The organism is Caldibacillus sp. 210928-DFI.2.18, from assembly GCF_020554505.1.
Classification (GTDB): Bacteria; Bacillota; Bacilli; order Bacillales; family Caldibacillaceae; genus Caldifermentibacillus; species Caldifermentibacillus hisashii.
Genome location: NZ_JAJCHL010000005.1, coordinates 1 through 57,671, shown reverse-complemented (window position 1 = coordinate 57,671; position 57,671 = coordinate 1). Strand labels below are relative to the sequence as shown.

Annotated in this window: 56 protein-coding genes, 3 tRNA genes, 1 other RNA gene and 1 pseudogene (1 of these 61 running past the window's edge); 4 read left to right on the top strand and 57 right to left on the bottom strand. The window is 37.2% G+C overall.

Translation table 11 applies throughout. From position 1 onward, the window contains the following. From folB to LIZ98_RS02460, 35 genes are all read right to left on the bottom strand, one after another. Positions 1-53, bottom strand: the 5' end (the start) of a protein-coding gene (gene folB / locus LIZ98_RS02630) for a dihydroneopterin aldolase (RefSeq protein ID WP_227138920.1). The gene continues 319 nt to the left of window position 1, outside the view; only the first 53 of its 372 coding nucleotides appear in the window; its start codon is at positions 51-53; its stop codon lies off the left edge, out of view. A 23-nt stretch (positions 54-76) separates the two neighbouring features. After that, on the bottom strand, positions 77-901 hold the full coding sequence (gene folP, locus LIZ98_RS02625) for a dihydropteroate synthase (protein ID WP_227138919.1): 825 nt from the start codon (positions 899-901) through the stop codon (positions 77-79). Positions 902-1,160: 259 nt separating this feature from the next. Continuing rightward, on the bottom strand, positions 1,161-2,084 hold the full coding sequence (cysK, locus tag LIZ98_RS02620) for a cysteine synthase A (protein ID WP_034766914.1): 924 nt from the start codon (positions 2,082-2,084) through the stop codon (positions 1,161-1,163). A 241-nt stretch (positions 2,085-2,325) separates the two neighbouring features. Beyond that, the gene (gene hslO / locus LIZ98_RS02615) at positions 2,326-3,219 is read right to left on the bottom strand and encodes an Hsp33 family molecular chaperone HslO (RefSeq protein ID WP_227138918.1); all 894 of its coding nucleotides are present in this window, start codon (positions 3,217-3,219) and stop codon (positions 2,326-2,328) included. A gap of 47 nt (positions 3,220-3,266) precedes the next feature. Then, entirely contained in the window at positions 3,267-4,031 is a 765-nt protein-coding gene (locus tag LIZ98_RS02610; RefSeq protein WP_034766910.1) for a type III pantothenate kinase, read from the bottom strand. Between the two features lie 254 nt (positions 4,032-4,285). Further along, positions 4,286-6,247 (bottom strand): ATP-dependent zinc metalloprotease FtsH, encoded by a 1,962-nt coding sequence (gene ftsH / locus LIZ98_RS02605; RefSeq protein WP_227138917.1) that lies wholly within the window; start codon positions 6,245-6,247, stop codon positions 4,286-4,288. A 167-nt stretch (positions 6,248-6,414) separates the two neighbouring features. Then, entirely contained in the window at positions 6,415-6,960 is a 546-nt protein-coding gene (gene hpt, locus LIZ98_RS02600; RefSeq protein ID WP_227138916.1) for a hypoxanthine phosphoribosyltransferase, read from the bottom strand. Then, positions 6,960-8,378 carry a tRNA lysidine(34) synthetase TilS gene (gene tilS / locus LIZ98_RS02595; protein WP_227138915.1) on the bottom strand — a complete coding sequence of 473 codons (1,419 nt, stop codon included), beginning with the start codon at positions 8,376-8,378 and terminating at the stop codon, positions 6,960-6,962. The genes hpt and tilS overlap by 1 nt, the downstream gene beginning before the upstream one ends. Before the next feature lie 90 nt (positions 8,379-8,468). Beyond that, positions 8,469-9,452, bottom strand: coding sequence for a serine/threonine protein kinase (locus tag LIZ98_RS02590; protein ID WP_041844679.1), 984 nt, complete (start codon positions 9,450-9,452; stop codon positions 8,469-8,471). Next, on the bottom strand, positions 9,421-10,158 hold the full coding sequence (locus LIZ98_RS02585) for a VWA domain-containing protein (RefSeq protein WP_034766899.1): 738 nt from the start codon (positions 10,156-10,158) through the stop codon (positions 9,421-9,423). Before LIZ98_RS02585 ends, LIZ98_RS02590 begins: the two co-directional genes overlap by 32 nt. 256 nt (positions 10,159-10,414) lie before the next feature. Continuing rightward, complete coding sequence (gene spoIIE / locus LIZ98_RS02580; protein ID WP_041844680.1) at positions 10,415-12,886, bottom strand: stage II sporulation protein E; 2,472 nt, start codon at positions 12,884-12,886, stop codon at positions 10,415-10,417. 429 nt (positions 12,887-13,315) lie between these two features. After that, positions 13,316-13,723 (bottom strand): S1 domain-containing RNA-binding protein, encoded by a 408-nt coding sequence (locus tag LIZ98_RS02575; protein ID WP_108897194.1) that lies wholly within the window; start codon positions 13,721-13,723, stop codon positions 13,316-13,318. Positions 13,724-13,796: 73 nt separating this feature from the next. Then, a complete protein-coding gene (locus tag LIZ98_RS02570; RefSeq protein WP_227138914.1) occupies positions 13,797-14,186 on the bottom strand; it encodes an FtsB family cell division protein in 390 nt (129 codons plus the stop codon). 18 nt (positions 14,187-14,204) lie between these two features. Then, positions 14,205-14,819 carry a spore cortex biosynthesis protein YabQ gene (gene yabQ, locus LIZ98_RS02565; RefSeq protein WP_227092026.1) on the bottom strand — a complete coding sequence of 205 codons (615 nt, stop codon included), beginning with the start codon at positions 14,817-14,819 and terminating at the stop codon, positions 14,205-14,207. Then, on the bottom strand, positions 14,816-15,121 hold the full coding sequence (yabP, locus tag LIZ98_RS02560) for a sporulation protein YabP (protein WP_034766886.1): 306 nt from the start codon (positions 15,119-15,121) through the stop codon (positions 14,816-14,818). Before yabP ends, yabQ begins: the two co-directional genes overlap by 4 nt. Before the next feature lie 136 nt (positions 15,122-15,257). Beyond that, the gene (locus LIZ98_RS02555; protein WP_034766884.1) at positions 15,258-15,524 is read right to left on the bottom strand and encodes an RNA-binding S4 domain-containing protein; all 267 of its coding nucleotides are present in this window, start codon (positions 15,522-15,524) and stop codon (positions 15,258-15,260) included. A 30-nt stretch (positions 15,525-15,554) separates the two neighbouring features. Next, positions 15,555-17,012 (bottom strand): bifunctional methyltransferase/pyrophosphohydrolase YabN, encoded by a 1,458-nt coding sequence (gene yabN / locus LIZ98_RS02550; protein ID WP_227138913.1) that lies wholly within the window; start codon positions 17,010-17,012, stop codon positions 15,555-15,557. Next, a complete protein-coding gene (locus tag LIZ98_RS02545) occupies positions 17,005-18,618 on the bottom strand; it encodes a putative polysaccharide biosynthesis protein (protein WP_227138912.1) in 1,614 nt (537 codons plus the stop codon). The genes yabN and LIZ98_RS02545 overlap by 8 nt, the downstream gene beginning before the upstream one ends. A gap of 312 nt (positions 18,619-18,930) precedes the next feature. After that, positions 18,931-19,467, bottom strand: a complete 537-nt coding sequence (spoVT, locus tag LIZ98_RS02540; RefSeq protein WP_095142280.1) for a stage V sporulation protein T — start codon at positions 19,465-19,467, stop codon at positions 18,931-18,933. Positions 19,468-19,891: 424 nt separating this feature from the next. After that, the gene (mfd, locus tag LIZ98_RS02535) at positions 19,892-23,428 is read right to left on the bottom strand and encodes a transcription-repair coupling factor (RefSeq protein WP_227138911.1); all 3,537 of its coding nucleotides are present in this window, start codon (positions 23,426-23,428) and stop codon (positions 19,892-19,894) included. Positions 23,429-23,872: 444 nt separating this feature from the next. Then, positions 23,873-24,103, bottom strand: a complete 231-nt coding sequence (fin, locus tag LIZ98_RS02530; protein WP_108897189.1) for an anti-sigma-F factor Fin — start codon at positions 24,101-24,103, stop codon at positions 23,873-23,875. Between the two features lie 121 nt (positions 24,104-24,224). After that, positions 24,225-24,785, bottom strand: coding sequence for an aminoacyl-tRNA hydrolase (pth, locus tag LIZ98_RS02525; protein ID WP_108897188.1), 561 nt, complete (start codon positions 24,783-24,785; stop codon positions 24,225-24,227). Positions 24,786-25,064: 279 nt separating this feature from the next. After that, positions 25,065-25,685 carry a 50S ribosomal protein L25/general stress protein Ctc gene (locus LIZ98_RS02520; RefSeq protein ID WP_108897187.1) on the bottom strand — a complete coding sequence of 207 codons (621 nt, stop codon included), beginning with the start codon at positions 25,683-25,685 and terminating at the stop codon, positions 25,065-25,067. Positions 25,686-25,797: 112 nt separating this feature from the next. Continuing rightward, positions 25,798-26,748, bottom strand: coding sequence for a ribose-phosphate diphosphokinase (locus tag LIZ98_RS02515; protein WP_034766865.1), 951 nt, complete (start codon positions 26,746-26,748; stop codon positions 25,798-25,800). Between the two features lie 14 nt (positions 26,749-26,762). Beyond that, entirely contained in the window at positions 26,763-28,136 is a 1,374-nt protein-coding gene (gene glmU / locus LIZ98_RS02510) for a bifunctional UDP-N-acetylglucosamine diphosphorylase/glucosamine-1-phosphate N-acetyltransferase GlmU (protein WP_034766862.1), read from the bottom strand. 381 nt (positions 28,137-28,517) lie between these two features. Continuing rightward, positions 28,518-28,808 (bottom strand): septation regulator SpoVG, encoded by a 291-nt coding sequence (spoVG, locus tag LIZ98_RS02505; protein WP_033826373.1) that lies wholly within the window; start codon positions 28,806-28,808, stop codon positions 28,518-28,520. A 244-nt stretch (positions 28,809-29,052) separates the two neighbouring features. Then, positions 29,053-29,871, bottom strand: a complete 819-nt coding sequence (purR, locus tag LIZ98_RS02500; protein ID WP_227138910.1) for a pur operon repressor — start codon at positions 29,869-29,871, stop codon at positions 29,053-29,055. 99 nt (positions 29,872-29,970) lie between these two features. Further along, positions 29,971-30,840: a 4-(cytidine 5'-diphospho)-2-C-methyl-D-erythritol kinase gene (ispE, locus tag LIZ98_RS02495; RefSeq protein ID WP_227138909.1), complete on the bottom strand. Its 870-nt coding sequence runs from the start codon at positions 30,838-30,840 to the stop codon at positions 29,971-29,973. A 233-nt stretch (positions 30,841-31,073) separates the two neighbouring features. After that, a complete protein-coding gene (locus LIZ98_RS02490) occupies positions 31,074-31,250 on the bottom strand; it encodes a small, acid-soluble spore protein, alpha/beta type (protein WP_034766855.1) in 177 nt (58 codons plus the stop codon). 260 nt (positions 31,251-31,510) lie between these two features. Beyond that, a complete protein-coding gene (gene veg, locus LIZ98_RS02485; protein ID WP_033826366.1) occupies positions 31,511-31,765 on the bottom strand; it encodes a biofilm formation stimulator Veg in 255 nt (84 codons plus the stop codon). A 410-nt stretch (positions 31,766-32,175) separates the two neighbouring features. Continuing rightward, the gene (gene yabG / locus LIZ98_RS02480) at positions 32,176-33,045 is read right to left on the bottom strand and encodes a sporulation peptidase YabG (protein WP_034766846.1); all 870 of its coding nucleotides are present in this window, start codon (positions 33,043-33,045) and stop codon (positions 32,176-32,178) included. A 238-nt stretch (positions 33,046-33,283) separates the two neighbouring features. Then, positions 33,284-34,162, bottom strand: a complete 879-nt coding sequence (gene rsmA / locus LIZ98_RS02475) for a 16S rRNA (adenine(1518)-N(6)/adenine(1519)-N(6))-dimethyltransferase RsmA (RefSeq protein WP_227138908.1) — start codon at positions 34,160-34,162, stop codon at positions 33,284-33,286. Continuing rightward, positions 34,155-34,715: a ribonuclease M5 gene (gene rnmV / locus LIZ98_RS02470; RefSeq protein ID WP_227092020.1), complete on the bottom strand. Its 561-nt coding sequence runs from the start codon at positions 34,713-34,715 to the stop codon at positions 34,155-34,157. Before rnmV ends, rsmA begins: the two co-directional genes overlap by 8 nt. A gap of 98 nt (positions 34,716-34,813) precedes the next feature. After that, positions 34,814-36,007 (bottom strand): resuscitation-promoting factor, encoded by a 1,194-nt coding sequence (locus LIZ98_RS02465; RefSeq protein ID WP_227138907.1) that lies wholly within the window; start codon positions 36,005-36,007, stop codon positions 34,814-34,816. A 200-nt stretch (positions 36,008-36,207) separates the two neighbouring features. Further along, positions 36,208-36,975: a TatD family hydrolase gene (locus LIZ98_RS02460; protein WP_227138906.1), complete on the bottom strand. Its 768-nt coding sequence runs from the start codon at positions 36,973-36,975 to the stop codon at positions 36,208-36,210. Between the two features lie 464 nt (positions 36,976-37,439). Between LIZ98_RS02460 and LIZ98_RS02455 the strand changes: the two genes are divergently transcribed. Continuing rightward, positions 37,440-37,670 carry a hypothetical protein gene (locus tag LIZ98_RS02455; RefSeq protein ID WP_034766836.1) on the top strand — a complete coding sequence of 77 codons (231 nt, stop codon included), beginning with the start codon at positions 37,440-37,442 and terminating at the stop codon, positions 37,668-37,670. A 31-nt stretch (positions 37,671-37,701) separates the two neighbouring features. On the opposite strand, the gene LIZ98_RS02450 is transcribed toward LIZ98_RS02455, so the two are convergent. Next, on the bottom strand, positions 37,702-38,289 hold the full coding sequence (locus tag LIZ98_RS02450; RefSeq protein WP_034766834.1) for a hypothetical protein: 588 nt from the start codon (positions 38,287-38,289) through the stop codon (positions 37,702-37,704). Positions 38,290-39,219: 930 nt separating this feature from the next. Continuing rightward, positions 39,220-41,196 (bottom strand): methionine--tRNA ligase, encoded by a 1,977-nt coding sequence (gene metG, locus LIZ98_RS02445; protein WP_227138905.1) that lies wholly within the window; start codon positions 41,194-41,196, stop codon positions 39,220-39,222. A 480-nt stretch (positions 41,197-41,676) separates the two neighbouring features. Here metG and LIZ98_RS02440 point away from each other — a divergent pair, with 480 nt between their 5' ends. Then, a complete protein-coding gene (locus LIZ98_RS02440; protein WP_108897181.1) occupies positions 41,677-41,961 on the top strand; it encodes an AbrB/MazE/SpoVT family DNA-binding domain-containing protein in 285 nt (94 codons plus the stop codon). Positions 41,962-42,311: 350 nt separating this feature from the next. Here LIZ98_RS02440 and rsmI read toward each other — a convergent pair whose 3' ends face one another. The 19 genes from rsmI to tadA all read right to left on the bottom strand — a co-directional run bounded on the left by rsmI (position 42,312) and on the right by tadA (position 54,984). Then, positions 42,312-43,217 (bottom strand): 16S rRNA (cytidine(1402)-2'-O)-methyltransferase, encoded by a 906-nt coding sequence (gene rsmI, locus LIZ98_RS02435; protein ID WP_051988935.1) that lies wholly within the window; start codon positions 43,215-43,217, stop codon positions 42,312-42,314. After that, entirely contained in the window at positions 43,192-43,476 is a 285-nt protein-coding gene (locus LIZ98_RS02430) for a GIY-YIG nuclease family protein (RefSeq protein WP_227138904.1), read from the bottom strand. Before LIZ98_RS02430 ends, rsmI begins: the two co-directional genes overlap by 26 nt. Beyond that, positions 43,463-44,206 carry a tRNA1(Val) (adenine(37)-N6)-methyltransferase gene (locus LIZ98_RS02425; RefSeq protein ID WP_034766809.1) on the bottom strand — a complete coding sequence of 248 codons (744 nt, stop codon included), beginning with the start codon at positions 44,204-44,206 and terminating at the stop codon, positions 43,463-43,465. Before LIZ98_RS02425 ends, LIZ98_RS02430 begins: the two co-directional genes overlap by 14 nt. Positions 44,207-44,405: 199 nt before the next feature. Then, positions 44,406-44,774 (bottom strand): DNA replication initiation control protein YabA, encoded by a 369-nt coding sequence (gene yabA / locus LIZ98_RS02420; RefSeq protein ID WP_034766807.1) that lies wholly within the window; start codon positions 44,772-44,774, stop codon positions 44,406-44,408. Between the two features lie 14 nt (positions 44,775-44,788). Continuing rightward, a complete protein-coding gene (locus LIZ98_RS02415) occupies positions 44,789-45,616 on the bottom strand; it encodes a PSP1 domain-containing protein (protein WP_034766805.1) in 828 nt (275 codons plus the stop codon). A gap of 13 nt (positions 45,617-45,629) precedes the next feature. Then, positions 45,630-46,631, bottom strand: coding sequence for a DNA polymerase III subunit delta' (gene holB / locus LIZ98_RS02410; RefSeq protein ID WP_227138903.1), 1,002 nt, complete (start codon positions 46,629-46,631; stop codon positions 45,630-45,632). 101 nt (positions 46,632-46,732) lie between these two features. After that, on the bottom strand, positions 46,733-47,173 hold the full coding sequence (locus tag LIZ98_RS02405; protein ID WP_227138902.1) for a YaaR family protein: 441 nt from the start codon (positions 47,171-47,173) through the stop codon (positions 46,733-46,735). A gap of 102 nt (positions 47,174-47,275) precedes the next feature. Continuing rightward, a complete protein-coding gene (locus LIZ98_RS02400; protein ID WP_034766826.1) occupies positions 47,276-47,605 on the bottom strand; it encodes a cyclic-di-AMP receptor in 330 nt (109 codons plus the stop codon). Positions 47,606-47,790: 185 nt separating this feature from the next. Further along, positions 47,791-48,426, bottom strand: a complete 636-nt coding sequence (gene tmk / locus LIZ98_RS02395; protein ID WP_227138901.1) for a dTMP kinase — start codon at positions 48,424-48,426, stop codon at positions 47,791-47,793. A gap of 210 nt (positions 48,427-48,636) precedes the next feature. Then, the gene (locus LIZ98_RS02390; RefSeq protein ID WP_034766798.1) at positions 48,637-48,828 is read right to left on the bottom strand and encodes a sigma factor G inhibitor Gin; all 192 of its coding nucleotides are present in this window, start codon (positions 48,826-48,828) and stop codon (positions 48,637-48,639) included. Between the two features lie 934 nt (positions 48,829-49,762). Next, positions 49,763-49,835, bottom strand: a tRNA-Ala gene (locus tag LIZ98_RS02385). A gap of 75 nt (positions 49,836-49,910) precedes the next feature. Continuing rightward, positions 49,911-49,984, bottom strand: a tRNA-Ile gene (locus tag LIZ98_RS02380). 363 nt (positions 49,985-50,347) lie between these two features. Next, positions 50,348-50,611, bottom strand: coding sequence for a pro-sigmaK processing inhibitor BofA family protein (locus LIZ98_RS02375; protein WP_216408821.1), 264 nt, complete (start codon positions 50,609-50,611; stop codon positions 50,348-50,350). Positions 50,612-50,729: 118 nt separating this feature from the next. Next, complete coding sequence (locus LIZ98_RS02370) at positions 50,730-50,957, bottom strand: YaaL family protein (RefSeq protein ID WP_227138900.1); 228 nt, start codon at positions 50,955-50,957, stop codon at positions 50,730-50,732. Positions 50,958-51,235: 278 nt separating this feature from the next. Next, on the bottom strand, positions 51,236-51,832 hold the full coding sequence (recR, locus tag LIZ98_RS02365) for a recombination mediator RecR (RefSeq protein WP_034766779.1): 597 nt from the start codon (positions 51,830-51,832) through the stop codon (positions 51,236-51,238). Positions 51,833-51,930: 98 nt separating this feature from the next. After that, the gene (locus LIZ98_RS02360; protein WP_034766777.1) at positions 51,931-52,251 is read right to left on the bottom strand and encodes a YbaB/EbfC family nucleoid-associated protein; all 321 of its coding nucleotides are present in this window, start codon (positions 52,249-52,251) and stop codon (positions 51,931-51,933) included. A 16-nt stretch (positions 52,252-52,267) separates the two neighbouring features. Further along, complete coding sequence (gene dnaX / locus LIZ98_RS02355; RefSeq protein WP_227138899.1) at positions 52,268-53,959, bottom strand: DNA polymerase III subunit gamma/tau; 1,692 nt, start codon at positions 53,957-53,959, stop codon at positions 52,268-52,270. Between the two features lie 181 nt (positions 53,960-54,140). After that, positions 54,141-54,405: signal recognition particle sRNA large type (ffs, locus tag LIZ98_RS02350), an RNA gene on the bottom strand. Between the two features lie 105 nt (positions 54,406-54,510). Beyond that, positions 54,511-54,984 (bottom strand): tRNA adenosine(34) deaminase TadA, encoded by a 474-nt coding sequence (tadA, locus tag LIZ98_RS02345; protein ID WP_041902213.1) that lies wholly within the window; start codon positions 54,982-54,984, stop codon positions 54,511-54,513. A gap of 119 nt (positions 54,985-55,103) precedes the next feature. On the opposite strand from tadA, the pseudogene LIZ98_RS02340 reads away from it, so the two are divergent. Then, positions 55,104-56,383: pseudogene (locus LIZ98_RS02340) on the top strand (LysM peptidoglycan-binding domain-containing protein). A 103-nt stretch (positions 56,384-56,486) separates the two neighbouring features. Next, positions 56,487-57,146 carry a deoxynucleoside kinase gene (locus LIZ98_RS02335; protein ID WP_034766768.1) on the top strand — a complete coding sequence of 220 codons (660 nt, stop codon included), beginning with the start codon at positions 56,487-56,489 and terminating at the stop codon, positions 57,144-57,146. A gap of 114 nt (positions 57,147-57,260) precedes the next feature. Here LIZ98_RS02335 and LIZ98_RS02330 read toward each other — a convergent pair. Further along, positions 57,261-57,353: transfer RNA gene (locus LIZ98_RS02330), tRNA-Ser, on the bottom strand. Positions 57,354-57,671 lie beyond the last annotated feature (318 nt).

The following is a 57,671-nucleotide window of genomic DNA, read 5'->3' as shown; positions in this document are numbered from 1 at the left end:
AATGCACCATGGTATCCATAAAACTCCATTTGATTTAAATAAATCTGATCCATCGATTTCCCCACATTTCTTGATTTTAATTGACAGATGACTTGACACCGTTAATTAAAATATCCATCATCTTTGCCATTCTTGCCATTTCTTTTACATCATGAACACGAATAATTTGACATCCTTTCATAATACCATAGCAGATCGTAGCTCCGGTGCCTTCCATCCTTTCAGAAACTGGCAGGTCAAGTGCATATCCAATCATTGACTTTCTTGATGTACCTAAAAGGACAGGATATCCTAGTCCAACTAATAAATCAAGGTTTTGCATCATTTCAACGTTTTGTTCATAAGTTTTTCCAAAGCCAATACCCGGATCAAGGATAATTTGATCATCCTGTACGCCCCGTTTTTTACAAATTGTAATGCTTTCATATAAATCAAATAAGCTGTCTCGTATAAATGACTCATAATCTATCTTTTCCCGATTATGAGTTAAAATAATGGGAACATGATGTTGAGCGGCCACATCGGCAATCTCCGGATCCTTTTTTGCCCCCCAAATGTCATTTATTATATGAGCACCGGCTTCAATCGCTGCGTTTGCGGTTTCTGCCTTATATGTATCAATAGATAAAGGAACATCAATTGTTGGAGCCAAATGTTGTATGATAGGAGTTACTCGATTTATTTCTTCCTTTGCCGAAACAGGTGCAAAGCCCGGCCTTGTTGACTCGCCGCCAATATCAATAATGTCTGCACCGTGAGCAACCATTTCTTTTGCGTGCTCAATGGCGGAAGTATTTTCGTAAAATTTCCCGCCATCAGAAAACGAATCCGGTGTTACATTTAAAATCCCCATTATATATGTTTTTTCTTTAAAATTCAGTTCATATTTCCCAGCTTGCATGATTGAGCCACCTTCCCCTTACAAAAACTATTACCATTTTATCAAATTATCAAGTTATGCCACAATATACAGAACGGTTAGCACAGAAAAAGCCCTTTATTTTCGGTAAAAATCGCCATACATTGCGATAAAAACAAAAAAAGTTGTCCGTACCCGGTAAAATGCAATATTCCTCAATCAAAAAAACGATTGTCATGAATACATTGCATTTACCGGCAGACAACAAACAACAAAGGATTTGAGAGATGTTAGTAGAAATTTATTCAAATTGATATAACGCCGTACTTAAGTAACGTTCACCGTTATCTGGCACAATCGCTAATACTTTTTTCCCTTTACCGAGCTTTTTCGCCACTTGAATAGCCGCAGCAATCGCAGCACCGGCAGAAATTCCGCCAAGAATCCCTTCATGACGGGCTACATTACGAGCTGCTTCAAAAGCTTCCTCCGTGGAAATTTGGATAACTTCATCATAGATTTGTGTATCCAATACTTCAGGAACAAAGTTAGCTCCGATTCCTTGAATTTTATGTGGCCCCGGTTTTCCCCCGGACAAGATTGGTGAGTCTTTTGGCTCTACAGCATAGATTTTTATACCCGGGTATTGTTCTTTTAAAACTTGACCGGCACCTGTAATGGTTCCGCCTGTTCCAATCCCGGCAATAAATGCGTCTAATTGATCACCCATTTGTTCAACAATTTCAGGACCGGTTGTTAATTTATGAACTTCCGGATTTGCTCCGTTTTCAAATTGTTGCGGCATAAAATATCCATTTTCTTTCGCTAATTCAGTTGCTTTGTTTACCGCGCCTTTCATGCCTTCAGGTCCCGGTGTAAGTACCAGCTCTGCACCATAGGCCCGCAGTAAGTTTCGCCGTTCAATACTCATTGTTTCAGGCATAACTAAAACAGCTTTATACCCTTTTGCAGCGGCCACCATTGCCAGCCCGATTCCGGTGTTTCCACTTGTCGGTTCAATAATCGTATCGCCTTCTTTAAGTAATCCTTTTTTCTCAGCATCTTCAATCATCGCTAAAGCAATCCGATCTTTCACACTGCTCCCCGGATTGAAGTATTCCAGTTTGACAAATACTTCACCTGAATTTTCATCACCAACATGATTTAATTTAACTATTGGCGTACGACCGATTAATTCCGTAATTGAATTAACATATTTTGACATGTTTACACCCCTAATTCCTAGTATATTAATTGGATTAATCTTATTTTAGCTCGAAACAAAGCCTCTTGTCAATTTATTCTTAATATTATTCCCACTTTTTTATACCAAGAGGCTTATCTCCCCTAAAAAATCACGCTCAAAATATCCGATATGGCTTATTTTACGAAAAATCCGCCGTAAACCCGGGAGTTAATCTTTATATCCTGTTAAAATCGGGTATAAAGGCCTGACTCATCATTTGTCACTTACTGGACTTTTCCTCTGTCCGCTGTTTTAATTTCTCTAATTCATTGCTTGTAAATAAATACTTTTCATTGCAAAAATGACATTGGACTTCTGCTTGCCCGTCTTCATCAATCATTTCTTGCAGTTCCTGTTTTCCCAGACTGATTAATGCATTCCCGAAACGTTCCTTTGAACAGGTACACTGAAATTTAACCGGTACTGTTTCCAGAATTTCGACATTCTCTTTTCCCAACAATTCAGCTAATATTTCCTCAGGGGTTAACCCTTCCTTAATTAATGTTGAAATTGGTTTGATCGTTTTTAAGTGATTTTCGATCTTTGAAATCGTTTGGTCCGTTGCTCCGGGCATCATCTGTAAAATAAATCCCCCGCTTGCCAATATGGAATGATCAGGATTTACCAGTACCCCTACGCCTACAGCTGAAGGTACTTGTTCAGATGTTGCAAAATAGTAAGTAAAATCTTCCCCTATTTCACCGGAAACGATCGGGACTTGCCCTGAAAATTTTTCCCGTAGTCCTAAATCTTTCACAACCGTTAACGTGCCGTTTGTACCGACGGCTCTTCTTACATCAAGTTTGCCTAGTTCATTTACTTCAAAATCAACATGGGGATTGGCAACATAGCCGCGGACATCTCCAACAGTATCTGCATCTACCAGTATTACGCCAAGCGGGCCATCTCCCTCTACTTTTACAGTAATACGACTGTCTCCCTTAAGCATCGACCCCATCATTGCAGCTGCTGTGATTGTTCGACCAAGTGCCGCAGAAGCTGTCGCCCATGTATCATGTCTTCTTTGTGCTTCACTTACTGTATTCGTTGATCGGATTGCGTATGCCCGCACTTCTCCGTTACAGCCAATTGCTTTTACTAAATAATCATCCATTGGTGTTCTCCTTCCATATTGTCATTCGGATGTGCAAAATAAACGGTTCACATATTTCGTTTATAGATCAAATGCAAGCCTTTTAAGGTTAGTAAAGGGTCAACGATATCAATAATTTTTGCTTCCTGTGCAATTAAATTGGCTAAACCGCCTGTGGCAATGACTTTCGGCTGCTTTTTCGCCTGCGCTTTCATACGCGAGACAATCCCCTCAACCTGTCCGACATAGCCGTAAATAATTCCGGACTGCATCGCTTCAATCGTATTTTTCCCAACAATATTACTTGGGGGGACAATTTCAATTCTTGGTAATTTTGCCGCCTTTGTATACAGTGCCTCTGTCGAAATGTTAATACCCGGAGCAATGGCACCACCCATATATCGTCCCTGTTCATCAATAAAACAATAGGTTGTTGCTGTACCGAAGTCGATAATAATTAACGGACTTCCGTATGCATGAATGGCTGCTACAGCATTAACAATCCGATCGGCCCCCACTTCTTTTGGGTTTTCGTATTTTATATTTAATCCGGTTTTGATTCCCGGTCCAACAATTAACGGCTCTATTCCAAAGTATTTTGTGCACATTCTTTCTAAAGCATTCATAATTGGCGGAACAACAGATGAAATAATAATCCCTTTAATATCTTGACAGGATGTACCTTCATGCTCAAATAATGATTTTATCAATAGACCATATTCATCCTCCGTACTATTCCTGTTCGTTGCAATTCGCCAATAATGTTTCAATTCATCTTTTTCATACACACCCAATACGATATTTGTATTCCCCACATCAAGAACTAAAATCATATTTTCACCAACTTTTTATGTATTAGAATGAGTTTGTATAAATCCCCGTAGAGAGGGGATAAACAATTCACGATAATCAAAGAAATATTACCATAAAATCTACTTAAAGAAAAACGTTTTAAAGTCTATTCCCGGTAAGAAAACTGCAAGGTCCCGGAACTAGGCAGCAAAACTTATCTAAGTTTTTGGCCAAAACATTTTCTCATTCTGTAAAAAAAATAAGCTGACGGCTAGGGCAGCTTATTTTTTCAATATTATTCTGGTTTTTGCTCTTCATCCGCTTGGATCGGACTTTCTTTTGGTGAAATATTAATTTTTACATCAGACTTTTCGTTGTTTTTTATTTCCCATGGCTTAACGACTTCTTCCGTTTTTCCTTCTTCTTCATCCGGAAGGCGACCATGGTCATATAAATGGCGAATTTGCTTGGCATCAAGTGTTTCAACTTTTAGGAGTGCTTGTGCAATAACTTCTAATTTATCTCTCTTTTCTGTTAAGATCTGTCTTGCCTTTTCATAACATTCTTTGATAATTCTTTGGATTTCTGTATCTATTTCATAAGCAATTTTATCAGAATAGTTTGGATCGTTATTAATATCTCTTCCTAAAAAGACTTGACCGTGCGTTTGACCGAATTGCAATGGTCCTAATTTTTCACTCATTCCAAATTCCGTTACCATTCGACGAGCAATCTCTGTGGCGCGTTGGAAGTCGTTGGAAGCACCTGTACTTACTTCACCAAATACAATTTCTTCTGCTACACGACCACCTAAAAGGCCGGTAATCTTATCTTTCAATTCCGGTGTTGTCATAAAATAGCGATCTTCTTTCGGTAGCATAACAGCATAACCACCTGCTTGCCCACGCGGAACAATCGTTACTTTATGAACCATGTCTGCTTCATCCAGAACAAGTCCGATAACGGTATGACCACTTTCATGGTATGCGACAATATTCCGTTCTTTTTCAGAGATGACACGAGATTTTTTCGCCGGACCTGCTATTACTCGGTCGGTTGCTTCATCGATATCATTCATATCAATTTTCTTTTTATTTGCTCTTGCAGCTACCAGAGCAGCTTCATTCAATAAGTTTTCCAAATCCGCTCCGGAAAAACCCGGTGTACGCATTGCGATTGTTTTTAAATCTACAGATGCATCAAGCGGTTTATTTCTGGCATGTACACGCAGTACTGCTTCACGCCCTTTTACATCCGGACGGTCAACGGTTATTTGTCTGTCAAATCGACCAGGACGCAATAATGCAGGGTCTAAAATATCCGGTCTATTCGTAGCAGCAATAATGATAATCCCTTCATTCGCACTGAATCCATCCATTTCTACCAGCAATTGGTTCAAGGTTTGTTCACGTTCATCGTGACCGCCGCCAAGTCCTGCGCCACGTTGTCGACCGACCGCATCAATTTCGTCGATAAAAATGATACATGGTGCATTTTTCTTCGCATTTTCAAATAAGTCACGCACACGGGAAGCACCGACCCCGACAAACATTTCAACAAAATCCGAACCACTGATTGAGAAGAACGGGACCCCGGCCTCTCCTGCAACAGCACGGGCTAAAAGTGTTTTACCTGTTCCCGGAGGACCAACGAGCAATACGCCTTTTGGAATTCTTGCACCTAGTTCTGAGAATTTCCGTGGATCTTTTAAGAATTCAACGACTTCAACCAGCTCTTGTTTTTCCTCATCAGCACCGGCTACATCTTTAAAACGGACTTTCTTCTTTTCATCATTATATAATTTCGCCTTGCTTTTCCCAAAGTTCATGACACGACCGCCGCCGCCTTGGGATTGATTTAACAAGAAGAAAATGAAGAAAATTAAAATAATGAACGGAATCATTGAGGTCAATAATTGAACCCATCCGCTCGTCTCTTTCGCCATTGCAAATTCAAAGTTAGTATTTGTTTGGTTTGCTGCACTTTCAATTCTTTCTAATGTTGTTGGACTGTTCCAAACATTTACAGTAAAGCCTTGATTATTTTCAGCGTTTTTCAATTTACCAGTAATCAAGTAAACCTGTCTTTCAGGTTGTGCAGTAAATTTCTCCACATCACCTTTTTCAAGATGTGTGATGAACTCATTATATGTCATTTTTTCATTTGTTTCTTGACCGCCTGTGAATATGCTAATTACTCCGATTAAAACTAACAATACAAGCAAGTAAAAAACAGTATTTCTAAATATCCGATTCATCCTTGACCTCCTCTCAAAGGGAAACAAACTTATTACATAGTATCATAGTAAATGAATGCATGACAAGGCATTCTGCTTTCTTTTTGGATCTTACTCTATATATTGTAAACCATACCATTTATTTTAAAAAAACTTTAATTAAATCACTCTTTTAAACGAAATCTCCTTTAATCCTCCTTACTATATACTTCTGGTTTTAATACTCCGATATACGGGAGATTTCTATACTTTTCTTCATAATCGAGTCCAAAGCCGACAACAAATTCATTTGGGATGATAAATCCGGATAAATCTGCCTTTAGATCAACTTTCCTTCCTTCTGGTTTATCAAGAAGCGTGACAATTTTAATAGAATTTGCCTTCCGATAATGAAATAGGTCAACTAAGTACTTTAAGGTTAACCCACTGTCAATGATATCTTCAACAATCAATATATCCCGACCTTCAACGGAAGTATCTAAATCCTTGAGAATCTTTACTTCTCCACTGGAAACCGTCCCCCCATGGTAGCTTGATACATCCATAAAATCAATTTCCAAGTATGTATCCATATTTTTGATTAAATCGGCCATAAACGGCAATGCACCCTTTAATACACCGACAACTAACGGGAAACGATCTTTATATTCTTCGGTAAGAATAGCTGCGATCTCACGGATCTTGGACTGAATCTCTGCTTCTCCAACTAACACTCTTTCAATATCTTGATTCATTAACCTTGCTCCTCCCAGAAGTCTGACTGTTTTATGTATTGTAATATCAATGTTTTCCCCTTAATCATTCGAGATGATTCGTACTTGGATTTTTTCAATAACGGTACCCACAATATTTCGCCTTGTCGATCAGTGACAATCGGCCATGTATCCCTGTCCGGAATCGGAATTTTATTATCGATAAATAGTGATTTGATTTTTTTTGATCCTTTCATTCCTTTGAGACGAATTCGATCACCGTTTCTCCTTGACCGTACATATAAAGGGAAAGTTGTGTTATCATCTAACATAAAATATTCATTTCCAACCCTTACTTCATCATCTGCAACAAACATTTTCAACTGAGATCCATTAGGTAAAGTGATTGTTTCACCTTCCTGCCAAGTATATATATATGGTTCAATTTTTTCTAAGGAAAACGTGAAAATACATTTTTCATAGGACCGATAAACTTTAAGTTTATCCGGCAGATGCAATTCACCGGATGGATTCGGACTTTTTATTAACTCGATTATGGCATCTATATGGTTAGCCGATAGGTTTTCAGGCAGACGATTTTGATAGAGATAGTTTAATATTAGATGAATACATCTCCTTTGTAAAGGCAAAGGACTTTCTAAAAAAACACCCAATTTTATTGATAATGTAAGTCCAACTTTTTCCTCAATAACAATTTTATTATATGTTTCCTTTGTTAGCTCCATTAAATATTTTTCATCTTCCATTAATTGTTCACTAAATCGTTGAAAATGAACATGAACATTAGGGTTTTCTTTTTTTAAAAATGGCAAAATATATTTTCGATAACGATTTCGTGTATAAATATCCGATTTGTTCGTCGGATCATAAACGGGTTGTAGTCGATAATGCTCCAGATATTTTTCTATTTCATTTTTTGTTACACATAGAAAAGGTCGAATGACTACTCCATCGGCAAAAGGACGTTTTACTTGTATACCTGCCGCCTTTGATGTAGTTCCTCTTGTTAACCGCATTAAGATGGTTTCAATTTGGTCATCACCATGATGGGCAAGTGCCAAAATCGGAATATGATATTTTTCCATTATTGATGCAAAATATGTATAACGCAGTTCTCTGGCGACCGCTTCTGAACTTGCAGACTTTCTTTTCTTAATTTCTTTTGGGACATTTATGCGCTCCCCATGAAACGGGATATTCCATTCGCGACAAATCTTTTCTACATACTTCATGTCTTCATAGGACTCTTCTCCCCGAAACATATGATCAACATGAGCAACAGTGAGTTTCAGCTGCATTTCCTCTTGAATCCTTTTCAGAAAATGCAAAAGAGCCAAGGAATCCGGTCCCCCCGAAACCCCAATTAATATATGGGATTCATCCGGAATTAATTGATGTTTTATGATAAATTTTTTTACTTTCGCATCAAAATCATTCATTTCCTTGACAATCCTCTTTCTGTGGCACGCTTATTTTATATTTTACCTTATTGAATTTATTTTTTAAAACATTTTTTCTTGGCAATATACTTACATGATTTGTTCAAAAATATAAAAGGCGTATATAATACATACAATTGACACAATTAGGATTGTTTCCAATATACCATGTTTATTCTTTTGTTTCTTACGTCTCGTTCTAGTATTATTGGTCTGCGCTCTTTGATTTTTGTTTGTTTGATACTTCGGTGTTGTCTGATGATGTGCAGATGGAAAATGAATTAATTTTAACAATTCTTTTTTCATCTCTGTGGCACTACTATATTTTCCGGCCAATGCTTTCAATAATATTGGACGATATTGTCTTAACTCTTTCACATCCTGAATGGCCTTTTTCAACTGTTCAATACCAACACCATGTTTTTGAAACCGTTTTGGATAAAACAGGTTGATGACAATCATGGCAACTGCAAAAAGATCATAAGAAGGTTCTGCACGCCGCGAGCCAAGTCCCCAATAGCCCCGGTCAAAAAACTCGGTAAACTCTTTAATTGCTCTCCCTTGCATCGTTGTTCCGCCAACATCAATACAACGAATTTTAACCGGTGATTTTGTAACAAGTAAATTTTCCGGTTTTAAATCTCCAAAAACCCAACCGTTTTTATGCAGGTAGTCAAGGTCGGTCAGTAGTTGCGATATTAAAACCGGCAACCACGTTGTACCATTTTGCTTAATGAATGTTAATAAATCTGTTCCGGCAATATACTCCATAACATAAAAGGATATTTGCGAGCCATTATGAATCCAATCATCCACATCGAATAAAGAAGGCCCGAGGGAAACCCCCTGGGCCTTGGTAAAAGATTTCAGAACATTGACTTCAGAAGTAATGGTCACATGGTTATCACTGACTTTTATGGCCACTTTTTTTCCGTTCCAATCAGCTAAATATACAATTCCGTTTGCGCCTCGACCCAGCTCCCTAATAATTGTATAGCGATTGTGATGCCATTTCCCTTGAATAATCGTTCCGGATGCAAAATTAAATGGACTCTTCATAGAATTCATCATCATGACGTGACAGGTATCCCCTTACCGAATGTTTTTCCTTAAAATATGTGATCGCTTCTTTTAATGCCGGCCCGGTTGGTGTCATGCCACTCGGATTTAACTTTGCGAAAACAGTCGTTAAAGATTCTAATTTCGGTGTCCAGTCCAGTAGTTTTTCCACTTCATTTCCTTTCCCGGGAAATATAAAGAGTGAAAATTGGTTATTTCCCATTCGAGCATTTAAACTTAAAGATAAATCGAGCAATGCTTCTTTTACAGTCGGTAATTTATGTTTCATGCTGGCACTTGTATCAACAAGAATGAGTACTTCCAAATCAACTGTTTCGTTTAGTTCATCTACTACTTCAAGAACTTCTCCGCGTTTTTCCGGCGGCAGATTTTCTAAGCTGGCTTGATTTCCTAAAATTTGTCTTAATTCTTGATTGACAACTCCTTGTAATGTTTGGGTCATCGCTTTCCTAGTAACCATTTGAACGGTTTGTGATAGTACTTGAGAATAAACAATTTGGCTGACCCCGCCACCTTGCCGGGCAATCCCTTCAATTTCACGAACCCCTTGTTCATCTATAATATCATTTTCCATGACACCAATGACGTTAACAGTAATTCCGAACTCTCTTGCCAGGGCAGCCATTGCCACCGGATCTTCACCATGATTTGAACAACCGTCAGTGATTAACAAAATTTGTTTAATTGTCCCCGTTTTCATTCAAATCCCCTCCAAATTACTTTTTACCATCTTTGCCTGATTGGAGAGGATATATACATTGTCTATATAAAAATATCATTTAATGAAAACCGTAGATAACAGGTTTAGCCTCGTACAATCTGAGTCCGATCAGTCGAAAACAGATTGGCTTGCTTAAATGGCTATCTTAAAAAGTATATATGAAAAGGGACGGCCCCGGATAGCCCTTCCTTGAATTTTTCCCTCCTTTCCGACCTCATACGTATAGACACTATTTTTATGCTCCTTTCCTTAATGAAATGGCAGGTATAGGCTTCCATTTCGGATTGTTATGCTTTATTTTTGCAACCAAAACAGTCATATCATCATCTATATACCCATCACTGGAGCGAATTACTTCTTCCATTATAATGTCAGCTACCGCTTGCGGATCATCTGTTTGTAATTCTAGTATTTTTCGTTTTAACCATAGATCGATATTTTCGATATGCCTTGGCCCCTCAAAAATCCCGTCGCTCATCATAATCAGCAAATCGCCTGCTTTTAATTGTTCGCTAACAACGTCGACTTCAAATTCTTGAATGATTCCTATCGGTAAGTTGCTTGCTTGAACTTTTATGACCTGATCACCCCGCTTAATAAAACTCGGGGTCGAACCAACTTTAATGAATTTAGACTTGGCATCCTGCAAATCTACTATCGCTAAATCCAGTGTTGCATAAACCTCATCAGTTGTGCGTAAAGAAAGAATGGAATTGATTGATTTAATGGCCACCTCCTCATCAATACCTGACTGAAGAATTTTTTTCAATAAATTTAAAGTTTCCTTACTTTCTAAATAAGCACGTTCCCCGTTGCCCATGCCATCACTAATGGCTAATGCGTATTTCCCTGCACCAATTTCAATCATAGTATAACTGTCACCGGAAACGAAACCGCCGTTTTTCGCGGCAAAAGCCACGCCCGTATCAACCACAAAACGCTTGGCGGAACGGAAAGTTGCATAACAATAATCATGCTCATGGCTTGCACATTCTTCTTTATATACGGTAACTTGCTCATGTAAAATATCGGACAAAAGCGGGGCTATTAATTTTTCACATTGGCCCATTCCGCCGCAATATGGAATGGTTATATCAATATCAACATTTCCTTGTTCCAGACTGTAAATTTCAATATGATCCACTTCGATTCCAAATGATTGTAGCGCATCGAATAACTGATCCTCCTGCTTTTCCAGGTTTTCCCTTTCCCTTTGAATCTCATTGGCAAAACTGGCCATAACTTTCGAGACGCCATATAACTGTTCAGCCACTAATTTCCGGCTTTCACTAATTTGCTGTTTTAATTTTTTATTCGCATGATGATAATGTAACTCATTTTGGATCGTATCGATTACCTTTCCGCTCCTTGTGCAGATATGTTCCAAATTCCGAATCGTTCGTTTGGATAGCGCATTTTTTTCCTCCAATTCCAGCATAATTCCCTTCATTGCATCATATGTTTTATTGTAGTTGTTAAGCGCCCAGCACTTTTCCTTCTTAAAACAAGTTTGGCAAGTTTTCGCTGTAACATTGGCAAAGAAATAATCTATTTCTGCCTCCGGATCGGATCGTTCATGATTTTCCTGCTTTCGAAAGCTCATGGCCAGTGCTTGGAAGATGGAAGAAAATTGTTCCACTCTCCTGGCTGTTGCGTCCCTTATCTTCCGGATATATGCTTGTTGTTCGGCCGAGTACTCAGTTGTCCCCGGTATATGCTTAGCAATTTTATTCGTATAAAATACCGGTGTTAACATAAATAGAATTAATGCAAAAAATGACTCATACAAGCTGGTCAAAATGGAGGTTGTTCCATTTCCATACAGTCCCAACAATAAAGTGGAAACAACCAGGCCAAAGCCGGCGCCAATCTTTTTCCCATCTTTTAACAAACCACCCAACAAACCGGCAAAGGCTAATAAACTCATTTCAGGGAAGCTGTTGATATCAGCAAGTCCAAAAATCAAACCGGTGACAACACCGACTGTGGAACCGACAGTTGCACCTGCTGTAAAAGCAAAAATTAAAACAAGATAACGAGCCAAAATATGAGATACGGCGATACCTTCAATCATCCACCCCATTGCTCCTGTCATCATTGAGGCGATTAAAATAATTAAACAAACCAGTTCTTCCGTTTTTAGCGCTTGTCTTCTTTTCGATAAGGATAATAGCGGAATACTTTGCAAAAATATCAATGTTAAAACAAAAGCAAGACCTGCTTCAACAGTCGTCATTAATGCATGGTAAATGGTGATATCCTGTGTTTCAACATAATGCCATGATAGCCTGCCGATTAATATGGACAAAAACACTAAGATCGGGATTAACGTTGTCTGATTTCGAACAAACCGGTTCACCAATTTATGACCGACAAGAAATAAACTTATAATCATAAAAGCGTAAACCGCGTTACCCAATGATATGGTTAAGGCACCGGCCACAATTCCTATAAATATTTGTGGTGATTTATCTTTTCGGATAAAATAAGCAGCTGCAAAAAAAGGCAAACTAAACGGTGATAATACAGACAAAATAAAGGCTCGTCCAAGCATAAAACCGAAAATAAAGAGGAGAAGTCCCCGTTTTATAAATAATGTCTCCAAATGATTTTTCATTGATTCTAGTAAACTATAAAAGAAAAACTTTGCATCCACCATCTTTCTTTCCTGAATGGGCTCAACAAAACTACCTTGAATTTTTCCCATCACAAACACCCCTAGCTCATTTTTTGATTATTATAGACGATGGCAAGATAAAATTTTGTCAAAAAAGAAAGAGTAAATATAAAAATATTTCGACAATTGTCTACCCAATCATAGATAAGCAAACAAATTTCGTCAGCTTATTTTTCTTCCCTTTCATAAAAATGAAGCAATAGTTCTTTACCCTCATCAGTTATAAACAGTTCGACATTCTCCACACTGTTCATTTTTCGACATTGATATTTTTCTACTTTTTTAAAAAAGAATGCTTTTTGGGGCTTTACAATATTACTTTTGCTAATAAATAAAAAAGGCTGCCTCATATGAGACAACCCTTTATTTCAAAAGCGACCTTTGCTTAGCTTATAAATACAATATAATAACTAGAAAATTCAGAGCAACTTGCAAATAGGCTATTATACAGACAGCAAGTTAACCTCTTCTCGCACCTCTACCTCCTCTTTTTGATTCAGTATTGCGCTTTAACGAGGCCAGGCGGTCTTCACTATCTTTCAAGAAGCGCGCCATTTTTTGTTCAAAATTCTCTTGTGAATTGCGGTCATGGTTTTTCCCTTGACGTGGACGACCACTGTTTTTCTCCGGTCTGTCCTTTGCCTTTTTAATAGATAAACCAATTTTGCCGTCCTTCTCAACATTCATGACCTTTACTTCCACTTGATCGCCGACTTTTAGAAATTCATTAATGTCTTTTACATAAGTGTCTGCGACTTCGCTAATATGGACTAATCCTGTTGAGCCCTCTGGCAGCTCGACAAATGCACCGAAATTAGTAATCCCTGTTACTTTACCCTGTAACTTGCTGCCTACTTCAATTGACATAAAAAGAAACTTCCTCCTTAAAGTAATAAAAAAATACACCTATGTATATTATAGACAAAATCGGTTTTAAGTGTCAATCAACCGAATCATCAACTTCTTTATCAGGAATGGAGAAAATAATTTCACCCTCGTCGGACAGATAATATTCTTGACGGGCATATTTACCAACATATTCATCATCTTGTAATTTGGTGATATTTTCTTTTAAAATTTCCTGGTTTTCTTTGATTTGATTATACTCAGCTTGTACTTCCTTTAACTGATCCTGCTTTTCGTTCAGGACAGAGGCTTGGGTATACAAAGTTTTAATTAATGTATAGGAGAAAATGGCAACAAAGACAAAAAACAAAGTTAGCCTGCGAATGAGCAATTTTTTTCTCCTTTTTATATAGATACTATGCTGTTCTTGATGACTTTTATAAGTCTCGTTCAATATCGGAACTCTGCTTCGTTCAGTACTCATTCACTTAAGCCTCCTCTTTTAACGCCTTTTTAATTTATTGATTACGTCCATTATCCATTTTAGAGAATTAGAAATTCTTTTAAAAAAATGACTCCCTTTTATTTTAAACGATTTTGGTACAGCTTTCCAGATATATTTTCCTAAATAAGTAAATGGTTTAAGAACAATTTTAAGAAGAACCCCCAGGATTTTTACTAAAAATAAAAACATTTGCAGAGTGAACTTCCCCAGCGCGACAATTATTGTAAATATAAATGTAAAGAACATAACGACCGGCTTTATAATCACATTACTGAACAGTTTTGCTCCGAGTCGGTATATGCGAACCAATAGCTGGATCAACCACTCAAGCAGCCGATTATATAAATTTTTTAGCAGACTTTGATAAAAAGCAAAACCGCAAAGAAGGGCTAAAAAAATATAAAAGCGTATTTCACCATTATTTACCAGGTAAAGGATATAAAAGGTAATGAGCGCTTGTACTATCCAAAATAAAATATCGTTAATGCCTCGTACAATGACATTTCTTTTTGAACGGTTAAATAAGCGGCTATACGTGTCCAAAGCCGCCCCAAAGTAACTGCCCATTCCAACCATGGCTAGCATTGTGTAAAATTGTACTGTTAGACTCATTTGAACAACTTGCTAAAGAATCCCTTAGCTTTATCTCCCTGGTGATCTTCTAGGTAGACGAGGTCAAATATTTTCCCTTTGATAGAAACAATCCCTTTATCAACATCCAAGTTTTTCATTTGTAGATTTTGACCGCGAATAGCTAAATAACCCATGACCGTTTCTAATAGGAATTCTTCATTATCGAAGCTTTCTACTTGCTTCACACCGGTTATATCCAGAGTTTTACGTCCTCTCATAATTACATCATGATCCTGTACGACAGGTTTTTGATTTTTCGATTGATCATAATATTGGTTCACCATTCATCCCCCGATTCAATCTTGTTCTCATTCTTATAAAATAGTTATGCTCGTCCGTTCTGGATTAGAACAGAAAATAGCATTGGGGGACAAACCTCAATGGAATAGACAGGAATGTAAAAAGCTATTTTATTTATTAGTTTTCTTGATTTATCCGCTCATCTTTCATAACGGTATACATTGAATCCGCATCTTCTTTTCGCGTTGTTTCTTGCAATTTTTCAATCTTCACGGTCATAAGTCTTTGTCCAAATCTGATTTCTAATTCATCCCCGACATTGACTTCGGAACTTGCTTTAGCTGTTTTTCCATTGATTAAAATTCTTCCCTGGTCCGCTACTTCTTTTGCCAAAGTTCGCCTTTTTATCAATCGGGATACTTTTAAAAATTTATCTAACCTCATAAATTTGTCCAGTCCTTTCTTTGTTGTTGCTTACAAACCACTTTCTTTCGCTTCATTCCAAAACGAATCCAGTTCTTCCAACGTATAATCCGAGAATTGTTTTCCAGCTTTATTTATTTTTTCCTCGATGTATTGAAACCGTCTTACAAATTTTTGATTGGCGCGAATCAGTGCTTCTTCCGGATGAATGGACAGGAACCTGGCTATATTTACCATCGAAAAAAGCAGATCACCATACTCCAGTTCAATTGCGTCTTTATTAACCCCACTGTTAACTTCTATTAGCCATTCATCTAACTCTTCTTTTAATTTCTCGATGACCGGTTCAATTTCCTGCCAATCAAAACCAAAATTTTTCGCCATTTTTTGCAGTTCATAGGCTTGTAAAAGTGCCGGCAACCCTTTTTTAACCGCGGCAAATCGTGTTTCTTCTCTTCCTTCTTCGTTTTGCTTAATGTCTTGCCAATTCGACAAAACTTCATCGACCGTTTTTGCGGCTTTATCGCCGAATACATGGGGATGTCGGCGGATCATTTTACTAGTGATTGCTTCGATAACATCATCAATGGTAAAGTATCCTTCATCTTCACCAATTTGAGCATGCAGCATGATTTGTAATAAAACGTCACCGAGTTCTTCAACCATATGGTCATCATCATTTTCATCAATCGCTTCAAGCAATTCATACGCCTCTTCAATTAAATATTTTTTTAACGATTGATGTGTTTGTTCCCGATCCCACGGACATCCGTTGGGACTTCTTAAAGTAGCTACTACTTGCCGCAAATAAGTAAAATTTTTATAAAGAATCCGTTCATCTTTTACCGGTGGGATATATAAACTTGTTAAATTACTGAACGAAAATTCATGATCCAGTAGATATAAAGGTACTTTTTTTACAGATTCAGCGGCACTGCCCGCATTTTCCACTATATAGATTTCATATGTGTCAGGTAGTAACTCCATTAATTCCAATTTTACATTTGATGCAACCATTTGATCATATACTTGTCCGATAATCATATGTTGCGTCAACTGAACATTATATTTATTGAAGTTTGTTCCATCCAACAGCTGGAAACCTTCAATTGGGTCAATCCGGACTGCTTGAAACAATGCATCGAGGAAACTTTGACCACCGGCCAATTCAATTTCAATCCCCATCTCTTCCCTGCGTTCAAGTAATAATTGAACCGTCCTCTCCGCAACTATAGGAGCCCCTGGAACAGCGTACACGATATCTTTATCCGATGCTTCCGAAAATAATTTCTCAACAATTTCCTCGTACACATCCGTAAATTGTTGATTCTTCTCATAAATCGCATCAAAGGAAAAATAGGCAACCCCTTCCTGTTCAAGGCTCTCAACAACCGGATGTTCTTTTGTCCGTAAAAACAATGGATAATCATTTTTCAATAAGTTATAAACACCTAGGGGAAGTTGATTAATATCACCAGCTCCAAGCCCAACAATAATAATTTTAGTCACGGTTAACCCTTCCTTCTTTTAACAAAAATTGAAGTCTGCTCCCGAATGGTAATAGGATTATTTCTTCTTTGGAAAAAATACAGCCACGGATAATCGAGATGAAAAAGACAATCGCCCCAATCACAGCAGCACATATGGCAACAAAAGCGGAAAAGAGACGGACTCCGTGAAAAAGAGGAGCAAAAACTCGGCTAATCAAAAAAAATAAAGAAATCGTGATCGTCATAATTGTTAATGATTTTATTAAAACGATCACAAAGCGCCAATTGACCAGTCGAATATCAATGGTTTTTCGTAAACGATATATTAATATTACAGCCATCAGCAACAAGGCAAGATTACTGGCAATCGCCGCACCCATCGTACCCCATTTAAGTATAAAAAACCGATTAAATAAGAGCTTCACAAAAAATCCCACAATCACAATACATGCCGGAAAATATGTGATATCAAGTCCTTGCAAAACTGATATGATGGTTGTACAAATTGTCGCGAAAAAAACAATTAGTACAAATATGCGCAAAACATTTGAACCCCATTCGTTTTCAAATAACATCACATTCAAATCATTCATAATTAAAATCAAACCGGTTGTCGCAGCAGAACTGACAAGAAGGCTTAATTGAAGGGCAAAGCGGATATAGCCCGTCATTTCTTCACTTTTTCTTTTCATCGCAGCAACAAAAGGGACAACAGACAATGACAAAGATATGGCTAAAACCATTCCCAGCTGCACTAACGGTTGACCCCGATCATAAATCCCCTTCATCACTTGTGCTTCTGTTAAAGCCATTCCGCTTTCTTTTAGTAAAGGAACCATTTGAAAAGAGTCTGCCAACTGAAATAATAATAGCGTTAAACTGCTTATGCAGACGGCAATCCCTTCCGTCCATACCATTTTCATAATTTTAACAGAACCTTTAATGCTATTCCAAAAATGTATTTGACTTTGGTGATGATGATGGATAAAAAATGCAACTAAAATCATTGCCCCGCATAAACTTCCAACCACTGAAGCAAACATCGTCCATTTTCCGATCCCGTACAATGTAAAACCTTTGGCAGTTAAAAGAAAGGCAAAAATCAGAATAAGAGAAACCCGGACAATTTGTTCCCCCAATTGAGAGATTGCAGTCGGTGCCATAAATCCTTGGCCTTGAAAATGCCCCCGCATTACAGATACGAGCGGAATAATTAAAAAGGTTAAGGACACCATCTTCAACAAAGGTTCTAACCGAGGATCCCCCATCAGTCCGGCAAAAAATGTCGAACCAAAATAAATGACAAGGAATATAAGAAGGCAAATCGTTGAAACGGAAACAAATGCCGGAAATAATATTTTTTTTGCTGCTCTTGTATCACCTATACTAATCTTTTCCGCATACAATTTTGAAATAACAACAGGAAATCCGTATGTGGCAAAAGAAACCGCTATCCCATAAAACGGGTATACTTGCTGATATATGTAAAAGCCAACATCTCCAACAATATTTTGAAACGGTACACGGTAAACAGCGCTTAATACTTTTGATAATAATCCTGCAACTGAAAGGATCGCTGTCCCTTTCAGCAATAGCTTTTTCGAATTATCTTTCTCCTTTTTCATAAATACACCTGCTAAATAATAATGAGACTTTCATCAGTGGGGGCTTTCCCCTCGGATGGTTAGTGGAACAAATCAGGCAATAAATAATACCAACCTCCATTTTATTATAAAACAATAAAAGAAGACAGACTTCCTGCCTTCCTAAAAAATATTTATCTCAATTAAGTTTTTTTATCCACCTTATGTAGTGACCATATCGTCCCCCGCCCCTAATCAGGGGATGAATAGCCATCATAGGGAAGTCAAGTTCTCCAACCCCAAGACTTAAAAGACCGCTATTCACCGGAAAAATTCCCACTGATTAAGATCACTTTATTGTTCCATTTGTCTTGCTAAAAATCCTGCGGCTGTCTCGGCTGCTTTTTTTTCGACTTCACCTAATGTATTATCCTTAGACATTATAATAACTGTACCAATTGGGTCACCGTTAGCAATAATTGGGCTGATCGTATAGGAAGTCAATGTTTCTTCATTGCCTTCCACAAGCGAAATCGTGGTTTCATTCGTTTCTAAAACGGTGGATCGATCGGCCATGACCTTCTCTACAGACTCGCTAATATTTCTGTTTAAGTACTCTTTTTTCGACCCCCCTGCTACAGCAATAACCGAATCACGATCACAAATTAAAACGGTACTCCCAAGGCTGTCAAATAAAGCCTCTGCATATTCCTTGGAAAAATCACCTAATTCACTGATTGGAGAATATTTTTTTAAGATCACTTCCCCATCACGGTCAACAAAAATTTCTAACGGGTCTCCTTCACGAATTCGTAAGGTTCTCCTAATTTCCTTTGGTATTACAACACGACCTAAATCATCAATTCGACGTACAATACCAGTTGCCTTCATCTTAAGTTGCCTCTCTTTCTTATGATGATTTTCTTGCTGATGTCACAGTTACGAACGGATATATTATTCCAAAACAAGGCCCGACCAAGCGGAATACCAAGTGTAAATGGAATCATCATCCTTATATACAATTATTATCTTTCATATGGTAAGTTCTATACACAAACTAAAACTTTTTCTTATAGTAAGAATAATTGGAAATACTGGAAACAACTGTACAGTATAATTTATCCTCTTTTTATAAAAACACTAAACATAATTCTTTCTTGTATTCATTTGGATTCGTTCCATCAGTTTCTATATGATTTTCGCCACTATTTTGGTTTCTTATCCAATAAAAAGGGCTAACCCCTTTATTGACAAATAAGTTAAAGTCAATTCAGAAAATTACACAAAAGGAGGTTAGCCTATACACCATATGCTATTATGATACTGTTTTTACTTCCCGTTCAACGGTTTGCGGTAATCCTTTTAAAATCGATTCAAGAGTAGAGAACCAATCTTGTTCGATTTGACTATTGTTATAGATAACGATTTTAAACTTTTCCCCTTCCATACCGTAACCTACCATGCGACCATATGGTTTACATAGTTCCACAATGTCTTTAATTTGAATGTCTTTTGTTACCGTTTCAGTAAAGATCAGATGAATTCCATCTTTATCCTTTTTAATCAATTCAATTCCTGCCTGTTTGGCGTAAATTTTAATCTCGGAAATCAAAAATAAATTATTTACTTCTTCCGGATAATCTCCGTATCGATCAACCATTTCATCTTGCAATTCATGTATATCTTCCATGTTAGCAATTGCCCGGAACCGTTTATACATTTCAATCTTTTGGTAACCGTCATGAATATATTGATCCGGTATATAAGCGTCTATTTGAAGATCAATTTCAACCGGAAAATCTTGTTTGTCAGGTTCGTCACCTTTTCGTTTTTCTATCGCTTCTTTTAACATTTGTGAATAAAGATCAAATCCAACTGATTCGATAAACCCATGTTGTTGCGCCCCCAACAAATTTCCCGTCCCGCGTATGGATAGATCGCGCATTGCTATTTTAAAGCCTGAACCTAATTCAGTAAACTCCTTAATTGTCTGTAACCGCTTTTCGGCTACTTCAGTAAGGACTTTATCTTTACGGTAAGTAAAATACGCATAGGCAATCCGGTTCGACCGTCCGACTCGACCTCGTAATTGATAAAGTTGGGAAAGACCCATACGATCTGCATTTTCTACGATTAATGTGTTGACATTCGGGATATCTACTCCCGTTTCAATGATGGTCGTACTAACCAATACATCTGCTTCACCATTTAAAAAGCTTAACATAACATTTTCCAGTTCCATTGCATTCATTCTTCCATGCGCATAAATAAATCTGGCATCCGGTACAAGCATGGATAGTTCTTCAACTTTCCGGTCAATATCATCAATATTATTATAAACATAGTAAATTTGACCGTGTCTGGCCAGCTCTCTTTCAATAGCCTCTTTTACAAGACCGGGGTTCATTTCCATAACATATGTTTGGATAGGAAAACGATTTTCCGGCGGTGTTTCAATAACGGACAGGTCACGAACGCCCAGTAAAGACATATGGAGTGTCCTGGGAATTGGTGTTGCTGTTAACGTTAAGACATCCACATTTGTTTTTAACTTTTTAATTTTTTCTTTATGAGTTACACCAAATCTTTGCTCTTCATCAATGATTAATAGTCCAAGGTCATGATAAGTAATATCTTTAGATAATAAGCGATGGGTACCGACAACAATATCAACGGTTCCATTTTTCAGACCTTTAATCGTCTCCTGCTGCTCTTTACGTGTACGAAAGCGACTTAATACACCAATTTTAATCGGATAATCTTGAAATCTCTCCCGCATTGTTTCATAGTGTTGCTGTGCCAAAATCGTTGTTGGTACAAGAAAAGCCACTTGTTTACCGTCACAAATTGCTTTAAAAGCAGCCCGTAATGCCACCTCAGTTTTGCCGTAACCAACATCCCCACATAAAAGCCGGTCCATTGGGCGCGGTCTCTCCATATCTTTTTTAATTTCGGCAATTGACCGTAATTGATCTTGCGTTTCTTTATATGGAAATGTTGCTTCAAATTCCCGTTGTAATTCGGTATCCGGAGAAAAGGCATACCCAACAGAGGCTTCACGTTCTGCATACAATTTAATTAAATCCTCAGCAATATCCTGAACAGAAGATTCAACCTTTCTCTTCACGCGCTTCCATTCAGATCCGCCCAGTTTATACAGCTTTGGTTCTTTTCCTTCCGTACCGACATATTTTTGTACAAGATTAATTTGTTCAACAGGAACGTAAAGCTTGTCAGTACCTTGATATTTAATTTTCATATAGTCTTTATGGATTCCGTTAATTTCCAGCGTTTCAATTCCTAAATACTTACCAATCCCGTGATTCACATGAACTACGTAATCCCCGATATTGAGCTCCGAATAACTTTTAATCCGTTCTGCATTGGAAATTTTTTGTGTTCGGTGAGAATGTTTTTTTACCTTTTTATTAAATAATTCTCCCTCAGTAATAACGGCTATTTTCTCCATCGGGAATTCAAATCCGCTGTTTAACTGTCCTTTTATAATTTGCGTCTTTCCTATAATTAGCTGTTCGCCGTCCCAATTATTTACCGCTTCAATTGAGTAATCCGCTAAAACACTTTCAATTTTCTCTGTCCGACTATCATCCGCCCCTAAAAAAATAACTGTATATCCGCTTTTTTTCCAACGTTCCATTTCTGATTTCAACACGTTCATTTGTCCGTGGAAATTTTGCATTTGTTTACTGGATAAATTTAATATATTTTGCGGACTTATATGTTGAATATGACGTAAAAAGAGTGAAAAATAAACAATCGGTTTTTTCGAACCATGTAAGATTTTCCATACATCATGGCTGATTGTTATCGAATGAACAACTTTTCCTTCATCCAATAAACTTGTATGCCATTCAGCTTCTTCCTTATCAAGTGTTTCTTTCATTTCACTAACTCTACTGATTTCATCCATAAATACGATGGAATTTTCACTTATATAGTCTAGTAAACTTCCTGGTTTCTCGTAGGCAAATGATAGATATTTAAAAATCTCATCAGAAATTTGTCCGGATCGCAGCTGCTCAATTTCATGTTCAGTTTGGGTAACAAGAGATTCTTTTACCTTTTCATCTTTTATTTTCTTTAAACTATCAGCCAGAGCTTTTTCAAGTTTATCTGCTATTCGTTGAAGATGATCCGGCTCTAAAATGATTTCTGTTGCCGGGCCAATTGTCACTTCCGAAAGTTTTTCCATAGAGCGTTGGTTATCAGTAGAAAAATAACGGATGGAATCAATGACATTGTCAAACAGCTCAATTCGAATCGGATTGCTTTCTGTCAATGAATAAATGTCAATAATACCGCCACGAACACTGAACTCCCCGGGTGCAGTAACCATTTCTGAACGTACGTAACCCATTTGGACAAATTTTTGAATGGATTGTTCCAGATTAATTTCATCATCCAATTGCCACTGAATGATATGTTCAGCCCATATTGCTTTTGGAGGTAAAATTCTTCTTATACCGGCGATGGGCGCTATAACTACACCCTTTTTGTTGCTATTCAAAAAATTTAATGCTTCAATTCGCTGCGAACGTAATTCAGGACTGGATATGCCCAGGTCGGCGATTGTCAATTCATTTGCCGGATATATGAACACTTCATCTGATATAAGATGAACCAAATCTTCATATAGCTTTTGTGCTTGCAATAAATTATAGGTGATGATCAGAAGAGGCTTATTCATCTTTTGATAAATACTAGCCATAAATACGGTTCTAGCCGAATTAGATAAACCGGCAACAAGTTGTTCGTTTAATCCTTCATTTATTCCGCTTGTAATCGACGCAATGTCGTCCTTTTGCATTAAAGTGGTTAATAACTCTCTCATTCTTTTGCCTCCTCTCCTCCTCTTGGTGTCATCTATTATGAATGGTAATAAGTACATGTTTGTCTAACTTTCACTGCAAATCAAAGAGTAAAGTCGGCAACCTTTACACAAATTGTTGCCGATTTTCTCATAAAGTGAAACTTCCATCAGTGGTAACACTGATGGTTAGTTAAACCGATCGGACATTTACGGCACTCATCTTGAGGCCACTGAAAAACTACTTGAATAGATTTACTAACACAATATATAGTATGATAAAACCCGAAAATTCATCTAAATACAGTGTTTAGCGAGATTATTTGGCACTTCCTCAGCCGCCTCACTCATCTTCCACCTTTTTCTTTGATTTACTTAAGGCCCTCCGAACGAGTCGGATGTATGCAGGCAGCAAATTATTGCCCGCTAAGAGTGGGATAAACAGAAAAATGCTTTGGATCTCCAAAGCTAATGGATAATATAGTCATGTTCATAATTACTTGGATTTATTGTAAAGGATTCATGGCAATCTTCGCAAATACTTTTTACTTGGATATTTCCGTCCGGTTCATATTGAATCATGTTCATCCGTTCACTTTCGGTTAATTTATGAAAACCTAGTGTCTCATAGTCAATTACTTTATTTTCGAGAGTTCCAATTTTGGTACCACAATAACGACAAACATAATGGATACTCATCTTATGCACCCCTTGAATGGTAAATGAATTTATTCATGTTTATTTTTATTATTTACCGTTCAAGGATAGTTTATTCTCTTATTTTTACTATAACAATAATAAATTTTCTTTCCTACCCATTTCACCTATTATATATATTCATAACCTCAATAAATGGTTTCTCGAGCCATGTTTCACACGCTTGGGCACTTTTCTCAATTACTTCTGCCATAAGTGGTTTTTCATCATTTGTGAAGTTTCCCAAAACATAGTCAACAACTTCAACACCCGGGTGTGGTTTGCCAATCCCGATTCGAATTCGATTAAATTCTTTAGTCCCGATTAACTTAATGATCGATTTTATACCGTTATGACCAGCCGCGCTTCCTTTATAACGGAGACGGATTTTCCCGGGTGGCAAATCCAATTCGTCGTAAATAACAAGTAAGTTTTCATGAGAAATTTGGTAATAATCCATAATTGCCCGAACTGCTTCACCGGAAAGATTCATATACGTCATAGGTTTTAATATAATGACTTTTTCCCCGTTGACCATCCCTTTACCGAACAAGCTTTGAAATTTTGCCTCATTCAAAGGAATATTCCACTTTTCCACTAATTTATCAATAACTTTAAAACCGATATTATGTCTCGTTTCTTCATATTGTTTCCCCGGATTGCCTAAACCGACAATTAATTTCACTCCAATGCCCTCCTCTTGATTGAGGAATCATCTCCGGTCGTCAATCAAGCCGTAATTTTTTCTGTTAATTTACTTTAAATGGCCTTTAGACCGCTTCCATTGCATCCGGCGAATGTAGAGATTCCCAGAAAATATCTGAGTTGCATCTTTAGGTAAATGTTTCCTAATCACTGAAAGAGGGGCTGTCCATTATTACTGGTTCGATTTTCTTTTAAGGATTTCAACGTAGTACATCGACATTCCTTAAAAAAGAACCAGCCATGGAGCAACCCTCCTAACCTATTCTTCCCTACCTTCCAAGTTTTCCGGTATACCCGGCTCTTGTTCTTCACCGGTACTGATTTCTTCCTCTTGTCTTGGCGGTAAAATAGAAGCAATTACCTCATCATTCTCATGATTTATTTCAAATGGATATTGCTGCCTTATTTTACCAACTGTTATCGTTTCACCTACTTGTAAATGGGTTACATCTACTTCAATTGCATCCGGAAAACGATTTACATTGGTAGTGACCGACAAATCGAACATTGACTGCTGAAGGACACCACCGTCTTTTACACCTTCCGCATCATTAACTAAAACAATGCGGACATCCGCTGTTATTACACTTAATGAATTTACAGCTAAAAAATCAATATGAATAATTTCTCTTGTAATCGGATCAACTTCATAATTTCTCACAATGGCCTGCTGTCTTTTTCCGTCAACATCAATGGTAAATATACCATTTTTACCAATTTCATTGAATTGTTTTTTGAAATCCAATTTCTCAACTGAAATCGGTGCATTACTTACATTTTTTCCATATAAGATTGCCGGAATATTTCCGTTTTCCCGCAATGAATTCAGAGTAGCTCTCGTTTCTTTTGATCTTTCTTGTGCATATAAAACTGCTTCCATTGTTTTGGACACCTCTTTTTTTCGTTCAAATCTACAATTATAATATGTCCAAAACTTGGTATTAATAATCAAACGATCGCCAATCATATGTCTAATGCATTAACTTATAGGATTAAAACAAATCACTTACCGAGCGGTGTTCAAATACCCGTACAATTGCTTCACCTATTAAAGGGGCAACAGATAATTGTTTAATTTTTTCTATCCTTTTTTCCTCACTTAAAGGAATGGAGTTGGTTATAACAAGTTCTTTTATTTTGGAATGTGCAATCCGTTCAATTGCCGGCCCGGATAAAACCGGATGTGTACAACAAGCATAAACTTCACAAGCACCTTGTTCAACGAGTGCATTTGCCGCAAGTGTAATCGTACCGGCTGTATCGATAATATCATCAATGATTATAGCTGTTTTCCCTTCAATATTCCCGATAATATTCATTACTTCTGCTACATTTGGTCTTGGACGCCGTTTATCGATAATTGCAATCGGCGCTTTTAGACGATCGGCCATTTTTCGTGCACGGACAACACCACCGTGATCAGGGGAAACAACGACGATATCGTCAAAATTTTTATTTTCAAAGTACTCAGCTAAAATAGGTACACCCATTAAATGGTCAATTGGAATGTCAAAAAACCCTTGAATTTGAGGAGCGTGCAAATCCAAAGTAATCATGCGGGAAGTTCCGGCAGTTTCTAATAAATTTGCAACAAGTTTAGCAGTAATTGGTTCCCGGGACCGAGCCTTTCTATCTTGGCGTGCATACCCGTAATAAGGCATAACTACATTGATTTTTCTTGCAGAAGCTCTTTTTAACGCATCAATCATGATCAATAATTCCATTAAATGTTCATTAACCGGATTACTTGTCGATTGAACAACAAAAACATCACAACCGCGAATACTTTCTTCAATATTGATTTGAACTTCTCCGTCGCTAAAACGGTTAACAGTACATTTTCCAAGACTGACCCCAATCTCTTCGGCAATTTCACTTGCCAACTCCCGATTGGAATTTAACGAAAATAATTTCAACTTTTTATCTGGGTACTGGTTAGACATGATGAACCTCCTGGTTAACCTTTTTTCATTCGATTTTTCACATAATTTTCCTTATTAACTTGCCGTGCGCGGGCAATGGATAACGAATCTCCCGGTACATTGTCCGTTATTGTTGAACCGGCTGCTACATATGCACCCTCACCGATTTCTACCGGAGCAACTAAGTTCGAGTTGCATCCGATGAACGCACCATCTTTTATGATTGTTTTAAATTTATTTACACCATCATAATTAACAGTAATTGAGCCACATCCGATATTTACATTGCTGCCTACATTAGCATCACCTATATAGGATAAATGTGACGCTTTACTTTTTCTACCAAATTCCGTCTTTTTAATTTCGACAAAGTTGCCGATACGAACTTCATCATGAATAAGAGATTGCGGTCTGATATGTGCAAATGGACCGATTTGAACGTCTGAACCAATCTTGCTGTCATGTGTGACCGATTGACGAATCGACGTCCGATTGCCAATATCGCAGTTTAATATTTCAGAATTAGGACCGATGATGCAATCTGTACCAATAACCGTATTCCCTTTCACCATTGTGCCGGGATATATGACTGTATCCTGACCGATTACTACCGTTGCATCGATATAAGTTTGCTCCGGATCAATAATGGTTACACCGTTACGCATATGTTTTTCATTGATTCTTTGTTGCATAATTTTACCTGCCTGAGCTAAAGCTACTCGATCGTTGATACCAAATATTTCGGTAAAATCATTTGTTGTAAAAGCTGTTACCGTTTGTCCCGCGTCTTTTAAAATTCCAATAACATCCGGCAAATAATATTCATTTTGTGCATTATTATTTGTCACTTTTTGTAAAGCATGAAATAAGGATGCATTATCAAAGCAATAGGTTCCTGCATTTATTTCCTTTACTGCTTTTTCCTCATCGGACGCATCTTTATGCTCGACAATTTTTTCCACATACCCTTGCTCGTTTCTAATAACACGACCATAACCGGTGGGATCTTCTGCAACTGCAGTAAGAATTGTTGCCTTTGAATGATTGTTGATATGGTAGTCAATCATCGCTTTGATCGTGTCAGCTTTCAACAAAGGCGTGTCACCACAAACGACAAGAGTAAGACCTTCTTTATCCTGCAATAAATCCCTTGCTTGCATAACAGCATGTGCCGTACCTAATTGTTGTTCTTGTAAGACAAATTCCGAGTCATCTTTTAATTCATTTTTGACCTCATCTGCACCATGGCCGACAACCGTAATGATTTGGTCAGCACCTATTTGTTTCAATTCATCAATGACATGCCTAACCATTGGTTTCCCACAAACAGGATGCAATACTTTATAAAGTTTTGATTTCATTCGGGTTCCTTGACCTGCTGCTAAAACTATTACATACTTCTTGGACATATGCACCCTCCACTTTTACCTTTTTATCCACTATTGAATATATCTCAATCAAGACCATATTTCAAGGAAGGATTTGCTTGAAAATATTGCAAAACTTCAACGAGCGGCTCGATCATCGAGTAATGAAAAAGAACACAAACTACCTATGACACATCCTTATGGAACACTTGGATAGTCGTATCGTAACCTCCCAAATCAACAGGGATCGGTCATTTTCTATCCATCTGTGCAATTGCCAATCTTTAAAACTTCAAGTATAGGTCTTTTCGTGACCTTAGTGAATGAATAAACAGGATATGTTTTGGTAATGATTGGAAGCCTAATAAGCGGGAAACAAAAAAAGAGCCTTACACACTTGTAGGCTCTCGGTTGTTATTTTTTTCAGGATGCCCCGGCTTCTTCCAACTCTACTTCTACTTCTCCTAAACGATGGTACTCAGATAACACCGCTTCTTGTATCTTTCCTCTTGTAGTAGAGTTGATCGGATGGGCAATATCTCTAAATTCACCGTCCGGCGTACGCTTGCTTGGCATAGCAACAAACAATCCGTTATTGCCGTCAATAACACGGATATCATGGACGACAAATTCATTATCCAATGTAATTGAAGCAATCGCCTTCATTCTCCCGTCCGTATTCACTCTCCGTAATCGTACATCTGTTACTTCCATTCGTTTCACCACCTTAAAGTAGACTTAATAATAGATTCTACAAATTTTTTTAGATTCCTTCTTAAACTAAGGAAATTTTTTTAATTTTTTATGTAAATTCAACTATAACATCCTTATGATAAATAAATTTAATTTTTTATAAAAATAACAGCAATAAAGTGAAGCCGTTTGTTAGTTGAATACATCCGGATGCATGTGGGAATTCCCTTTCCCACAAATCTTGCCGCTAAGCGCGGAATCAAATTTATTTAGTAAAGTAATTACCTTCATGTACAGAAATTCTTTTTTCCTGTACATCGACATTTGATAATTTGACAATCGATATGTACTGATCAACCAGTCGATCTTCCACCTCTTCTGATTCAACAAGAACAGCAATACCGGCATAACTCGCTTGAAATTCATCCAACAAACTAATCATCCCGCGTATGGTCCCGCCGGCTTTCATGAAATCATCGACGATTAACACCCGAGAACCCTCTTTCAAACTCTTTTTCGCCAAAAGCATTGTCTGGATTCTCTTACTTGATCCTGTTACATAATTGATACTTACCGTTGAGCCTTCTGTTATTTTTGCATCTTTACGAACAATAACGACCGGGACATTTAAAAATCTTGCGGTTGCATATGCTAATGGAATCCCTTTAGTCGCTACAGTCATAACCGCATCAATTGGTTCATCACAGAATTTTGATGCAAACATCCGCCCCACTTGATCCATAATCATTGGGTTGCCGACTATATCAGCCAAATATAAGTAACCGCCGGGTAAAAGACGATCAGGTTCTGCAATTAACTGGCATAAATCAGCAACAAAAGGTTTTACCAGGTCTTGTTTCACTTTTACATAATACTTAACTCCTCCGCTTGCTCCCGGAATCGTCACCAGTTTCCCGATTCCTTGTAGAGCAAATATTTCCTTTAGTATGGTTAAATCCTCACTTATCGATGACTTCGCCGCTTGATACCTTTCAGAAAAAAAAGTTAATGAGATCAAGTCTCTTGGATGGTTTAACAGATAATTCGTCATGTCAATTAGTCGTTCACTTCTTTTCCAACTCATATGTTCACCTCCATAAATCCGAATAATAATATAAATATGATATACTAATATTCGTATTTTATCAAGATACCCAAAATATATCAGGGTACCAAATTCTCTTTAACTGAATTCATTTCGTTTACCTAATAACCGTACAGCATAAACTTGATGACAATAACCCCTCAGTCCATTATAAAGTCTCTGCATTCTGGAATCGTGCTGGACAAGAGCAAATACGGTTGGTCCGCTCCCACTCATTAATACCGCATCCGCACCAAACCTTTTCATATCGTCTTTCAAATGTTTTACTTTCGGAAAATATTTGAATGTCACTGATTCAAGAACATTGCTTAGATTGGCGCATATTCCACGGTAATCACCTTGATAGATTGCATCTACCATTGCTTTTGTATTCGGATGAATGACTTCATTTAGATTCAGATGTTCGTAAACTTCCGCCGTGGAAACACCTATTGCCGGTTTTGCCAAGACGACCCAACAATTAGGCGGCGGCGGTAACGGGGTTATGATTTCTCCCCTTCCTTTTGCTAATGCCGTTCCACCATAGACACAAAATGAAACATCTGAACCAATTTCCGCCCCGAGTTCGGCCAGTTCATCCAAAGTAAGTCTTAAATCCCATAGTTTATTCATCCCTCTCAGAACAGCAGCTGCATCACTGCTTCCCCCGGCAAGTCCGGCTGCAACAGGGATGTTTTTCTCAATCGTAATGGAAGCACCGGACTTTATATTAAAGCGATCCTTTAATAAATTTGCCGCCTTATATGCCAAGTTTCGATCATCGTCGGGAACAAACCGAGTTTGCGAATGAATAACAATCCGATCATCATTAAGTAACTCAAGTTCCAGGCGATCAGCTAAATCAACGGTTGTCATGACCATTTCCAATTCATGATATCCATCAGTACGCTTGTAGAGGACATCCAACGAGAGGTTTATTTTTGCTGGAGCTTTTACAAGAAGTTTCAACACGTCCACCTACTTTTAAACATTATGTATAATTTTGTATTATTTTACCATATAACAGCAAAAGAAACGAATCGTGTTAAGGGGGAAGTATTTAATGATTATTTTTTCAAGTGAAATACTTCACTAAACCCGGGAAATATTTTCCTCATACGAAGGGCATATAAAAATCCGAGGATAAGACCTCGGATGTTGTCACAGTAAATTTTGTTGTTCATATGGTGGACTTTGAAGAATTACTGCCGATTTTTCATCTGCTCTTCCGCAATCTCTATGGCACGTTTTACCATATTTCCTGCATCTCTTGCCCGAATGCCGCCCCATCCTTCTTTTTCAACGACATCGTAGAAACCAAGCTCTTTGGCCAATTCTACTTTCATTTCTTCAGACATGATTCCTCTTCTCCTACCCACAACGACAACCCCTCTCATACTGTGACATGTATAGTTTAATCTGAAATACATTTAGCATACCCGGTAATAACAACCGAGCATTCCAAATAAAAACAAATAAAGAAAAATCGGCGACTGCCGAGCATCCAGGCGACGGCAGAGCCGCAAGAGCACTTATGCTTAATTCTTAAAATTTCCAACTACGTCAAATTCGCTTCTTTGCTGGAAAATTATACATTCTTAACGTATAAAAAAGGCAGTAACCCAAAGGTAACTGCCTACTATACTAACTCTTGCTTGTCTTCATAAAATGTAAGTTGTACAGTCTGTGTTAAAATATCCGCATAACTGTAAGATACTCGTTCAAATGAATTCTCATCTTGATCTAATTCAATAACAAAAACGGCTGGATATGTTTCAGCTAATACACCTGTTCGTTCAATCGTTTTTTTTCGTCCACCGTTAGCTTTTAACATAAGACGTTTCCCTAAATTTCCATCAAGACTTTTTTTAATATCTGACAATGTTCTTGGCATATCTTCTACACCTCACTAAGCTTTATGATAACAAATTTACAGGTTTTTGTCAAGGATAAAACTAAAATTATATCAAGGATAAAAAATGTTTGTCAATAACTTTTATGTCATTTTTCAACTTTTTTCGACACCATTATTCTTACCGATTTTTCATAATTTTATGTACCCATTGTTCATTAATTTCACTAAAGAAAAAATTTTTTTACAGTAACGGAGATCAGATAATTCCAGTCATTCATTTCGAAAGGATAAAGTGAGATTTCAATCAACGGGGAAATCCTTATCCCCACTGAGTGTAAAAAATTCCCTCAAATGTATGAGGGAATTCTCTCCCGCCTATCTTCCTCATTGATTTCATTCTTGAGGTAGGCATTTTAACCAGCCGTTATGAGTGGGATAAAACAACGGATTTAGTCAAATTTTGGATGATATGGCATCCCCATTCTTAAGACACCTTTTGTTTCAATCCCACCGACACCTTTTTCCCCGGTAATGGTGTTCCGTAATATTTCCCATACATGGACACGCTCCGTAAACGGGGTATAACTTAACTTTGAAACGATATAGACGGGATCTAAAGCATGGATATTTACCCTTGCCGGCGAACTCGCAAAATTAGCTCCGGCTGCAATTAACGATTCAAAATGTGATTGACACGCACCGGCAAAAATAATTAATTGATCTAAATTTGGATATTTATTTCTTATTTTATTCACTGTCAGGACAAAGTCTTTTGAATGACGATACGAATTAATATCACTTTTTTTACCTTTTTGCTGAGAATACGCATCATGACCCGTAATAACCAATATATCAGGTCGAAACTCATCGACCCATTGGGGGACTTGATCAGGCATATTTTTTTCATCACAGTAAAAACCTGAAACCGGAACACCAATTTTCCGATACATCGCTAAACATTTTTTTAAGTAATTTGGATCTCCATCGACATGTAACACTCTTCCGGGAATTTGAAACAATTGAAAGTCCGTATTATAACCAAGCGAGGTTTCATACTCCTGTTTTTCAAGAACAGCTTGATAATCTTGGCGAAATAAGTATAAGGATTGCTCTTCCAATTCACGGAACGGGGCCAAAAGTTCATTTTTCATACGGGTATCAAGGACGATTAAGTCCTCAATCGGTGCATCGGCAATTAGTCGAATATCCTCTCCATATAAGAGCGCAAAAGTACGACCTCGCTCCTCATATACTCGGATTACCCGAAACGGAATATCACATTTATATGATTTTCTACCCACGATTTGATTGATTTTTATCCCATGGCCTTCACTCCATGTCTTAAAATAAAAAGGCTTTTATAAGATATGCAAACAAAAACCACAGGGTGTATGAATATTTAGCAGGACGATAAATTCACTCAAAACTGTTTTTGTCCCTTATCCTGAAACCTTAAATTACCAACTACGTCTTATTGGCAACCTCGTTGAAACTTGAGCTTAACGTAAAAAAGGTTGCCGTTTTTCATTTTTTCCCGGCAACCTGACCATTTTAATATTATGCAAAATATGGAAGTAGTCCATCACTTAATTTTGCAAATTCTTCAATTGTTAAAGTTTCCCCTCTTCTCGTCGGATCAATCTCTGCCTTTTCTAATGCAGCCATAATCCGCTCCTTTTTCTCTTTGCCATTTTCAAGCTGGCTAACCAAATTATTTAAAATTGTCTTCCTTCTCTGGGCAAAACTGAATTTGACAATGTTGAAGAAGAATTGTTCATCCTTGACAGCGACAACAGGCTGATCTCTTTTTGTTAATTTCACAACCGCCGAATCCACATTTGGTTGCGGAATAAAAACCGTTTTTGGTACATTCATGACAATTTCAGCCGTTGTATAATATTGAATGGCTATTGTTAAAGAGCCGTAATCTTTTGTTCCAGGCTTTGCAGTGATTCGGCTGCCTACCTCTTTTTGCATCATTATGACCATGGACCGGAATGGCAAATGATCCTCTAGACATTTCATAATAATCGGCGTTGTAACATAATACGGGAGATTGGCAACAATAGCAATATCCTTCACCTCTTGAAGATAGGTTTCAATTGCTTGATGAACATCGGCCTTCAGGAAATCTTGGTGAACAACTGAGACATGGGGATATGGCGACAACGTATCTTCTAAGATCAGAAGTAATCTCTGGTCAATCTCAAAAGCAAGTACTTTTTTACATCTTTTAGCCAATTGTTCTGTAAGGGCACCTATTCCTGCACCAATTTCAATGACCCCGCTCTCCGAAGTAATTTCAGCATGGTCTACAATATTATTTAAAATATTTGTATCGATTAAAAAATTTTGCCCAAGGCTCTTTTTAAAAGTAAATCCGTACTTTTCCAGGATTGCCCTCGTTCGTAGTGGTGTGGCGATATCTCTATCCATTTTGTTCCTCCTGAAAAATTTTATTGATCGCTTCTAAAAATAACTCTCTTGATATTTGAAACATGTTTAGTCGCTTATGCAATTGCTTTCCATTTGTATATCCAATTTTTAGAAGCTCCCCTAATCTTTCCCTTCTCCATTTTGAAGATGCATCCCCAATGAGACGATAGTAAACTAAGTCTTCTTTTGTAATTTTCTCTTCGGGCTCTATTTCCATCCGATGAGCATCTTTCAAAGCAGTACGGATCGCTTCCGGGGAGGCATGTTCTACACCAATCCCTCTTCCTAATTTATCTCTTGCTTCATGTTTTGGTAAAAAAGCATGTTTACAATTTGGTATGCGATCAGTAATGGTTTTTCTTATTTTCTCACCCGGGAAATCAGGGTCGGTAAAAATAATGACTCCGCGTTTTTCCGCAGCCAATTCGATTTTTCTCAAAGTTTCCTCATTTATTGCAGAACCATTCGTTTCAATTGTATCCGCATCAATCGCCCGTTTAATGGCAACAGTGTCATCTTTTCCTTCAACAACAATAATTTCCTTTATTTTCATAATTCCTCCATTGTTAACCTCATATAAATATCGCAATTTCTATTATGATATTTTTCCATAGAAAAGTAAAACGCAGAGGGAGTGTTCCCTCTGCCTAACTATTGAAGAATTTTAATTTTTACGGTCCTTTGCCCCCAACGGTACGCATCGCTTTGTGAGGCAAAAAAGACATCAATTTTATTCCCTTTAATACGAGTCCCGGTATCGGCAGCTATCGCATAACCATACCCCTCCACGTATACTTTTGTCCCTAAAGGAATGACGCTCGGATCGACAGCAATAATTTTTGCCCCCGGGTTTGCATGAAGATCAATCCCCGTTGCTGTTTTTCCGGAACAACCGTTACAGGAAGCAGTATAGGCGGTGGAACTAACATAAAACTCTTTCCCTGTCTCCGTACCGCGGGAAACCAGTTGTGTCATTTCCTTTGTCCCAACTGCGACAATTTTATCTGTTGCATTTTCCATCACATTTTCACTAATTAATGTTTTGGAAACCTCTTGCCCGTTTTCTAAAATAACCTCATATGTCTTTTGCACTTTGCCGGTTTTTCCCTCTTGAACAACTTGCTGTTTCCCGGATTCTAAGTTGCTGTCCTTTTGTGTAACGGTAGCAAACTCAAGTGGTTCTTCCACTACATCGGTGACCTTTTCAACCCTGACGATGTTTATAGGAACATTTTCCCCAATCATTTGATCTAAACCTGGTTCAACACGATCAAGTTCATTTAGTTTAATTCCTTGTTGTTCTAAAAAGTCAGCGACCGTAGTCGAAGTAGACCATACCGTCCGCTCTTCTCCTCCATCGTTTACGACAACTTGAAAAGCTGTATCTAAATTAATTAATAAACCTTGTTTTATTTTCGCTTCGAGCGGAATACTTAATTGATCCTGTTCTTTAATAGCAATTTCACTTTCTGCCAAAAACTCCTTCACCGTTTTTCTTGTAGTCCATACCTTCTTCTCTTCTCCATTAAGTTTTAATATCACCATATATGCAGGTTTCCAAACAATTTGCATATTGTCTTTTACTTTTGCATTGACAGATGGTGATAGATAGTCTTGTTTTTTGTAATTGATTTTTAATTCACCTAATAACTCATGAACCGTTTCTGCATGTGTCTTTATCTCTTTCTTATTGCCGTTTAACGTCAAGGAAACATTTTTCTTCGTTCCTTGGTAAATGAAAAGACCTGTTAGTGAGGCGATGACTAAGAAACTAGCAATTAAAATCAATGCTTTATTTCTTCTAAAAATGTTGGTGTACAGGTCCTTCATTTTCGTAAATTTCATGCATGAACCTCCTTTTCTGGGGTGCGTACCTTACAAGAGAATTAATTTGAGAAGGGATGGCTACTACTATATAAATCTATGTTCCACATTATTGCATATATTCCTACTTTCAAAAAGAAAATCTTATCGACACAGTTTTTCTTTTTGATAGGGGATTGTGGCAAATTTGATGAAAATTTGTCTAAACCCCTTTGCTTTTGTCACTCTATGCCGAAAAGTAATTTCGCATTTTTCGTTGTTGCTTCTGCCAATTCTTTAAAAGGAACCCCTTTTATATCAGCAATTTGCTCGGCTACTAGTTTGACATATGCCGGCTCATTTCTTTTTCCTCTGTATGGGTGTGGAGCCAAATACGGGCAATCCGTTTCAATTAATATTCTATCGAGCGGAACCTCTTTCGCCACTGCTTTCGGCCTTTTTGAATTTTTGAATGTAACAGGACCACCTAATGAAATATAAAAATTCATCTTCATGCATTCTCTTGCCGTCTCTACACTGCCGCTGAAACAGTGCATAATCCCGCCGACTTCTTCCGCATGCTCTTCTTTTAATATCGTAACCGTATCTTCCATTGCATCCCTCGTATGAATTGCGATCGGAAGACGTAATTTTTTCGCCAATCGGATTTGTTCCCGAAATAATCTTTGCTGAACATCTTTTGGTGATTTATCCCAATGATAATCGAGACCAATTTCTCCATAAGCAACGATTTTGGGATGTTTGCATAATTGTTCAATCCATTGTAAATCTTCCTCGGTGCAATCGACAGCATCAACCGGATGCCAGCCGATACACCCATATATATGGTCATATTTCTCAACTAGTTCCATTGTCCTTTCAATCGTCGGGCGATCGAAGCCAACAACCACGATGTCGGAAACCCCGGCATTACCGGCTCTTTCAATTACTTCTTCCAAATCATCTCTATAATCATCTGCATTTAAATGAGCATGTGTATCAAACAACATCATTAATTCTCCTTTAATATATTGGATGGCCTGTAATCAAGAACCATCAATTCCATTATTTCTCAGCAAATCAGCAGGGTCATGTATTAAAGAAGAATGAAGTCCTTTTTTGTCCGTTATAACCTTAACATAGAATTGTTTCAAATATGTAACAGATTCTTTTTAATTTAGGCACAAAGGGATTTCATTCCGACCCTTATCCAAGTATCTCCGTTAAGTAAAAAAAATAAAAAACCTTTCAAAAAAAGGATTATACCGCTGTTTTCGGGGAGTTTTTGTTCTTTGGACTGTCAAAATCAGGATTAAATATAACCCCCAAGTAAGGAGTTGTGTATATACAAAAAATTCCTTATTTTACAGGTGAAGAGGTTATAAATGTTCCAAACGTTTTCTTTTCTATTGTAAACATTTTTGCTAAAATTAAGTTATTGGTTAAAGAATTTAAATTGGGGGAATGATCTACCATGCTTTTGATTTTTGGTAAGTTTATCTTGTTTTATTTGTTAGGTACAATTGCATTCGCCCTCTATAAAGTAATGTACTACAGTATCAGCAAAAAATTGATTACAAAAACGGTTGAGGGTACAAAACTATATTGGGCTTTGAATCTCTTTGTTAAAGACGGGAAAAAACTGGATGATAGTGATTACTTTACTATAGCTGTTTTTGCGGTTTTATGTACGATTTATTTATAAAAGGCTCCTAGAATATTTCCAGGAGCCTTTTTTATTTCGTGGGATATCCATTATTTTCACAGAAGTTTTTAATCTTCTCATGTTTTTTTGAAAACTTTTTGCATGCTTCTTTGATCCCATATGTATAAATGTCTTCTAAAAACTTTTTAGCAACACCAGCCAATCCCAAAGCTGTTAATACAGCAATTAGATCTTGCAGTGAAATATATACAAGCCAAGGTAACGCAGGCGCAATCATAGGTTTGATTTGTTTATCGCCTTTTATCGGAATTTGTTTCCCACTCTCTAAAAATTTCACTTGTTCTACTGGTAAGTTTTCAAAAAATATCGCCATATTTGTTACCTGTTCTACAGAAAAACCAATTTGGAGTGCTTTTTGACGGTCTACAGAATACGTAAAATCATTATTAAGTTTCAATGCTTCTTTTACAAACTTTTTCGCTTTTTCTATGTCTTTTTCATCAACATTTTGCACGACATTGCTAACTTCTTGATGATTAATCAAACTTTCTGTTGAATTTTTTGCCTGAGCTGTAGCCGCTGGCATAGTTAGTACTACTGAGGTTAGGAGTGCAAACACTGAAAGAATAATTATCACCCTAGCCTTCATACTTTTCATACCAAAAACAACCTCCTATAGTTTATTCTATTTACAAGTTATATATTAACATATAAACCAACTATAAGTAAGTATTTTTTTGATAATTTTATAAATTTAGTTTTCTTATATAATAAAAGATTAGTATAAGTATTGTTTCGGTATTGTTTCAGTATTGTTTCGGTATTGTTTCGGTATTGTTTCAATATTTTTTTAATATAGTTTTAATTTTCGTTTTTGGTCCGTAAATTCCGTTTATATTGCACGCACATCAGCTGAAATTGTCTACTTAATCTTCTTTCTTCCGTCCGTAATAGCTATTTATGCCGTTATTATTTGTCCCTGTATCCGGGAAATAAAAAGTACAGCCAGTGCGCACCTCCTATACTTCGGAAAACCGTCACTTCTCAACGACTTGTTTGCCTTAAAAATGCCAGAAGAGAGGATGTGGGAAGAATTTTGTTGCTTGTTGTTGCCTGCTTCATTAATAGCCCCACTATTGCCAATGCCTTTACTTTATTTTGTCCATATATTCTATCCATTTCGATACCAAGTTTCTTTTGCAGTGCTTTAAAGCCTTGTATCGACTTATTGGAATACGATCCTTCGCAGTGAGAAAGCTGAACATCCACTCGTCAAATATGCTACGGTATAGAAAAACTTTGAATTTTTCCCTTGAATTAACATCGCACGAAGAGAAAGTGAAAGTTTTTTAGAGAGGGGGAAGTTAGTTTTTCAGTCGCTGGCACTCTGATTTATATAATAAAACTAACTCAAAGTTAATTACTTGTATTTTATACTATATTATAATGATAAGAAGGCGACCCCACTTACGTCATCTCACTTAAGTCAAAAAAAAACTGCCCGAGTATTATCATTCCCCAAAAAAGCGGGGACATGAATTGTTCAAAAGTTCAGGCAGCTTTTTTATAAATTATATTTTTTTTACGATTACTTCACTTTCGCACCAATTGGTAGTTTTTCATCAACGGTTGCCAAGGAAAGAATACCGTCTTTTTCACCGGCTAAAATCATTCCTTGTGATAATTCGCCACGTAATTTCACCGGTTTTAAATTCGTAATACAAATGACTTTTTTGCCAACCAGATCTTCCGGTTTGTAAAATTCAGCGATTCCTGAAACCACTTGCCGTTTCTCATAGCCTAAATCAAGTTGCAGTTTCAGTAATTTATTTGCCTTTTTCACCGGTTCACAAGCAATAACTTTTGCCACACGAAGATCTATTTTTGCAAAATCATCAATCGCAATTTCCGGTAAAGTTTCCGGTTTTTCTACCTCTTCCTGCTTCGGTGCTGCCCCTTTCATTTGCTCCTGAATATACGCTACTTCTTTGGCATGCTCCAAACGCGGGAAGATTGGTTCAGCTTTTTTCACCTTTGTACCTGCCGGAATTTGACCGAACTCTTTTAAGCTATCCCAAGATTGTAAATGTTCATCTTGAATGTTCAATTGGGCAAACATTTTCTTTGGTGCCTGCGTAATGAATGGTTGTAATAAAACCGCAACTCTACGCAATGTTTCAGCCAGGTGAGCCAGCACACTTTTTAGTTCTTCCTGTTTTGTTTCATCTTTTGCTAACTTCCATGGCATCGTTTCATCAATAAATTTATTGGCGCGACCAATCATTTGCCAAACAGATGATAGAGCAACGGAGAATTCCATATTTTCCATCGCTTCTTCATAATTCCGAATTCCGTCGATGTTGGCTTGCAGTAATGACTTTTCAAATTCAGTCGTTGAACCTTGATAGGCAGGAATCGTCCCATCAAAATATTGCGAGATCATGGCAATTGTCCGATTCAATAGATTTCCCAGATCATTTGCCAAATCATAATTTATCCGATTAATAAAGTCTTCCGGTGTAAATACGCCGTCGCTGCCGAAACTGACTTCACGCATTAAATAATAGCGTACGGCATCTAATCCGTAACGGTCCACTAACATATCCGGATAAACAACATTCCCTTTTGATTTTGACATTTTTCCGTCTTTCATTAATAACCAACCGTGTCCAAATACCTTTTTCGGCAACGGTAATCCCAATGCCATCAACATAATCGGCCAATAAATCGTATGGAAACGGACAATTTCTTTCCCCACCATATGAACATCTGCAGGCCAATATTTTTTAAAATTAGAATCATCATCAGAGCCATACCCAAGAGCGGTAATATAGTTGGCTAACGCATCAATCCATACGTAGACAACATGTTTCGGGTTGCTTTTTACCGGAATTCCCCATTTGAAAGATGTTCGGGAAACAGCCAAATCTTCTAAACCGGGTTTAATAAAGTTATTAATCATTTCATTTTTTCTTGAAGCCGGTTGAATAAAATCAGGGTGCTCTTCATAATATTGTAATAGACGATCGGCATACTTACTCATTTTAAAGAAATAGGACTCTTCTTTGACAAGTTCTACTTCATGACCACTCGGTGCCTTTCCGCCAATTACTTTGCCGTTTTCATCCCGATAAACTTCAGCTAATTGTGTTTCGGTAAAATATTCTTCATCAGAAACTGAATACCAACCTTCATATTCCCCTAAGTAGATATCTCCTTGGGCCAAAAGTTGTTCAAAAATTTGTTGAACCGCTTTTACATGCTCCTCATCTGTTGTTCGTATAAATTTTGTGTTTGAAATATCCAAGCGTTTCCATAAATCTTGCATATCTTTTGCCATTCCGTCTACGTATGCTTGTGGTGTAATCCCTAATTCATTCGCTTTCTTTTCAATCTTTTGTCCATGTTCATCTGAACCGGTTAAATAAAATACATCATATCCCCGCATCCGTTTATAGCGTGCAACGACATCACAAGCAATCGTTGAGTAGGCATTTCCGATATGTAATTTGCCGCTCGGGTAATAAATAGGTGTTGTAATATAAAATGTTTTCTTTTCAGCCATTTATGTATCTCCTCACTTCTTGAAATAAAGAAAAGCGCAAGTACTGTTTTCATAGCTTCTCTTTTGGAACCCGGACAACCAGATAATCAAACCTTGTCCAAAGTTTTTGACCAGTATTTTATATTTTCTAATACTGTAAAGAAAACGCCCTCAGGTTGCGGCCGAGAGCTAAATAAAATTTTATCATTGGTATTTTAGATGAATGATAATCTTATCTTAACCGCTTATATGAAAAAAATATACATAAAAAACGGAAAAAGTGCAACTAATCGTTAATTCTCATATATATTTGTTTGCTATTGAGCATATATAGTCATAACAAAAGCAAGCTGGTAAAAAAACTGTTGCTTCCATTCTATCATATAACAGCCTTTTTATTGACGCTATTTACAAGGATTGGTAAAATTATAGGAAATAGGGTACATTGCTGAAAATTTATTGGAAAATGATAAATGACTACTTTTCGAGAGGGGAAATATTATGAAATCGACAGGGATTGTTAGAAAGGTTGATGAACTGGGTCGTGTTGTCATTCCAATCGAATTACGTCGGATGTTAGGTATTAGTGAAAATGATTCATTAGAAATCTATGTTGAGAATGATAATATCGTTCTGAAAAAATATAAACCCAATAAGACCTGTATGATAACAGGTGAAATCTCAGATGAAAATCATGTGTTGGCCGACGGTAAAATTGTTTTAAGTCGAAACGGTGCAGAAAAATTGATTAACGAAATTAAACGTTCATTTGAATTAGATAAATAGATAGGGAAAAATTTTGGCGTCCGAGACTTTTGGCAACTCGTGATGCGAAATCAACAAAAATATAAAATTTTTTGGGCTGTGATATCCCAACTGTGCCTATAATTAACAAAACTTCCTTCTCAGTCGAATTCGCATCCTTTTCTGAAAATTATTGTTTAAAGAAAACTCGGCGACTGCCGAGCCTTTAGGCGATGGCAAAGCCGCAAGATCACTTATACTTAATTCTTAAAATTTCCCACTACGTCGAATTCGCTTCTTTGCTGGAAATTTATACTTTCTTAACGTATAAACTAAAAGGCCCGGTAAAATCGCCCTTTTTTCTGTCCCTCATTTCCTCTCTTTTTAACATGTCATTCCATGAAATTGTTTCTGTCACTCTTCTCCACCTTTTTTACATGGTATAAATGATAAACATCCCTTTTCTGCAACCCGCGATCTTTTGCTGCTTTTTTTATTGCTTCTTTGGACGGGTCCCCCAAATTTATGTAATAGTCTACATGTTCAATAACATCCATTGAATGCCAAAATATATCTTCCTGTGAGTTTGTGCCTGTTTCCGGGTTTCCTTCAACAACAATACAAAACTCACCACGTATTTCATTCTTGTTTACCCAATCAACCAGTTCTGCAAGAGAACCACGAATAAACTCCTCATACTTTTTTGTAAGTTCCCGACAAATAGCCGCTTGTCTTTTCCCAAAAACTTCATACAATGCTTGAACGGTTTCTGTTAACCGATGGGGTGCCTCATAAAAAATAAGTGTTGCATCCATAGCTTTTAATTTTTTTAATTCATCGTCCCGCTCCTTTTTCTTTCTCGATAAAAAGCCATAAAAATAAAAGGGTTGAGGACGAATTCCGGAAGCGGTTAAGGCGGTTAATGCAGCATTGGCCCCCGGTATGGAGACAACCGGTATTCCTTTGTTCACGGCTTGATGGACCAATTCATAACCCGGGTCCGAAATAGCCGGCATTCCTGCATCACTAACCAAAGCGACCGTTTTCCCTTCCAGTAATTGCTCAATGAGGTACTTACCGCTCGACTCTTTATTATGCTCATGATAGCTTGTTAAATTTGTTGGAATGTCAAAATAATTCATTAATTTCTTTGTGTTCCTCGTATCTTCCGCTGCGATTAAGTCGACTTCTTTCAAAATGCGAATGGCTCGAAAGGTCATATCTTCCAAATTTCCAATAGGGGTCGGAACAATATATAATATTCCTTTATCCTTAAGAAAACTTTTTTGTATGTTCACTTGTACAAAACTCCTTCAAAAACGCCTCTTTTTTCTTTCTTGTCAGCTTTTTAAACCGATACTCCGCTTTCATTGCTTCACTTTTTGACCAAAAACATTCAGAATAAATAAGTTTGACCGGTGTCCGGCCCCGGGTATATTTTGCCCCTTTTCCGGCATTATGTTGTTCAATCCGCCGTTTTAAATCAACAGAATAGCCTCCGTAAAAGCTGCCGTCTGCACATTGTAAAACATAAAAATAAAATTTATTTGTCTCCATATAGAATTTTTTTCACTTCTTCCGTATAATCGCCGTTATTTTGATAAACAAACAATGGTGGGAGAATTTTCAAACTTGGTTTTCCATCCTTTATCCCCTCAATTAAAATGGTGTTTGCTTCTTTACCTGATTTTGGATAAACGAATTGCAACCGTTTTGGCTCCAACTTATATTTTTTCATCCATTCCAAAATTTCCAAAAGACGGTCCGGCCGATGAACAAAAGCGGCTTTTCCTCCGGGTTTCACAAGTTGGCTGCTCACTTTCACAACATCTTCTAATGTGCAATATAATTCGTGTCTTGCAATAGCAAAATATTCACTTTCATTGATAATCGTCCGCTCCGTTACAGGAAAGTAAGGGGGATTACAAGTGACGACATCAAATTGGTTGTAACCTAATTTCCCGGGCATCTCTTTCAAATCACCATGAATGATTTGAATTTTATGATCGAGCTTGTTATATTCTATGCTTCTTTTTGCCATATCATATAATCTTTCTTGAATTTCTACCCCTGTAATATTTGCCTTTGTTCTCGTGCTTATCAAAAGGGGAATAACACCGTTTCCTGTGCAAAGGTCGATAATATTCCCTTTTTGGATAGGCAAATAAGCAAATTTCGCCAATAATACCGCATCTAAAGAGAAGGCAAATACCGACGGGCTTTGAATAATCCGTAAATCTTCAGCCAGCAAATAATCGAGACGCTCATCTTCACGTAAAAAAACCATGCAGTCCTCCAAAAATATGTTTATTAAGCTGTTTTCGTACTTTTTTTGCCGTCTCTAGCAGAAAATGCCATTGACGATATTCAAATCGTTTTGCTATCATCGCTTCCCTTGTGGAGCTAAATAATCCAACGTTTTTAACCAGTATTTTTCTACTTTCTACCCAATGAAAAACCTTCCTTAATTCGGGAAGGCGAAGTTACTACTTTTTATTTAAAAATGATAAACAGAACATGCAATCTCCTTCTTTTCTTAAACTGCCAAATTGTAAATTACATATATGGAATCCTTCATTATACAATCTGGCCAAGTTATCATAACCTTCTCCAATATCCAAGGAGTTTTTTCGATCGGTTTGGTTCTTTTGATTTTCCTCTTTTTCTTGGTTCGCCTCTTTTTGAAAGGCAATTTCTTCCATCCGTTTCCGTAAATGCTCATTTTCTAGTTTCAGTGAGTGATTTTCTTCGATGATTTGAGCCAAATTTTGTTTTAATTCACCTAACTGTTTATATAGTTCCCCGATCCTCTGCTCCATGTTTGACACCGAATCAAACAACTCTTTTTTATTCATTTGGTTCCACCTCGTCAATCCGCGGCTTTAGAAGAAATTACACCTTCTTCAATCATTTCATCCAACGTATATTCAATGACCTTATTTTGCTCCATCAATTCAATTTGAATCACTTGCTCTACCAAATTCAAACCGACCACTTTACCGTTGCCGTGGGAAGTATAAATAAATTCTCCTAAATCCGGTAATTGTTCTTTTGCATTTTCATAGTCATCATTTTCATACTTTAAGCAACACATAAGCCTTCCGCATAAGCCGGAGATCTTCGTTGGATTCAACGATAAATTTTGATCTTTTGCCATTTTAATTGAAACCGGATCGAAGTCACCTAAAAATGTTGAACAGCATAGCATCCTTCCGCACGGTCCAATTCCACCAAGCATTTTTGCCTCATCACGAACACCAATCTGCCTAAGTTCAATCCTCGTTTTGAAGATAGCGGCTAAATCTTTCACAAGTTCACGAAAATCTACTCGACCTTCTGCAGTGAAATAAAAAATAATTTTATTACGATCAAATGTATATTCCACATCAACAAGTTTCATCTCAAGCGAATGCTCTGATATCTTTTGCATACAAATATTGAAAGCTTCCTTTGCCGCACTCCGGTTTTCCTCAACTTGGAGATAATCTTTTTCATCGGCAACACGGAGAACTTTTTTTAAAGGCAGAACAACATCGTCCTCATCAACAAGTTTATTCGCAATCACGACATTTCCAAATTCAATACCTCTTGCTGTTTCGACAACGACAAACTGACCTCTTTCAATGACAATCCCATCCGGGTCAAAGAAATAGATTTTTCCCGCCTTCTTAAAGCGAACACCAACAACATTATACAAAAGCTGATCCCTCCTATAACTTAATCATCAGCTGCTCCATTAACAGTAATCCATTGACATTAGATTGTAATCTCCTTTTTGCGTCCAAAATAAGGGAGATTTGTTCTGTTAACCGATTACCGGATACTTTAAGCGCATTCTTTTGCCATTCAGCGTAATAATCCGGATAGACAACTTCTGTCACTTTTTCTAACTGTATATATAGTAAATCTTTATAGATAAAGAGTAACATGTCCAGACCGACATCGATCTGCTCCCTTGATTTAAACAGCGGCAACCAGTCTGTCTGCAAAAACAGGAGCGTATCCATAATCGTTTGTTTCGTCTTGATTTCATATAATTTTAACACTAAATCTCTGGCTTGTAAAAACCATTGGTCTTGATTCATTTGTAATGCTTCGTCCAGACTGTTTGTTAAATTGGCAAGTAAAGGAGCACGATCCTTCTTAACCCCGTGATTGATTAACGCTTTAATGAGTTCCGGTTTCGGTAATGGATAAAAAGTAATATGTTGGCATCTGGAAAAAATAGTCGGTAATATTTTTTGTATTTGTTCGGTTACTAAAATGGCTGTTGTATTTTGTCCGGGCTCTTCCAGAAATTTTAGTAAGCTATTGGCTGCATTTGTCGTCATTTTATCAGCATGAATAATCATATAAAATTTTCGATTCGACTCTACCGCTTTTTTTGAAAATTCCTGTTGTAAAAAATATATTTGTTCTTTTTTAATTGAATTCCCGTCAGGCTCGACCAAATGGATGTCTGGGTGATTCCCGTGATTGATTCGCTTACATTGGGGGCAGTTTTCACATGGTTTATATCCTTCAAAGGGCTGTTCACAAAATAAAGCTTTTGCGAGTAATAAGCCGATTTCTTTTTTTCCCGTCCCTTTCATCCCTTCAAAAAGGTAAGCATGAGCGATCCGATTTTTTATTATTATTTGTTTGAGCATCTTCATGACGGTTGGTTGGTATTTTTCTAATTCATCCCAAGTCCTTACATTTAAATCACTCATATTTTTCCCTCTTACATTTTTTATGTGGTGCAGTTATTTTTAAAAAATATTTTATAAGTATATCAAGTAATCGGTTGGAGCTGGATTTACTTGTCAATTCATCATGTATATATATTGACAATTAATCCTTTTATTTCCCCGATAATACTTAAAATTTTTATATTTTCCGTTTCCTTTGTTAAAATTTCATCGGTTAACTCGATAATTTTTTTATCTATTTTTTCAATGATTTGCAAAATGCGACTTTGACCTCCGCTGTCCCACGTATTTGATTTCTTTAATCCGATTCCTAAATTGACCGCTTCTTTAATAAAATTTTGGATCAAATTTTTATATTTGGTTAAATCTCGAAAGTTTCGCGATTTTGCTAAACGATCTCCGGCTTTCTCGATTTCTGATAGTAGCGCATGGAGATTTCCTGATTGTAATTTTTCATTCTGCATTTTTATTAGTTCTTGAAAGTTTATGCTTCCTTGCCCTTGAAACTTTATATCTTTTTGAAGCGACTCCGGTGAAAGATGAAGGTTTTGATTAACTTTCAAATTGATTCCCCCTTACAAACGACCCCAAAACGTATTGCCTTCAAAAGGAGGTCACGTACTCAAAATAGAATGAAAGCAACCGGAGTCCCGATTGCCTGATTTTTAATACTGGAAAAATTGTTCAACAGGTAAAACAAATACTGTCGCACCGCCAACTTCTACTTCAACCGGATAAGGAATATACGAATCAGCATTCCCTCCCATCGGTGAAACAGGCGCAACTAATTGATCTCTTGATCTGCAGTTATCCTTAATAATTTGCAGGGCTTTATCAACTCGAATATCTTCCGTACCGATAATAAATGTCGTATTACCCGATTTTAAAAATCCACCCGTTGTCGCCAATTTTGTCACCCGAAAATTATGATCCATTAATGCATTTAATAAACGATTACTATCTTGATCTTGGACGACTGCCAATATTAGTTTCAACTTAATCCCCCCTTGCCTAAAATTCCGGCTGATTCTTACTTCCATTATACCAATAACACATGAAAGAAATAAATATTCTGTTTCCATTTTTACTGTTTCCAGTTATTCCAAAATTGGGCATTAGCCTTAATTATAATTTATGTTTAGAATCCGTTTCTGTTAAAAAATATTTTCCACCGGGATTGTTATCTTTTTACTAACAGTGAAAGAATTAATTTTTTTGCCTCTGTTTTAACCTCTTCAATCGGTCGATCGGCCATAACTTTCTTAATCCTGTCGGGAAACCGATCTAATAATTGCAAATATCCTTCTCTCACCATTTTATGAAACTCCATTGTTTCTAAATCAAGTCGATTCATTTCCCCTTGACGATGTTTTTGAATTCGTTCCAAGCCGATTTCCGGTTCTATATCAAAGTAAATTGTTAAATCAGGCATCGTATTTTCAATGGCAAAATGATTAATCTTCAAAACTTCATCAATGCCAATTTTCCTTGCAAAACCTTGATATACAATTGAAGCATCAATGAATCGATCACATAAAACAATATTTCCTTTTTCTAATGCAGGAATGATTTTTTCTATTAAATGTTGTCTCCTTGCAGCAGCGTAAAGTAACGCCTCTGTCCTCGGGTCCATTTCCGTATGTTTCTTATCTAAAATGATTTGCCGGATTTTTTCAGCAATGGGGCTTCCGCCGGGTTCTCTTGTCTGGACAATTGGATAACCTTCAGCCGCCAATTCTTCCGCGATTATATTTAAAACAGTTGTCTTTCCTGCACCATCAGGACCTTCAACTGTGATGAACGTACCCTTTTCCATATGACTCCTCCACCTATAAAACAAACTATGTTTATATTAATAATTCAAGTATACATCAATAAGGGCAAACATCAATTTTTTGATCAAATTATTTTTATAAAATAAGTGAAACGCTTGGAGATGTTCCAAGCGTTTATTTGATTACAATTAAAGTATAATCTACTATACAGTGAAATCTAAAATTAAGGATTAATCTGCTTTTTTATTTTTCTAAGATAATATTTGTTTTTGACTCACTTTACTTAATTGTTGTAAATAAAATTTATAAAGCGGATGATCCGTATCTGTCTGAACCATCTCTCTTTCACAATCAATACAAATAAATGATGTATATAAATGAAATCCATTTTGCTTCTGTTGCTCACAAATAATACAAGTTTCCCCATTCAGTTTTTCCATCATTCCTCCACCTCCATATATGCATTATGTCCTCTTAACCTAGAAATTATTCAATTTATCATTATGAAATCAATTTTTCTAGCTAATTGTCCGTTATATATATATTTTATGTGGAGAATTGTTTGCCTTATTCAACGCCAGGTAAAAAGGTAAAACAAAAAAGGTCGGATTGGGAAAAAATTTTCGATGAGAATAGGGTTCGCCGACTAAAATGAGTGCATCTCACCAAAAGTGTCTGCGTGAATAGGGTTCGTTGTCAAAAAATTGAACGTTTCCCACATAAAATGAATGTTAGTTGAGTCCATTTCAAAAAATTTTTTCCAAATTTTATTCTTTCATTTAAAGAAAACACGGCGACTGCCGAGCCTTTAGGCGATGGCAAAGCCGCAAGAGCACTTATACTTCATTCTTAAAATTTCCAACTACATCGAATTCGCTTCTTTGCTGGAAATTTATATTTCTTAACGTATAAGAAAAGCGCAGAGCGCCCGCTGAGCGACGTACAAACTGGAGCGCCCCGCAATGAGAACAGATTTGCTTCCTCGAATAGGCATCGCACGAAGAAAAAGCGATTAGCTTTTTCGAGGAAAAGGAAACACGGCGAGGGACGAGCCGATGTTGACTTATCGTAGTGGAGGGGAGTGAAGTTTGCTAGTCGCTGGCGCTCGTAGCTAGACAATAAAACTAATCCCAAGTTAATTGCTTGTATTTTTATACTTTCTTATACTACAAAAAAGGACAGTGAAAATCCACTGTCCTTTATATGCCCGGCAACGTCCTGCTCTCGCTAAGGGAGAACCTTCCCTACCATCACAGGGCTAAGGAAACTTACCTTCCGAGTTCAGGATCTGTTCGTTGATGACCTTCTCTTTATCACTACCGAACCTACTACTGGCTTTTGACCATGTAATTTCGTAATTAGTTTATTTTCGTTTAATGGAGCCTAGCGGGATCGAACCGCTGACCTCCTGCGTGCAAAGCAGGCGCTCTCCCAGCTGAGCTAAGGCCCCGGCTATTTATTTAAAACTGGTATTGACTCGCAAAAACTTAGAGATGACGTGTCCCAAATTTTATTATGAATATGATGGGCCTGAATGGACTTGAACCATCGACCTCACGCTTATCAGGCGTGCGCTCTAACCAGCTGAGCTACAGGCCCATATTCTATATTTATTGCGCCTTCAAAGTTAAAGGCGTTATAACAGAACGTTGTGCTTTTCACAGGTCAATCCGTACGTCGTTGGACATAAGGAACGCTTCGTCAGCAGTACCTCGAGTCGCTTTCGTCTTCCATTTCTTTAGAAAGGTCGTAATACATCCGCACCGCTTTGTCTTGTTCTGTTTTCAAGTTCCTAATTTAACGACCTTTCTATACTATCAAGTAATCAATTGTTTGTCAAACTCACACAAAAATTCCCCCGATTTCGTTCATTCCCCTTATAGACTAATTTATCGACCAATTACGTAAAAATGTCTATAACAGGATAGTTTTATCAATCTTAGTCATATATGGAATATGGGCTTAAATAATCCATAATTGAATGACAGTAAGCGCACATACACCGGGTATTCCTAAAAACCCTGAAACTGTTGCTGTAATTAAATTGATAGGTACATGGATACCGAAATTACTGCCGAACGCATTAAGAAAAAATAATAATAAAGCACCGATCAATATTTTTATGATACTTTGACCAAAAAAGCGAAATAATCTCAGCGGTGTACCAAATAATAGGAGAAGCACAATAATTCCTCCGATAATTCCAATCACTAATGAAGGCTCCATATAATCCCTCCGTAAATTAATGCTTGTACCATTAAAATATTTATGTTGAAATCCACAAAAAAAGAACCATTACCTATTTAGGTTACATAATCCCTAAAAGAAAACGGTTCTTTTCATATCACTTATTTTTATCAAATATTTTTAATTGCCTAACCTTGGCTTCCCTAAATAAGTATAAATACTTCAATTCTGTAAGTTCCACCTGGTGCTTAAAATCATCATTCATATCAAAAGATTTATCGTACAGACTTTTTTCATTTTTCCATTTCTGTTTTAATTCTTCTATTTGAAACAAAAGCTTATTATCATATTCCCTTTTTAGTGACCCTTTACGTTTAAAGAGCACTTGTACTCCCCCTTAAAAATCAATCCTTTTTATATCCCACTCTTATTAGCAAGTCAAACGCCCACCTTAAAATTCGAGTTCATGGGGAAGCCGGGAGGGAGAGGGACTTGCTGCAAAAGGCCAATTGGTTCGGATTACAATAATATTGGTCACACACCGCATTGCCATAAAGACGTGGGATCATTATTTATTGTGTACTTCCTACAATCAATGGGGATAAAGAAAAAACCCCACAGATTGACGTTTACCTTTATTTTTCCGTTAAAAAAGAAAAAATATTATAATTCTCTTCTTCCTTCAAGCGCTTTCGACAATGTTACTTCATCCGCATATTCTAAATCTCCTCCCACAGGTAATCCGTGAGCAATTCGAGTAACTTTAATACCGGACGGTTTTACTAACTTTGATATATACATTGCCGTTGCTTCACCTTCAATATTTGGATTCGTAGCCAATATCAGTTCTTTAATTTCTTCATTTTGGAGCCTTTTAAGTAAACTTGGGATGTTAATATCTTCAGGTCCAACACCTTCCATAGGAGAAATTGAACCTTGCAAAACATGATATAACCCATGATACTCCTTCATCTTTTCCATTGCGATTACATCTTTAGAATCTTGAACCACGCACACAACTGAGCGATCACGACTTTGATCACTGCAAATATAACAAGGTTCGCGATCCGTAATATGACCGCAAACAGAACAATATGTCAAATCCCTTTTTGCATTGATAAGGGCTTTAGCAAAATCCAATACCGTTTCTTCCTTCATTGTTAATACAAAAAAGGCTAATCGTGAAGCAGTTTTCGGACCAATTCCGGGAAGTTTCATAAAGCTATCAATCAGCTTACTAATCGGTTCTGGATAATACATTCAAATTAGGCCTCCTATTAAGAAAAGCGCTGGCCACCAGGAGCTAGGCAATAAAACTTATCCATTGTTTTTACCAGTATTGCTACCTTTCTTCTCCTTTAAAATAGACCAGGGATGTTTAAACCTTTGGTAAATTGTCCCATTGTTCGGGAAGTGAGTTCGTCCGCTTTTGTCAATGCATCGTTTGTAGCGATAACTATCAAGTCTTGAAGTGTTTCAATATCTTCGGGATCAACAACTGCTTCATCTATCTTTACTTCCAATACCTCTTTATGTCCCGAAATAACGACAGATACGGCTCCACCGCCTGCAGTTCCTTCAATTCTTTCTTCACCTAATTTTTCTTGTGCTTCTGCCATTTTCTTTTGCATTTTTTGCATTTGTTTCATCATATTTTGCATATTTCCCATTCCACGCATAATTTTACCTCCAATGTTAATCTCTTATTTCCAGTAAATCTTCACCAAATAATTTAATTGCTTCATCTATCAGGGGGTCACCGCTATTGTCTGATTTCTTTTGATCTTTAACAAGGTCTCGATGTTCATTTAAAAAAGACTGACGGATTTCCAGCCACTGATTTTCGGGAACACCAATTACTTCTATTGGATCTCCAGTAACTTTTTGAAGCAAACTAGTTAATGTACTAATAAATTCTCCATTATTTATTGCCATTTGACAATGAATTTCATATTTAAACTTGATAACACAGCCCTGGGATGACGACGCAACCGGTTCAGCATCATTTAACAATGCAGCATGTGACTTCTTCAAGTTTTCTAAAATCGACCCCCAGTTGTTTTTAATTTGTTGCAAATTTTGCTTTGTCGCATTTGCTAATACATTTTCTATTTTACCAACCGGAGCTTTAAATGTATGCTTAACTGTCTTTGTTTGTTTTTGCTTGTTATTACTTTCCTCTGATGTTTGTCCTTCACTAATGCCTTGTACTTGCAATTGTTGAATTTGATCTTCCAGGTAAGCAATTTTCTCTTGTAGTTGTGTAATCAAATCAGAGGAAACAGCTCCTTGTTGATTCCGAAAGTTTGCTTGGCATAATTGGACAAAACAAACTTCCAGAATAATTTTAGGATGATTTGTCCATTTCATTTCTTGTTGAACTTGATTAAACCTATTAATGATTTCATAAATTTCATCAGAATCAAATTGTTCCGCCAATCTTTGAAAATCTTCATCGACAATTACACGTTCCAAAAAATCTTGCGTGCCCGGGGAATTTTTGTATACAAGTATATCCCGGAAATATTGAATCATATCTTCAATAATTCGGACCGGATCTTTTCCCTCTCCTAATAATGTATGTAAAAAAGTTAATGCTGCTTGCGGATTTTTTTCAAGAATCGAACCGGCAATTTGATGTAATATTTGTTGTGATACAGAACCCGTTATAACGAGTGCATCTTCAATACTTATTCTTCCTTGACTGAAGGAAATGGTTTGGTCCAGTAAACTTAACGCATCCCGCATCCCGCCATCAGAAGCTCTTGCTATCAGTTCCAATGCTTGTTGATCATATTCATACCCATAGTCGTCAATAATAGAACCCATATGCTCAGCAATTTTTTGGGGAGAAATCCGCTTAAAATCAAAACGTTGACACCGGGAAATAATCGTTAACGGTATTTTATGGGGTTCCGTAGTTGCTAATATGAAAATTACATGCTTTGGCGGTTCCTCTAAAGTTTTTAGCAATGCGTTAAACGCACCAATGGATAACATATGAACTTCATCTATAATATATACCTTGAATGTAGACATGTTTGGTGTATATTTGACTTTATCGCGAATATCACGAATTTCTTCAACACCGTTATTGGATGCAGCATCGATTTCGATTACATCCGGATTTGATCCATCCGTAATGCTCTTACAAATAGAACATTCATTACAAGGCTCTGCCGCTTTCCTATTCGGACAATTTACTGCCTTAGCTAAAATTTTTGCGGCACTTGTTTTTCCTGTTCCCCTAGGTCCGGTAAATAAATAGGCATGGGAAATTTTTTGTTGTAAGAGGGCGTTTTGTAACGTTTTTGTTACATGTTGTTGTCCGACTACATCTTCAAAGTTTTGTGGCCGCCATACACGATACAATGCTTGATAAGCCATTAAATAATACTCCCCCTTCAACAATTTTCCCTATTATTTAGTTGCAAAGTTGCATATCAAATTTATTAGCAACACTTTACAAAACATCCGTCTTTTTATTATACCTTATTTCCCTTTTCTTTTACTATAAAAAAAACATCCTTAACATAGGATGTTTAAATTGCTATTATGTAAGTAACTGCCGTGCACCTACCTTCGACTGCTAACCATAGGCGTTGCTTACATAGTTAGCTCAGCTCAGGCACCCCTGCGGCACATGAGAGATTCCACTTAATGCTGCTTCCTTCCGGACCTGACATGGTTCATGGATTCCCATTGCGCAGGACCCAAACGTCAACACCACTTGTGTAAGACAGGCCCTACAGTTAGACAGCCTCGGGTAGGAGTTCAGTCCTGCTAGAGCGGATTGCAGGTTCAGGGCACCGCTACCTCCCCACCTAGCACGGCAAATTTGCTACCAAAATTCATACGTCTTAATGACGTATATTTAGTATACTAAGGAATTGGTAAAATTGCAATGGTTTATCCATTGTTAATTGTTTCCTCGTATTTCAGGAAAGAAACCCTTTCTTTTTCATCCGTAATTCCTGAAAGAAAGTAGTTAACATTTTCGAACATTCATTTTGTAATATTCCATTTGTCACTTCGCATTGGTGGTTAAATCGACTATCGTCTAATAAGTTCATCAATGTTCCTGCACAACCGCCTTTTGGATCTCCGGTACCGTAGACAACACGTTTAATTCGTGACATTAGAATCGCTCCGGCACACATGGGACACGGCTCTAAGGTGACAAATAATTCCGCATCCTCCAGCCGCCAGCTTTTTAAAGTGTGACATGCCTGTTGAATTGCGATCATTTCTGCATGGGCGGTTGCATTTTGTTCTGTTTCACGTAAATTATGACCTCGACCGATAACCGTGTCATGTAATACAATGACACAGCCGATTGGAACTTCATTCTTTTGCTTTGCCTTCAGTGCTTCTTCTATTGCGAGCTGCATGTAATATATATCGCGATCCATTCAAGCTTCTCCTTATAAAAAACAAAATGATTATTTCTTATGTAAATTATAAACGATAATTCTTTTTTTTGAACTTATAACATAAAATTTCTGTAGTGTCATTCCGAGGAGGTAGGGTAATGCAAATTCATGTTGTACAACAAGGACAATCTTTGTTCGGTATTGCACAAGCCTATAATACAACAGTTAATGATTTGATTGAAGCAAATGAAATACCGAACCCCAATCGCCTTGTCGTTGGTCAGACGCTCGTCATTCCGATTATCGGTCGTTTTTACTGGGTTCAACCGGGGGATAGTTTATTTTCCATTGCACAAAGATTTGGAATTACTATCCAGCAGCTTGCCTCAATAAATCAAATCTCTATCAACAGTCCGCTCGCAATCGGTACAAGACTATATATACCCCCATTGCCAAAAGTAACAAAAGAAATTAATGCATATGTTGAACCCCGGGGGACCGTAACTCCAAATTTAGAAAACAGTGCAAGAGAGGCGGCACCATACTTAACATATTTAGCCCCCTTTAGTTTTCAGGCTTTACGTGACGGCTCATACGGGAGCCCCCTTTAAATCAATTCCCGGCTATTGCAAGGGCAAATCAAAATGTGTTAATGATGGTCATTACGAATCAAGAAAACGATCAATTTAGTGATGAATTGGGGAGAATATGATTAAATGATCAAAACGTACAAACCACCTTTTTGAACAATATCGTATCAACTGCTCAAAGGCTCGGTTTTCGTGATATTCATTTTGATTTTGAGTATTTACGACCAGAGGACAGGGAGGCATACAATCGTTTTTTACGAAGAGCGAAAGATCGATTTAGCAGGGAAGGATGGCTCTTGTCCACTGCTTTAGCACCCAAAACGAGAGCGGATCAACCCGGACGTTGGTATGAAGCACATGATTATCGAGCTCATGGAGAAATTGTTGATTTTGTCGTCATTATGACCTACGAATGGGGCTATAGTGGCGGTCCACCAATGGCAGTCTCACCAATCGGACCCGTTCGTGATGTTTTAGAGTACGCAATTACCGAAATGCCTTCAGAAAAAATCTTAATGGGGCAAAACTTATACGGATATGACTGGACACTTCCCTTTCGACCTGGCACTGTTGCTCGTGCCGTCAGTCCGCAACAGGCAATCCAGTTAGCAGCTCAAAATAATGTTCCCATCCAATATGATACCCAAGCACAAGCACCATTTTTTAACTATAGAGGTGCAAATGGGCAAGAACATCGAGTTTGGTTTGAGGATGCTCGAAGTATACAAGCAAAATTTGATCTTATTAAAGAATTAAATTTACGAGGAATCAGTTATTGGAAACTTGGTCTTTCTTTCCCGCAAAATTGGTTGTTAATTGCAGAAAATTTTGATGTAAGAAAACGATAGTTTAAACGATTGTAATTGACCCATAATCAAGTATACTTAATTAAGTAATGATCGAACAGGCATCATACTACTTGCCCATAAAAGCTGAAGGAGTATATGAGAAATGAATTTACGGGAAAAATACAATATACCAAGTCGAGCCGTGATTACAATTGCAGGGACGGTTGGTGTCGGTAAATCTACACTTACAAAGGCACTGGCTTCAGCTCTTGATTTCCGAGCATCACTTGAAAAGGTGGATAATAACCCATACTTAGAGAAATTTTATCGTGATTTTAAAAAATGGAGTTTTCCTTTGCAAATTTACTTTTTAGGTGAACGATTTAAAGAACAAAAGCGGATGTTCGAATATGGGGGTGGATTTGTACAGGATCGGTCTATTTATGAAGATAGCGGGATATTTGCAAAAATGCATTATGAAAAAGGAAATATGACGGAAATAGATTACAAAACATATAAGAATTTATTTGATGCAATGGTGATGACTCCTTTTTTTCAGCATCCGACTCTTTTAATTTATTTAAGAGGTTCAATTGATGACGTTCTTGCCCGGATTAAAGAAAGGGGAAGGCCAATGGAGCAAAACACGCCGGTTGAATATTGGCTGGAAATGTATGAACGTTATGAAGAATGGATCAATACCTTTCATGCATGTCCGATTCTCCGGTTAGATATTCATGATTATGATGTGTTTGACAATAATCAATCAATTGAAGAAATTGTTAGTAAAATGTCATTTATCCTTAATAGTAAAGGAGCCTAAGCTTTGTATTCCGGAATACCTTCACTGCCACGTATGGAAAAAACGGCCTTTAGAGATTCTCCCTAAAGACCGTTTTTTTCATTCTCCAATTATTATGCGTTGTTATCAATAATATGGCGGAGGAGGAGGGATTCGAACCCCCGCGCGGTTTAACCCGCCTCTCGGTTTTCAAGACCGACCCCTTCAGCCAGACTTGGGTACTCCTCCATCACGACCAAAAGTATATTATCATGGCAAAAATAAAAAGTCAATGTAGTCACAATCATGAGCTTTTTGCGATGTACTGATTTTCTAGATTAGATTAAAAAAATTTACTCTAAAAATTTACCACATTTTCATTTTTAGGTATGATTTTCTATGCTTTTCCTGCCTTTAATGGTTTGTGTGTCTATTTTTTTACAAAAAAGGGCATACGAATCCTATTGTCTTATCCACATTTTTTGCTTGTGGATATCTTTTTTACTTTTACTTATTCACATGTGGATAATTTTTTTATACAGCACAAACAAGACTCCTCATATTTTG

Bases quoted from the DNA above. Each gene is read 5' to 3' on its own strand.
- folP (WP_227138919.1), bottom strand. From the start codon at position 901: ATGCAAGCTGGGAAATATGAACTGAATTTTAAAGAAAAAACATATATA.
- cysK (WP_034766914.1), bottom strand. From the start codon at position 2,084: ATGTCAAAATATGTTAATTCAATTACGGAATTAATCGGTCGTACGCCA.
- hslO (WP_227138918.1), bottom strand. From the start codon at position 3,219: ATGGATGATTATTTAGTAAAAGCAATTGGCTGTAACGGAGAAGTGCGG.
- LIZ98_RS02610 (WP_034766910.1), bottom strand. From the start codon at position 4,031: ATGATTTTAGTTCTTGATGTGGGGAATACAAATATCGTATTGGGTGTG.
- ftsH (WP_227138917.1), bottom strand. From the start codon at position 6,247: ATGAATCGGATATTTAGAAATACTGTTTTTTACTTGCTTGTATTGTTA.
- hpt (WP_227138916.1), bottom strand. From the start codon at position 6,960: ATGAATCAAGATATTGAAAGAGTGTTAGTTGGAGAAGCAGAGATTCAG.
- tilS (WP_227138915.1), bottom strand. From the start codon at position 8,378: ATGAATGATTTTGATGCGAAAGTAAAAAAATTTATCATAAAACATCAA.
- LIZ98_RS02590 (WP_041844679.1), bottom strand. From the start codon at position 9,452: ATGATGATGAATTCTATGAAGAGTCCATTTAATTTTGCATCCGGAACG.
- LIZ98_RS02585 (WP_034766899.1), bottom strand. From the start codon at position 10,158: ATGAAAACGGGGACAATTAAACAAATTTTGTTAATCACTGACGGTTGT.
- spoIIE (WP_041844680.1), bottom strand. From the start codon at position 12,886: ATGGGAAAAATTCAAGGTAGTTTTGTTGAGCCCATTCAGGAAAGAAAG.
- LIZ98_RS02575 (WP_108897194.1), bottom strand. From the start codon at position 13,723: ATGTCAATTGAAGTAGGCAGCAAGTTACAGGGTAAAGTAACAGGGATT.
- LIZ98_RS02570 (WP_227138914.1), bottom strand. From the start codon at position 14,186: ATGAGTACTGAACGAAGCAGAGTTCCGATATTGAACGAGACTTATAAA.
- yabQ (WP_227092026.1), bottom strand. From the start codon at position 14,819: ATGAGTCTAACAGTACAATTTTACACAATGCTAGCCATGGTTGGAATG.
- LIZ98_RS02555 (WP_034766884.1), bottom strand. From the start codon at position 15,524: ATGAGGTTAGATAAATTTTTAAAAGTATCCCGATTGATAAAAAGGCGA.
- LIZ98_RS02545 (WP_227138912.1), bottom strand. From the start codon at position 18,618: ATGAAAAAGGAGAAAGATAATTCGAAAAAGCTATTGCTGAAAGGGACA.
- spoVT (WP_095142280.1), bottom strand. From the start codon at position 19,467: ATGAAGGCAACTGGTATTGTACGTCGAATTGATGATTTAGGTCGTGTT.
- mfd (WP_227138911.1), bottom strand. From the start codon at position 23,428: ATGAGAGAGTTATTAACCACTTTAATGCAAAAGGACGACATTGCGTCG.
- fin (WP_108897189.1), bottom strand. From the start codon at position 24,103: ATGAGTATCCATTATGTTTGTCGTTATTGTGGTACCAAAATTGGAACT.
- LIZ98_RS02520 (WP_108897187.1), bottom strand. From the start codon at position 25,685: ATGGAAGCAGTTTTATATGCACAAGAAAGATCAAAAGAAACGAGAGCT.
- LIZ98_RS02515 (WP_034766865.1), bottom strand. From the start codon at position 26,748: ATGTCTAACCAGTACCCAGATAAAAAGTTGAAATTATTTTCGTTAAAT.
- glmU (WP_034766862.1), bottom strand. From the start codon at position 28,136: ATGTCCAAGAAGTATGTAATAGTTTTAGCAGCAGGTCAAGGAACCCGA.
- spoVG (WP_033826373.1), bottom strand. From the start codon at position 28,808: ATGGAAGTAACAGATGTACGATTACGGAGAGTGAATACGGACGGGAGA.
- purR (WP_227138910.1), bottom strand. From the start codon at position 29,871: ATGAGTTGGAAAAGAAGTGAACGACTAATTGACATGACGAATTATCTG.
- veg (WP_033826366.1), bottom strand. From the start codon at position 31,765: ATGCCAAGAACATTGTCAGATATTAAAAAAAGTCTTGATGGAAATTTA.
- rsmA (WP_227138908.1), bottom strand. From the start codon at position 34,162: ATGGATAGAGATATCGCCACACCACTACGAACGAGGGCAATCCTGGAA.
- rnmV (WP_227092020.1), bottom strand. From the start codon at position 34,715: ATGAAAATAAAGGAAATTATTGTTGTTGAAGGAAAAGATGACACTGTT.
- LIZ98_RS02465 (WP_227138907.1), bottom strand. From the start codon at position 36,007: ATGAAATTTACGAAAATGAAGGACCTGTACACCAACATTTTTAGAAGA.
- LIZ98_RS02460 (WP_227138906.1), bottom strand. From the start codon at position 36,975: ATGTTGTTTGATACACATGCTCATTTAAATGCAGATGATTATAGAGAT.
- LIZ98_RS02455 (WP_034766836.1), top strand. From the start codon at position 37,440: ATGCTTTTGATTTTTGGTAAGTTTATCTTGTTTTATTTGTTAGGTACA.
- LIZ98_RS02450 (WP_034766834.1), bottom strand. From the start codon at position 38,289: ATGAAAAGTATGAAGGCTAGGGTGATAATTATTCTTTCAGTGTTTGCA.
- metG (WP_227138905.1), bottom strand. From the start codon at position 41,196: ATGGCTGAAAAGAAAACATTTTATATTACAACACCTATTTATTACCCG.
- LIZ98_RS02440 (WP_108897181.1), top strand. From the start codon at position 41,677: ATGAAATCGACAGGGATTGTTAGAAAGGTTGATGAACTGGGTCGTGTT.
- LIZ98_RS02430 (WP_227138904.1), bottom strand. From the start codon at position 43,476: ATGGAGACAAATAAATTTTATTTTTATGTTTTACAATGTGCAGACGGC.
- LIZ98_RS02425 (WP_034766809.1), bottom strand. From the start codon at position 44,206: ATGGTTTTTTTACGTGAAGATGAGCGTCTCGATTATTTGCTGGCTGAA.
- yabA (WP_034766807.1), bottom strand. From the start codon at position 44,774: ATGAATAAAAAAGAGTTGTTTGATTCGGTGTCAAACATGGAGCAGAGG.
- holB (WP_227138903.1), bottom strand. From the start codon at position 46,631: ATGAGTGATTTAAATGTAAGGACTTGGGATGAATTAGAAAAATACCAA.
- tmk (WP_227138901.1), bottom strand. From the start codon at position 48,426: ATGGAAAAGGGTACGTTCATCACAGTTGAAGGTCCTGATGGTGCAGGA.
- LIZ98_RS02390 (WP_034766798.1), bottom strand. From the start codon at position 48,828: ATGATGGAAAAACTGAATGGGGAAACTTGTATTATTTGTGAGCAACAG.
- LIZ98_RS02375 (WP_216408821.1), bottom strand. From the start codon at position 50,611: ATGGAGCCTTCATTAGTGATTGGAATTATCGGAGGAATTATTGTGCTT.
- recR (WP_034766779.1), bottom strand. From the start codon at position 51,832: ATGTATTATCCAGAACCGATTAGTAAGCTGATTGATAGCTTTATGAAA.
- LIZ98_RS02360 (WP_034766777.1), bottom strand. From the start codon at position 52,251: ATGCGTGGAATGGGAAATATGCAAAATATGATGAAACAAATGCAAAAA.
- dnaX (WP_227138899.1), bottom strand. From the start codon at position 53,959: ATGGCTTATCAAGCATTGTATCGTGTATGGCGGCCACAAAACTTTGAA.
- tadA (WP_041902213.1), bottom strand. From the start codon at position 54,984: ATGGATCGCGATATATATTACATGCAGCTCGCAATAGAAGAAGCACTG.
- LIZ98_RS02335 (WP_034766768.1), top strand. From the start codon at position 56,487: ATGAATTTACGGGAAAAATACAATATACCAAGTCGAGCCGTGATTACA.